50 protein-coding genes (2 of these 50 cut by a window edge) are annotated in these 56870 nt (G+C 72.9%); 14 read left to right on the forward strand and 36 right to left on the reverse strand.

Features of this window, described 5'->3' with window-relative positions:
• The 3 genes from tdh to AB0J21_RS02735 all read left to right on the forward strand — a co-directional run.
• Positions 1-585, forward strand: partial view of an L-threonine 3-dehydrogenase gene (gene tdh, locus AB0J21_RS02725; protein ID WP_363143939.1) — the 3' portion only. The gene continues 444 nt to the left of window position 1, outside the view; 585 of the gene's 1029 nt are visible here — the last part of the coding sequence; its start codon lies off the left edge, out of view; it ends in the stop codon at positions 583-585.
• 55 nt (positions 586-640) lie between these two features.
• The gene (locus AB0J21_RS02730; RefSeq protein WP_363143940.1) at positions 641-1840 is read left to right on the forward strand and encodes a glycine C-acetyltransferase; all 1200 of its coding nucleotides are present in this window, start codon (positions 641-643) and stop codon (positions 1838-1840) included.
• A 141-nt stretch (positions 1841-1981) separates the two neighbouring features.
• Positions 1982-2881 carry a LysR family transcriptional regulator gene (locus AB0J21_RS02735; RefSeq protein WP_363143941.1) on the forward strand — a complete coding sequence of 300 codons (900 nt, stop codon included), beginning with the start codon at positions 1982-1984 and terminating at the stop codon, positions 2879-2881.
• Positions 2882-2920: 39 nt separating this feature from the next.
• Here AB0J21_RS02735 and AB0J21_RS02740 read toward each other — a convergent pair whose 3' ends face one another.
• From AB0J21_RS02740 to AB0J21_RS02755, 4 genes are all read right to left on the reverse strand, one after another.
• Positions 2921-4348, reverse strand: a complete 1428-nt coding sequence (locus AB0J21_RS02740; RefSeq protein WP_363143942.1) for an NAD(P)/FAD-dependent oxidoreductase — start codon at positions 4346-4348, stop codon at positions 2921-2923.
• Between the two features lie 112 nt (positions 4349-4460).
• The gene (locus AB0J21_RS02745; RefSeq protein ID WP_363143943.1) at positions 4461-5030 is read right to left on the reverse strand and encodes a GNAT family protein; all 570 of its coding nucleotides are present in this window, start codon (positions 5028-5030) and stop codon (positions 4461-4463) included.
• Between the two features lie 57 nt (positions 5031-5087).
• Positions 5088-5981, reverse strand: coding sequence for an inositol monophosphatase family protein (locus AB0J21_RS02750; protein WP_363143944.1), 894 nt, complete (start codon positions 5979-5981; stop codon positions 5088-5090).
• Between the two features lie 120 nt (positions 5982-6101).
• The gene (locus AB0J21_RS02755) at positions 6102-6977 is read right to left on the reverse strand and encodes an NmrA family NAD(P)-binding protein (protein ID WP_363143945.1); all 876 of its coding nucleotides are present in this window, start codon (positions 6975-6977) and stop codon (positions 6102-6104) included.
• 128 nt (positions 6978-7105) lie between these two features.
• Between AB0J21_RS02755 and AB0J21_RS02760 the strand changes: the two genes are divergently transcribed.
• The gene (locus AB0J21_RS02760; protein ID WP_363143946.1) at positions 7106-7840 is read left to right on the forward strand and encodes a TetR/AcrR family transcriptional regulator; all 735 of its coding nucleotides are present in this window, start codon (positions 7106-7108) and stop codon (positions 7838-7840) included.
• A 35-nt stretch (positions 7841-7875) separates the two neighbouring features.
• Here AB0J21_RS02760 and AB0J21_RS02765 read toward each other — a convergent pair whose 3' ends face one another.
• The 6 genes from AB0J21_RS02765 to AB0J21_RS02790 form a co-directional block, all read right to left on the reverse strand.
• Entirely contained in the window at positions 7876-9681 is a 1806-nt protein-coding gene (locus AB0J21_RS02765) for a gamma-glutamyltransferase (RefSeq protein WP_363143947.1), read from the reverse strand.
• A gap of 164 nt (positions 9682-9845) precedes the next feature.
• The gene (locus AB0J21_RS02770) at positions 9846-10892 is read right to left on the reverse strand and encodes an oligopeptide/dipeptide ABC transporter ATP-binding protein (protein WP_363143948.1); all 1047 of its coding nucleotides are present in this window, start codon (positions 10890-10892) and stop codon (positions 9846-9848) included.
• A 46-nt stretch (positions 10893-10938) separates the two neighbouring features.
• Entirely contained in the window at positions 10939-11982 is a 1044-nt protein-coding gene (locus tag AB0J21_RS02775; RefSeq protein WP_363143949.1) for an ABC transporter ATP-binding protein, read from the reverse strand.
• Positions 11979-12800: an ABC transporter permease gene (locus tag AB0J21_RS02780; RefSeq protein ID WP_363144089.1), complete on the reverse strand. Its 822-nt coding sequence runs from the start codon at positions 12798-12800 to the stop codon at positions 11979-11981. Before AB0J21_RS02780 ends, AB0J21_RS02775 begins: the two co-directional genes overlap by 4 nt.
• Positions 12801-12865: 65 nt before the next feature.
• The gene (locus tag AB0J21_RS02785) at positions 12866-13819 is read right to left on the reverse strand and encodes an ABC transporter permease (RefSeq protein WP_363143950.1); all 954 of its coding nucleotides are present in this window, start codon (positions 13817-13819) and stop codon (positions 12866-12868) included.
• Complete coding sequence (locus tag AB0J21_RS02790) at positions 13816-15321, reverse strand: ABC transporter substrate-binding protein (protein ID WP_363143951.1); 1506 nt, start codon at positions 15319-15321, stop codon at positions 13816-13818. The genes AB0J21_RS02785 and AB0J21_RS02790 overlap by 4 nt, the downstream gene beginning before the upstream one ends.
• A 435-nt stretch (positions 15322-15756) precedes the next feature.
• Between AB0J21_RS02790 and AB0J21_RS02795 the strand changes: the two genes are divergently transcribed.
• The gene (locus AB0J21_RS02795; RefSeq protein WP_363144090.1) at positions 15757-16821 is read left to right on the forward strand and encodes a biotin/lipoate A/B protein ligase family protein; all 1065 of its coding nucleotides are present in this window, start codon (positions 15757-15759) and stop codon (positions 16819-16821) included.
• Between the two features lie 43 nt (positions 16822-16864).
• Here AB0J21_RS02795 and AB0J21_RS02800 read toward each other — a convergent pair whose 3' ends face one another.
• From AB0J21_RS02800 to AB0J21_RS02830, 7 genes are all read right to left on the reverse strand, one after another.
• A complete protein-coding gene (locus tag AB0J21_RS02800) occupies positions 16865-19264 on the reverse strand; it encodes a glycosyl hydrolase family 65 protein (protein WP_363143952.1) in 2400 nt (799 codons plus the stop codon).
• A 1-nt stretch (position 19265) separates the two neighbouring features.
• Positions 19266-20129, reverse strand: a complete 864-nt coding sequence (locus tag AB0J21_RS02805) for a beta-phosphoglucomutase family hydrolase (protein WP_363143953.1) — start codon at positions 20127-20129, stop codon at positions 19266-19268.
• A 265-nt stretch (positions 20130-20394) separates the two neighbouring features.
• Positions 20395-21069 (reverse strand): DUF4232 domain-containing protein, encoded by a 675-nt coding sequence (locus tag AB0J21_RS02810; protein ID WP_363143954.1) that lies wholly within the window; start codon positions 21067-21069, stop codon positions 20395-20397.
• Between the two features lie 43 nt (positions 21070-21112).
• Positions 21113-22672, reverse strand: coding sequence for an NCS1 family nucleobase:cation symporter-1 (locus AB0J21_RS02815; RefSeq protein ID WP_363143955.1), 1560 nt, complete (start codon positions 22670-22672; stop codon positions 21113-21115).
• 136 nt (positions 22673-22808) lie between these two features.
• Positions 22809-23810 (reverse strand): TIGR03842 family LLM class F420-dependent oxidoreductase, encoded by a 1002-nt coding sequence (locus AB0J21_RS02820; protein ID WP_363143956.1) that lies wholly within the window; start codon positions 23808-23810, stop codon positions 22809-22811.
• 509 nt (positions 23811-24319) lie between these two features.
• A complete protein-coding gene (locus AB0J21_RS02825; RefSeq protein WP_363143957.1) occupies positions 24320-25369 on the reverse strand; it encodes a cytochrome P450 in 1050 nt (349 codons plus the stop codon).
• Positions 25370-25474: 105 nt separating this feature from the next.
• Positions 25475-25672: a tryptorubin family RiPP precursor gene (locus AB0J21_RS02830; RefSeq protein ID WP_363144091.1), complete on the reverse strand. Its 198-nt coding sequence runs from the start codon at positions 25670-25672 to the stop codon at positions 25475-25477.
• A 628-nt stretch (positions 25673-26300) separates the two neighbouring features.
• On the opposite strand from AB0J21_RS02830, the gene AB0J21_RS02835 reads away from it, so the two are divergent.
• Both AB0J21_RS02835 and AB0J21_RS02840 read left to right on the forward strand, forming a co-directional pair.
• Positions 26301-27668 (forward strand): MFS transporter, encoded by a 1368-nt coding sequence (locus AB0J21_RS02835; protein ID WP_363144092.1) that lies wholly within the window; start codon positions 26301-26303, stop codon positions 27666-27668.
• Positions 27669-27918: 250 nt separating this feature from the next.
• Positions 27919-29280, forward strand: coding sequence for a family 43 glycosylhydrolase (locus AB0J21_RS02840; protein WP_363143958.1), 1362 nt, complete (start codon positions 27919-27921; stop codon positions 29278-29280).
• Between the two features lie 76 nt (positions 29281-29356).
• On the opposite strand, the gene hydA is transcribed toward AB0J21_RS02840, so the two are convergent.
• The 5 genes from hydA to AB0J21_RS02865 all read right to left on the reverse strand — a co-directional run bounded on the left by hydA (position 29357) and on the right by AB0J21_RS02865 (position 35078).
• Positions 29357-30763, reverse strand: a complete 1407-nt coding sequence (hydA, locus tag AB0J21_RS02845) for a dihydropyrimidinase (RefSeq protein WP_363143959.1) — start codon at positions 30761-30763, stop codon at positions 29357-29359.
• A gap of 134 nt (positions 30764-30897) precedes the next feature.
• The gene (locus AB0J21_RS02850; protein ID WP_363143960.1) at positions 30898-32181 is read right to left on the reverse strand and encodes an aspartate aminotransferase family protein; all 1284 of its coding nucleotides are present in this window, start codon (positions 32179-32181) and stop codon (positions 30898-30900) included.
• Positions 32178-33020, reverse strand: coding sequence for a nitrilase-related carbon-nitrogen hydrolase (locus tag AB0J21_RS02855; RefSeq protein WP_363143961.1), 843 nt, complete (start codon positions 33018-33020; stop codon positions 32178-32180). The genes AB0J21_RS02850 and AB0J21_RS02855 overlap by 4 nt, the downstream gene beginning before the upstream one ends.
• Positions 33021-33196: 176 nt before the next feature.
• Positions 33197-34567: a hypothetical protein gene (locus tag AB0J21_RS02860; RefSeq protein WP_363143962.1), complete on the reverse strand. Its 1371-nt coding sequence runs from the start codon at positions 34565-34567 to the stop codon at positions 33197-33199.
• A 106-nt stretch (positions 34568-34673) separates the two neighbouring features.
• On the reverse strand, positions 34674-35078 hold the full coding sequence (locus AB0J21_RS02865; RefSeq protein WP_363143963.1) for a PPOX class F420-dependent oxidoreductase: 405 nt from the start codon (positions 35076-35078) through the stop codon (positions 34674-34676).
• A gap of 219 nt (positions 35079-35297) precedes the next feature.
• On the opposite strand from AB0J21_RS02865, the gene AB0J21_RS02870 reads away from it, so the two are divergent.
• Both AB0J21_RS02870 and AB0J21_RS02875 read left to right on the forward strand, forming a co-directional pair.
• A complete protein-coding gene (locus AB0J21_RS02870) occupies positions 35298-35471 on the forward strand; it encodes a hypothetical protein (protein WP_363143964.1) in 174 nt (57 codons plus the stop codon).
• Positions 35468-36328: a hypothetical protein gene (locus AB0J21_RS02875; protein WP_363143965.1), complete on the forward strand. Its 861-nt coding sequence runs from the start codon at positions 35468-35470 to the stop codon at positions 36326-36328. Before AB0J21_RS02870 ends, AB0J21_RS02875 begins: the two co-directional genes overlap by 4 nt.
• Positions 36329-36367: 39 nt before the next feature.
• On the opposite strand, the gene AB0J21_RS02880 is transcribed toward AB0J21_RS02875, so the two are convergent.
• Positions 36368-36631 (reverse strand): helix-turn-helix transcriptional regulator, encoded by a 264-nt coding sequence (locus AB0J21_RS02880; protein WP_363143966.1) that lies wholly within the window; start codon positions 36629-36631, stop codon positions 36368-36370.
• Between the two features lie 78 nt (positions 36632-36709).
• Between AB0J21_RS02880 and map the strand changes: the two genes are divergently transcribed.
• Positions 36710-37477 carry a type I methionyl aminopeptidase gene (map, locus tag AB0J21_RS02885; RefSeq protein ID WP_363143967.1) on the forward strand — a complete coding sequence of 256 codons (768 nt, stop codon included), beginning with the start codon at positions 36710-36712 and terminating at the stop codon, positions 37475-37477.
• 92 nt (positions 37478-37569) lie between these two features.
• Here the strand turns inward: map and ggt are convergent, their stop codons facing one another.
• Positions 37570-39408: a gamma-glutamyltransferase gene (ggt, locus tag AB0J21_RS02890; RefSeq protein ID WP_363143968.1), complete on the reverse strand. Its 1839-nt coding sequence runs from the start codon at positions 39406-39408 to the stop codon at positions 37570-37572.
• A 104-nt stretch (positions 39409-39512) separates the two neighbouring features.
• Between ggt and AB0J21_RS02895 the strand changes: the two genes are divergently transcribed.
• Positions 39513-40253: a hypothetical protein gene (locus AB0J21_RS02895; RefSeq protein WP_363143969.1), complete on the forward strand. Its 741-nt coding sequence runs from the start codon at positions 39513-39515 to the stop codon at positions 40251-40253.
• A gap of 190 nt (positions 40254-40443) precedes the next feature.
• Positions 40444-42006 (forward strand): alpha/beta fold hydrolase, encoded by a 1563-nt coding sequence (locus AB0J21_RS02900; protein WP_363143970.1) that lies wholly within the window; start codon positions 40444-40446, stop codon positions 42004-42006.
• A gap of 51 nt (positions 42007-42057) precedes the next feature.
• On the opposite strand, the gene AB0J21_RS02905 is transcribed toward AB0J21_RS02900, so the two are convergent.
• The 5 genes from AB0J21_RS02905 to AB0J21_RS02925 form a co-directional block, all read right to left on the reverse strand.
• A complete protein-coding gene (locus AB0J21_RS02905; protein WP_363143971.1) occupies positions 42058-42963 on the reverse strand; it encodes an amino acid ABC transporter permease in 906 nt (301 codons plus the stop codon).
• On the reverse strand, positions 42960-43604 hold the full coding sequence (locus tag AB0J21_RS02910; protein WP_363143972.1) for an amino acid ABC transporter permease: 645 nt from the start codon (positions 43602-43604) through the stop codon (positions 42960-42962). Before AB0J21_RS02910 ends, AB0J21_RS02905 begins: the two co-directional genes overlap by 4 nt.
• 61 nt (positions 43605-43665) lie before the next feature.
• A complete protein-coding gene (locus tag AB0J21_RS02915; protein ID WP_363143973.1) occupies positions 43666-44577 on the reverse strand; it encodes a glutamate ABC transporter substrate-binding protein in 912 nt (303 codons plus the stop codon).
• Positions 44578-44591: 14 nt separating this feature from the next.
• The gene (locus AB0J21_RS02920) at positions 44592-45335 is read right to left on the reverse strand and encodes an amino acid ABC transporter ATP-binding protein (RefSeq protein ID WP_363143974.1); all 744 of its coding nucleotides are present in this window, start codon (positions 45333-45335) and stop codon (positions 44592-44594) included.
• Positions 45336-45465: 130 nt separating this feature from the next.
• Positions 45466-45945, reverse strand: a complete 480-nt coding sequence (locus AB0J21_RS02925; RefSeq protein WP_363143975.1) for a DUF6278 family protein — start codon at positions 45943-45945, stop codon at positions 45466-45468.
• Positions 45946-46162: 217 nt separating this feature from the next.
• Here AB0J21_RS02925 and AB0J21_RS02930 point away from each other — a divergent pair, with 217 nt between their 5' ends.
• On the forward strand, positions 46163-47962 hold the full coding sequence (locus AB0J21_RS02930; protein WP_363143976.1) for a GDSL-type esterase/lipase family protein: 1800 nt from the start codon (positions 46163-46165) through the stop codon (positions 47960-47962).
• A gap of 22 nt (positions 47963-47984) precedes the next feature.
• Here the strand turns inward: AB0J21_RS02930 and AB0J21_RS02935 are convergent, their stop codons facing one another.
• From AB0J21_RS02935 to nirB, 7 genes are all read right to left on the reverse strand, one after another.
• On the reverse strand, positions 47985-48764 hold the full coding sequence (locus AB0J21_RS02935; protein ID WP_363143977.1) for an exodeoxyribonuclease III: 780 nt from the start codon (positions 48762-48764) through the stop codon (positions 47985-47987).
• 36 nt (positions 48765-48800) lie between these two features.
• Complete coding sequence (locus AB0J21_RS02940; RefSeq protein ID WP_363143978.1) at positions 48801-49433, reverse strand: MBL fold metallo-hydrolase; 633 nt, start codon at positions 49431-49433, stop codon at positions 48801-48803.
• A 93-nt stretch (positions 49434-49526) separates the two neighbouring features.
• Positions 49527-50801, reverse strand: coding sequence for an alpha/beta fold hydrolase (locus AB0J21_RS02945; RefSeq protein ID WP_363143979.1), 1275 nt, complete (start codon positions 50799-50801; stop codon positions 49527-49529).
• A 327-nt stretch (positions 50802-51128) separates the two neighbouring features.
• A complete protein-coding gene (locus tag AB0J21_RS02950; RefSeq protein WP_363143980.1) occupies positions 51129-51821 on the reverse strand; it encodes a CbiX/SirB N-terminal domain-containing protein in 693 nt (230 codons plus the stop codon).
• 41 nt (positions 51822-51862) lie between these two features.
• Positions 51863-53242 (reverse strand): nitrate/nitrite transporter, encoded by a 1380-nt coding sequence (locus AB0J21_RS02955; protein WP_363143981.1) that lies wholly within the window; start codon positions 53240-53242, stop codon positions 51863-51865.
• 185 nt (positions 53243-53427) lie between these two features.
• On the reverse strand, positions 53428-53856 hold the full coding sequence (gene nirD, locus AB0J21_RS02960; protein ID WP_363143982.1) for a nitrite reductase small subunit NirD: 429 nt from the start codon (positions 53854-53856) through the stop codon (positions 53428-53430).
• The gene (gene nirB / locus AB0J21_RS02965; RefSeq protein WP_363144093.1) at positions 53853-56408 is read right to left on the reverse strand and encodes a nitrite reductase large subunit NirB; all 2556 of its coding nucleotides are present in this window, start codon (positions 56406-56408) and stop codon (positions 53853-53855) included. The genes nirD and nirB overlap by 4 nt, the downstream gene beginning before the upstream one ends.
• A 310-nt stretch (positions 56409-56718) precedes the next feature.
• Here nirB and AB0J21_RS02970 point away from each other — a divergent pair, with 310 nt between their 5' ends.
• Positions 56719-56870, forward strand: the beginning of a protein-coding gene (locus tag AB0J21_RS02970) for a uroporphyrinogen-III synthase (protein ID WP_363143983.1). 1054 nt of this gene lie beyond the right edge of the window; the window shows 152 of its 1206 coding nt (coding positions 1-152); its start codon is at positions 56719-56721; its stop codon lies off the right edge, out of view.

Genomic DNA, 56870 nt, shown 5'->3' on the forward strand with positions numbered 1-56870 from the left:
CCCTTCGGCAACGCCGTGCACACCGCGCTGTCCTTCCCGCTGGTCGGCGAGGACGTCCTGATCACGGGCGCGGGTCCGATCGGCCTCATGGCGGCGGCTGTCGCCAAACACGCCGGGGCCCGCAACGTCGTGGTCACCGACGTGAGCGAGGAGCGGCTGGCGCTGGCCCGCAAGATCGGCGTGGACCTCGCGCTCGACGTGTCCCGCTCCTCGATCGCCGAGGGCCAGCGCGAGCTGGGCCTGCGCGAGGGCTTCGACGTGGGCCTGGAGATGTCCGGGAACCCGGCAGCGGCCCGCGACATGATCGCGAACATGACGCACGGCGGGAAGATCGCCATGCTCGGCCTGCCCGCCGAGGAGTTCGCCGTCGACTGGGCGCGGATCGTCACCTCGATGATCACGATCAAGGGCATCTACGGCCGCGAGATGTTCGAGACCTGGTACGCGATGTCGGTGCTGCTCGAAGGCGGGCTCGACCTGTCCCCCGTCATCACCGGACGCTATCCGGCCGCCGACTTCGAGGCCGCCTTCGCGGACGCGGCGAGCGGCCGGGGCGGCAAGGTCATCCTCGACTGGACCGTCTGAGCCCGTCCGCTCCCCCGCCACTCCTTTCCGCCTCTTCACTCCGGGAGACACCCCCATGTTCGACTCCGTGCGCGACGGCCTGCGGGCCACACTCGACGAGATCACCGCGGCCGGACTGCACAAGCCCGAGCGGGTCATCGGCACCCCGCAGTCGGCGACCGTCGACGTCACCGGCGGCGGCCGCCCCGGCGAGGTGCTCAACTTCTGCGCCAACAACTACCTGGGCCTCGCCGACCACCCCGAGGTGATCGCCGCCGGGCACGAGGCCCTGGACCGCTGGGGCTACGGCATGGCCTCGGTGCGGTTCATCTGCGGTACCCAGGAGGTGCACAAGGAGCTGGAGGCGCGGCTTTCGGCGTTCCTCGGGCAGGAGGACACGATCCTCTACTCCTCGTGCTTCGACGCGAACGGCGGGGTCTTCGAGACGCTGCTGGGCGCTGAGGACGCGGTCATCTCCGACGCGCTCAACCACGCCTCGATCATCGACGGCATCCGGCTGTCGAAGGCCCGGCGGCTGCGGTACGCCAACCGCGACATGGCCGACCTGGAGAAGCAGCTCCAGGACGCCTCCGGCGCGCGCCGGAAGCTGATCGTGACCGACGGCGTGTTCTCGATGGACGGCTACCTGGCGCCGCTGCCGGAGATCTGCGACCTCGCCGAGCGCTACGACGCGATGGTCATGGTCGACGACTCGCACGCGGTCGGCTTCGTCGGCGCGGGCGGGCGCGGCACCCCCGAACTGCACGGCGTCATGGACCGCGTCGACATCCTCACCGGGACCCTCGGCAAGGCGCTCGGCGGGGCCTCGGGCGGCTATGTGGCGGCCCGCGCGGAGATCGTCGCGCTGCTGCGCCAGCGCTCGCGCCCGTACCTGTTCTCCAACAGCCTCGCGCCGGTCATCGCGGGCGCCTCGCTCAAGGTCCTCGACCTCCTGGAGTCGGCCTCCGGCCAGCGCGAACAGCTCATCGAGAACACGGAACGCTTCCGTGCGCGGATGACCGCGGCCGGCTTCGACCTGCTGCCGGGGCAGCACGCGATCGTCCCCGTCATGTTCGGCGACGCGAGCGTCGCGGGGCGGATGGCGGAGCTGCTGCTGGAGCGCGGCGTCTACGTCACGGCCTTCTCGTACCCGGTGGTCCCGCAGGGCCAGGCCCGCATCCGGGTCCAGCTGTCCGCCGCGCACACGGCCGAGGACGTGGACCGGGCCGTGGACGCCTTCGCCTCGGCCCGCGAGGCGCTGGGCGCCGAGGGCTGAGCAGCGCCCGCCGCCGCCCGGGACCGTGGCCTGAGCCGCGCTCTCCGCTCGGTGTCCCGGCCGGGGGCCGTCCCGGAGCCTTCTCGGCTCCTGCGGGCGGCCCCCGGCCGCGGCCGTCGCCCGGTTTGGGACAATCGGTCCATGATTGAAGCGCGTCGGCTGCACATCCTGCGTGCGGTCGCGGACCACGGGACGGTGACGGCGGCCGCCGCCGCCCTCTACCTGACCCCCTCGGCCGTCTCCCAGCAGCTCAGCGCCCTGGAGCAGGAGACCGGCCACCGGCTCGTGGAACGCTCGGCACGCGGGGTGCGGCTCACCCCGGCCGGGGAGATCCTGCTCTCCCACACCCACGTGGTGCTGGCCCAGCTGGAGCGGGCCGAGGCGGAACTCGCGGCGTACAGCTCGGGGGCCTCGGGCACGGTGACCGTCACCTCGTTCGCGACCGGGATCGGCCTCGTCGTCGCCCCCGCCCTCGCCGTCCTCGCCGACACCGCGCCGGGCATACGGGTGCGGGTGCGGGACGCGGAGGGGGACGCGAGCCTGCCGATGGTCCTGGACCGGCAGACGGACATCGCGGTCGCCGTCGAGTACCGGGGCGCGCCCGGCGCCGACGATCCCCGGCTGACCCGGGTCGCGCTGTACGCCGAGCCCTTCGACGCGGTGCTGCCGCTCGCCCACCCGCTGGCCGCCGCGCCCCGCGTCCCCCTCGGCGACCTCTCGGGGGACACCTGGATCGGCCCGTTCCCGGGCAACCCGTGCCACGACGTGGTGGTCCTGGCCTGCGAGCACGCGGGCTTCCAGCCGACGCTGGAACATCTCTCCGACGACTTCCGGGCCGTGGTCGCGCTGGCCTCGGCGGGCGTGGGCGTGGCCCTCGTACCACGTTCGGCGCTGCGCGGGATGGACCTCACGGACGTCGTGGTGCGCCCGGTGGACGGTATCGCCCCGACCCGCCGCGTGTTCGCCGCCGTACGGTGCGGGGCGGAGGAACACCCGCTGATCCGCCCGGTGCTGGACGCGCTGGGGAAGGTGGCGGGGTAGGCGGGCGCGCCCGGTACTCCGCCCCCGGCGCCGCTCGTCTCAGCGGGCCTCGGAGGCGCGCAGCGCCTTCCACACCGCGCGCGCCGCGTTGTGGCCGGACATGCCGTGCACCCCGGGGCCCGGCGGGGTCGCCGAGGAGCACAGGAAGACGGCCGGGTGGGCGGTCGCGTACGGGCGGGCGGTAAGGCGGGGCCGCAGCAGGAGCTGGAGCCCGCTGGCCGCCCCGCACGCGATGTCGCCGCCGACGTAGTTCGCGTTGCGGGCGGCCAGCTGCGCCGGGCCGGCCGTGGCCCGCGCCAGGACGCGATCCTTGAACCCCGGTGCGAAACGCTCCAGTTGGCGTTCGATCGCGTCCGTGAGATCCCCGTCCCAGCGGTTCGGGACATGGCCGTACGCCCAGAACACCTGCTTGCCCTCGGGGGCCCGGGAGGGGTCGGCGAGGCTGGGCTGGACGGTGATGAGGAAGGGCGGTGAGGGCGCGCGCCCTTCGCGGGACACCGCCTTGAGGGCCCGGGAGATCTCTCCGCTGTCCGCGCCGATCTGCACGGTGCCCGCGCGCCGGGCCTCCTCGGCCGTCCACGGCACCGGCCCGTCGAGGGCGTAGTCGACCTTGAACACGCCGGCCCCGTACCGGTACCCGTCGAAGGCCCGGCCGAGACCGGCGATGCGGGCGGCGGCGTGCGGGGAGGTGTCGAAGAGGTAGGCGCGGGCGGGCGGCAGGTCGTCGAGGCGCTTGACCTCGTAGTCGGTGTGCACCGATCCGCCGAGATCCTTGAGGTACGCGGTGAGCGCGTCGGGCACGGCCTGCGAACCGCCCCGGGCGACCGGCCAGCCGTAGGCGTGCGCGGCGAGCGCGAAGACGAGTCCGACCGCGCCGGTGGCGATCCCGCCGAGCGGGGCGATGACGTGGGCGACCAGCCCGGCGAACAGGGCGCGGGCCCGCTCGCCCCGGAAGCGGCGCAGCAGGACGGTGGCGGGCGGCAGCCCGGCGAGACCGAAGCGGGCGAGCGTCAGCGGGTCGCGGGGCAGCGCGGTACCGGGCAGCGCCGTGAAGTCGCGCAGGAGGCTGTCCCAGCGGCCGAGGAACGGGGCCACCAGACGTCGGTAGGCACCGGCGTCGCGCGGGCCGAAGGAGGCCGCCGTCTCCCCCACCGAGCGGGCCAGTACGGCCGCGCTGCCGTCCAGGAAGGGGTGGGCCATGGGCAGTTCGTGGTGCAGCCAGCGCAGGCCGTAGCGCTCCAGGGGCAGGGCGCGGAAGGCCGGGGAGCTGATGCCGAGCGGGTGGGCTGCGGAGCACGGGTCGTGGCGGAAGCCGGGGAGGGTCAGTTCCTCGGTGCGGGCGCCGCCGCCTACCGTCTCCTTGGCCTCGAAGACCGCCACCGACCGCCCGCGCCGGGCCAGTTCGACCGCGGCGGTCAGTCCGTTGGGACCGGCCCCCACGACCACCACGTCCAGCAACGACGACACCTTCGGTCTCCTTCGTCAGCCGACGGCTGTGACCATCAGGATATGCCCGGCCCCGGGCGGCCCGGCCGGGGGCGCGGCAGCGCGCGGCCCCGGGGAGGGCGCCCGGATCGGCTCAGAGGGTGTCCAGCCGCAGGCACCAGTCCTCGGAGTCCTCCCAGTGGCCCTTCGGGTACTCCGTGGACACGGTGCCCAGGAGGGTGAACCCGGCTTTGCGGCACACCGCGTTGGAGGCGGGGTGATCGCTGCGGGGGTAGGCGTGCAGTTCGCGGTGGCGGCCGTCCTCGGCGGCGCGGTGGGCCACCGCGCGGGCGGCGTGGGAGGCCAGACCCCTGCCCTGGTGGCCGGGCAGGACCGCCCAGCCGGTCTCCCACACGACGTGGCGCCCGGGCGCGCCGGCGGTGCCGGGGAGAGGGGCGACCGGGTCGAAGCCCTCGGGCCCCGTGGTGTGTTCCCAGAAGGCGATGGAACCCGCGGTCTCGCCCGTGTCGGCGCGGACCACGCGGAAGACCCCGCCGGGTTGCGAGCGGTCGAGGTAGCGCGCGTGCCGGCTGAGCAACTTCTCCTCGCTCTCGGGCCCGCCCAAGTGCTCGGTCATCTCGGGGGTGTTGGCCGCCCGCAGTAGCCAGAGGTCGTCCTCCGTCCAGGGCTGGAGAAGGACCCGGGACGCGTCTGCTTGAGTCATGGGCGGAACTCTAGGCGCGGGGTACGACAACGCCGTCCCGGGCCGCCCGGCGGACGGTCATCCGGCGAGCAGGGCCCGTATCCGCTCGGCGGTCGCCGCGTCGCGGGCGGCGGTGAAGGGCAGCGCGTTGCCGCCGGTGATGCGGAAGGGCTCCCCGCTGCGGGTGCGGTGCTCGCCGCCGGTCTCGGTGACCAGGAGCAGGCCCGCCGCGTGGTCCCAGGCCAGCTCCCAGCTGAAGGCGACGGCGGCGAGTTCGCCGCGGGCCACGGCCAGGTACTCCAGTCCGGCCGAACCGCAGGGCCGGGGCCGGACGCCTTCGGTGCGCAGCCCGGACAGGGCGCGCTTCTGGTCCTCGGTCGTGTAGTCCGGGTGGGAGGTGGCCACGTCGAGCGGGGCGAGCGGGTCCGGGGCGGGGGCGGTCAGAGGCCGGCCGTTGAGCGTCGCCCCACCGCCCCGCACGGCGATCGCCATCTCCTCCAGGACCGGGGCGTACGTCCAGGAGGCCAGGACCTCCCCGCCCACCGCGAGCGCGACCAGGGTGCAGAAGCCGGTGTCGCCCCGGACGAACTGCCGGGTGCCGTCGACCGGGTCGACGATCCACACCGGGTCGGGGCCGCGCAGCGCCTCGTACCGCGCCGGGTCCGCGGCCACGGCCTCCTCGCCGACGACGCGCGAACCGGGCAGCAGGGCGGGCAGGGCCCCGGTGAGCAGGTGTTCGGCCTCGCGGTCCGCGACGGTCACGAGGTCGTGCGGCGCGGACTTCTCGCTGATCTCCTCGGCCGCGAGCCGCCGGAACCGGGGCAGGACGGCCGAGGCCACCGCTTCCCGCACGGCCGCCTCCACCGCGGCAACGCCGCCGTCCTTGAGGAACGCCGCCACGCGGTGCACGGGGTTCTCCGCGTTCGTGAGGTTCGTGACGTTCGTGGCGTTCTGCTTCTTGTCGTCGATCATGTCCTCCATGAGAGCACGCGCCGCTGACAACCCACCGCTCCGAGGTGAAGGGTGGGTGGCGGGTGGCCGAACTCCTGGTTCCGCCACCCGCGCGCCGTCGCCCCTCGCAGGTGCGGCGGGTCAGCCCGTGACAGCCGGCTTGAGCACCGCCTCGCACCACGTGCGGAAGTCCGTGGGCGCGGGGGTGTACGGGGCGTTCAGCTCGGCGTCGTAGGCCCCGTCGTTCTGCGCCTCGGCCATGGCGACCATGCCCTGGGCCCAGGCGGGGGTGCCGAACTGCTCCATCGTGGACCGGTAGGTCTCCAGGTCGGCCTGCTGGTAGCGCACCGGGCGCTCCAGGACCTCCGACATGACCTCGGCGAGGCCCTCGGGGGTGAGTTCGTCGGCGCTGGAGACGACGACGCTCCCCTGGCCGCTCCAGGAGTCGTCGCGCAGCAGTCGCGCGGCCCGGTCGGCGATGTCGCGGGTGGCGACGACCGGCAGGACCTGGTCGGCCCTGCTCGGCAGGAAGAAGAGGCCCTGCTCGCGGATCGCCCCGGCCATACCGAGGAGGTTCTCCATGTAGAAGGGCATCGCGAGGCTCCGGTAGGCCACCCCGGTGCTCTCGATCAGCTCGTCCATCCGGAAGGCGGGGGTGAGCTGACCGGCGTCCTTTCCGTAGCCCCGGCCCAGGCTGGAGACGGCCACGACGCGGCGCACACCCTGCTCGGTGATCGCCTCGCAGGCCGGGCGGGTGAACGACAGGTAGTGCTCCAGGATGTCGTCCGCGCGTGGGTTCGGCGGCACGAGCCAGAACAGGCCGCCCGCCCCCGCGAGGGCGCGCTTCAGGACGTCCGGGTCGTCGTGCGAGCCCTCGACGACCTCCACGCGTGCGCGCGGACCGGGGTCGAGGCGGGCGGGGTCGCGGACGACGACCCGGACGTCCTCTCCGGCGCCGACGAGCGACGCGAGTACCTGGTGGCCGACCTGGCCGGTGGGGGTGGTGACGACGATCATGGGGGCCTCCGGGACTTGGTCCGACTGATTCCGCGGTGCTGCTTTTACGCACCGTTTCCATCGCTAACACTTTCACGTTAACGCACGATCCGAAGAGCCGGTAACAGGATGTTGTTAACATCGCCATCATGGAGTCTCGTGCCACGACCGTCGCGGACGGCAACCGTGCCCGTATCGTCGAAGCCGCTGTCCGGCTGCTGAGCGAGGGCGGCCGGGAGGCCGTGTCGACCCGCGCGGTGAGCAGCGCCGCGGGCGTCCAGGCCCCCACTCTCTACCGGCTGTTCGGGGACAAGCGGGGGCTGCTCGACGCGGTCGTCGCGCACGGTTTCCAGGCCCATCTGGACAGCAAGGCGGACATCGCGCCGAGCGGTGACCCGGTCGAGGACCTGCGCGACGGCTGGGACCTGAACGTCGCCTTCGGGCTCGCCAACCCGACGCTGTACTCGCTCATGTACGGCGAGCCGCACCCCGGGGAGCGGCCGCCCGCGGCGGTCGCCGCCGCCGCACACCTCGCGGGGCACATCCGTCGCGTGGCCGAGGCGGGCCGGCTGCGGGTCCCCGAGGAGCGGGCGGCGCAACTCGTCCACGCGGCGGGCTGCGGTACGACGCTCTCGCTCATCGCGATGCCGGAGGACCGCCGGGACACGGAGCTGTCCGTCATGGCGCGCGAGGCGGTCATCGCGGCGATCACCACCGACGCCCCGGTCGCGGCCACCCCCGGCCCCGCGGGCGCGGCGATCGCCCTGCGCGCCGCGCTGCCCACGACCTCCGCCCTGAGCGCCCCGGAGCGCGGCCTGCTGGCGGAGTGGCTCGGCCGCATCGCCCGGGAACAGGAGCGGGGCGCGAGCCCGGTCGTTCCGTAGCTCGCGCCCCGCCGTTCCCCGGGTTCCTTCCCGGGTCAGCGCCCCACGGCGTAGCCCTGCATGCCGCGCGGGTTGGCGGCGGCGGAGAGCACGCCGGTGCGCGGATCGCGGGCGACCGCGCACAGCCGGCCCTCCGACCACGGTTCGCCGACGGTCACCTCGTGGCCCAGGCGGCGCAGTTCGGCGACGGTCTCCTCGTCCATGCGCTCCTCGACGGTGAGGCTGCCGGGCGTCATGGCGCGCGGGTAGAAGGAGCCGGGGAACGCGTCGGTGTGCCAGTTGGGCGCGTCGATCGCGCCCTGGAGGTCGAGTCCGCCACGCACCCGCTCCCGCAGGGCGACGGCGAGGAAGAAGTGGAGCTGCCACTGGTCCTGCTGGTCGCCGCCCGGGGTCCCGAAGGCGAGCACCGGCACGCCCTCGCGCAGCGCGAGCGAGGGGCTGAGCGTGGTGCGCGGACGGCGGCCGGGCGTGAGGGTGTTGGGCAGCCCCTCGTCGAGCCAGGCCATCTGGAGCCGGGTGCCGAGCGGGAAGCCGAGTTCGGGCACGACCGGGTTGGACTGGAGCCAGCCGCCGCTCGGCGTGGCGGCGATCATGTTGCCCCAGCGGTCGACGATGTCGAGGTGGCAGGTGTCGCCACGCGTCGCGCCGTCCTTCGCGACGGTCGGCTCGCCTGCCCCGGCGACCGGCCCGTCCTGCCCGGCGAGCCCCCGCTCCCCGGCCGCGACGGCGCGGGCGTGCGCGGACAGCACCGGCTCGCGCCCCTCGGGGCTGCCCGGGCGCAGTGCGTACGAGGCGCTGTCCCCGATGAGGGAGCGGCGGCCGGCGTTGTACTCCTCGGACAGCAGCGCGTCGAGCGGGACCTCCCGCGCGTCCCCGTACCAGGCCTCGCGGTCGGCCATGGCGAGCTTGCAGCCCTCGACGAGCCGGTGGACGTAGGGGGCGGAGCCGTACGCGGGCAGTTCCGGGGGCAGCAGGGCGAGCTGCTGGAGGAAGGCGGGGCCCTGGCTCCAGCCACCGGCCTTGCACACCGTCCACCCGTTCCACTCGTAGCGCGCGGGTTCCTCGTACGAGGCGCAGTGGGCGGCGAGGTCGGCGGCGGTGAGGGTCCCGGTGTGGTGCTCCCCGCTCGTGTCGAGGGTGGGCCGGGCGGCCTGGCGGACCAGGGCCTCGGCTATGAAGCCCTCGCGCCACACGGTGCGGGCCGCCTCGATCTGCGCGGTGCGGTCGGCGCCACCGGTCTGCTCGGCCTCGGCGATCAGCCGGCGCCAGGTCGCGGCGAGCGCGGGGTTGCGGAAGAGTTCGCCGGGCTGCGGGGAGCGCCCGTCCTTGAGGTAGACCTCGGCGGAGGAGGTCCACTCCTGCTCGAAGAGGGCGCGCACCGTCTCCACGGTCTTCCCGACGCGTTCGACGGGGGCGTGGCCGTCCTCGGCGTACCCGATGGCGAACCTGAGCACCTCGGCGAGGGTCTTGGTGCCGTGGTCGCGCAGCAGGGTCATCCAGGCGTCGAAGGCGCCGGGCACGGCGGCGGCCAGCGGGCCGGTGCCGGGCACGAGCGCGAGACCGAGGGAGCGGTAGTGCCCGACGCTCGCCCCGGCGGGCGCGGGGCCCTGGCCGCTCAGGACGCGCACCTCGCCGCCGGCCGGGGCGAGGATGATCGGCACCTCCCCGCCCGGCCCGTTGAGGTGCGGTTCCACGACGTGCAGGACGAAGCCGGCGGCCACGGCCGCGTCGAAGGCGTTCCCGCCGTCCTCCAGCACCGCCATGGCCGATTGGGAGGCGAGCCAGTGGGTCGAGGAGACCATGCCGAAGGTGCCCTGGAGGGTGGGGCGGGTGGTGAACATACCTGCTCTGCCTATCTGTTGACGGAAGTGGAGAGGTGCGGGGGGGGCCGGGCCGCGCGGGCTGCGGAGTTCTCCCCGCCGGCCTGCCGGTCACCCGGGAAGCTGTCAACCGTGCCGCGTACGAGAGGCCGGGTCCGGTGGGTGGCGGCGGGAGACGCCCTCGCTCACCGGGCGGGGCCGGCCGCCACCTCGGGGGCGGTGCCCTCCTCGGACACGAGGTGGCAGGAGACGCGGCGCGTGCCGTCCGGCAGGGTGCGCAGCTCGGGGATCTGTGTACGGCAGCGGTCCACGGCCACGGGGCAGCGGGTGTGGAAGCGGCAGCCGGGCGGGGGTGCGAGCGGGCTGGGCAGGTCGCCGCCGAGCACGATGCGTTCGCGGCTGCGCTGGTCGACCGGGTCGGGGACCGGAGCGGCGGACAACAGGGCTTGCGTGTAGGGGTGCTTGGGGTCGGCGAAGAGTTCCGCGGTGGGCGCCTCCTCCACGATCTGGCCCAGGTACATGACGGCGATGCGGTCGGCGAGGAACTCGACGGCGGCCAGGTCGTGGGTGATGAACAGGCAGCCGAAGCCCCGTTCGCGCTGGAGGTCGGCGAGCAGGTTCAGCACGGAGGCCTGCACGGAGACGTCGAGCGCCGAGGTCGGTTCGTCGGCCACCAGCAGTTCGGGGTCGACGGACAGCGCGCGGGCGATGGAGATGCGCTGGCGCTGCCCGCCGGAGAGTTCGTGCGGGTGCCGGTCGGCGTGTTCGGGGCGCAGGCCGACCTGGGCGAGGAGCGCGGCGACCCGTTCGCGGGCCGCGTCCCCCTTGGCGAGTCCGTGCAGCCGCAGCGGTTCGGCGATGATCTGCCCGACGGTCATCCGGGGGTCGAGCGAGGAGGAGGGGTCCTGGAAGACGAGGTGGAACTTCCTGCGCAGAGGCCGCAGCGCCCGCCGCGACATGCGGGTGACGTCCCTCCCGTCGATGCGCACGGTGCCCTCGGTGGGCTCGTCGAGGCGCACGACGCAGCGGCCCACGGTGGACTTCCCGCTGCCCGATTCGCCGACCAGGCCGAGGACTTCACCGCGGCCGATGCTCAGGCTCACCCCGTCGACGGCGCGCACGACCCCCTTGTCGGCGGCGAAGTGCCGTTTGAGGCCGTCCACTTCGAGTACGGCGTCGCTCGCGGCCGGGGCCGGGCGCTTCGCTGCGGTGCTGGGCGAGGTGGTGCTCACGGCCGGGCCTCCTGGGTCGGGACGGAAGGGCGGGTGCGGTCGCTCGTCATGCGCCGGCCCCCGCGTGGGGGTGCCAGCAGGCGGCCAGGTGTCCGGCGCCGGCGGCGCCGAGCGCCGCGAAGCGGGGGCGGCCGGTGGTGCAGGTGTCGGTGGCGCGGGCGCAGCGCGGTGCGAAGGTGCAGGCGTCGGGCTGGCTCTCCAGGCTCGGTACGAGACCGGGGATCTCGGGGAGCCGGCGCTTGCCCTCGCCTCCGGGGCGCAGGACGGCGCCGAGCAGCCCGTGGGTGTAGGGGTGGCCCGGCTGCTCGTACAGCTCGTGGACGGGCGCCTCCTCGACGCCGCGGCCCGCGTACATGACCAGGACGCGGTCGGCGGCGTCGGCGACGACACCGAGGTCGTGGGTGATCAGGACGATCGCGGTGCCCAGGCGTTCGCGCAGGGAGCGCAGGACTTCGAGGATGCCGGCCTGCACGGTGACGTCGAGCGCGGTGGTGGGTTCGTCGGCGATGAGGACGGCCGGGTCGCAGGCGACGGCGATGGCGATCATGACGCGCTGGCGCATGCCGCCGGACAGCTGGTGCGGGTACTCGTCGACGCGGCGGCGCGGGGCGGGGATGCCCACGAGGTCGAGAAGTCCGACGGTCCGCTCGCGGGCCGCCTTCTTCGACAGTCCCTGGTGGCGGCGGAGCACCTCGCCGATCTGCCGGCCGATGGTGAGCACCGGGTTGAGGGAGGTCATGGGCTCCTGGAAGATCATCGCCATGTCCTTGCCGCGCAGCCTCGTCAGCTCCTTCTCCGGGGCGCCGACGAGTTCCCGGCCGGCCAGCCGGATGGACCCGGTGACGGTCGCGGTGGGCGGCAGCAGCCCCATGACGGCCATGGAGGTGACGGACTTCCCGCAGCCCGACTCCCCCACGATCGCGAGGACTTCACCGGGCGCGACCTCGTAGGACACCTGGTCGACGGCGTGCACGGTGCGGGTGTCGGAACGGAAGGACACGGACAGGTCGCGCACGCTGAGGGCGGGGGCGGCGGGCTCCGCGCTCTGCGGGCCGCCCGTCCGGGGGCTGGGGAGGCTGTGCTCGCTCATCGGGTCGCTCCACGGGGGTCGAGGACGTCGCGCAGCCCGTCGCCGAGCAGGTTGAACGCGAGGGTGGCGGCCACGATGGCGAGGCCGGGGAAGACCGCCATCCAGGGCGCGGGCGCGAGGAAGGACTGGGCGCCGGAGAGCATCACGCCGAGCGAGGGGTCGGGCGGCTGGACGCCGAGGCCGAGGAAGCTGAGCAGCGCCTCACCGATGATGGCGGTGGGGATGCCCACGGTGGCCTGGACGATGAGCGCCGAGGTCGCGTTGGGCAGGACGTGCCGGCCCAGCACGGTCGCGTCGCCGCCGCCGTTGGCTGTCGCGGCGTGCACGTAGTCGGCGCCCTTGAGGCGCAGCGTCTCGGCGCGGGTGATGCGGATGACGGCGGGGATCTGCGAGATGCCCACGGCGATGGTCGCGTTGGTCAGCGAGGGGCCGAGCACGGCGGCCAGGCCCACGGCCAGCACGAGGAACGGGAAGGCGAGCAGGGTGTCGGTGATGCGGGACACCACGCTGTCGGTGAGCTTCCCGTAGTAGCCGGAGAGCAGCCCGAGCGGGACCCCGACGAGGAACGCGAGGACGACGGCGAGTACCCCGACCTGCATCGAGGCGCGGGCCCCGTAGAAGACCCGGGAGAGCTGGTCGCGCCCGAGGTCGTCGGTGCCCAGCCAGTGCGCCCAGGAGGGCGCGGACAGGGCGTTGCCGAAGTCGGGCCGGGCCGGGTCGTAGGGGGCCAGGAGCGGCGCGAACAGGGCGACGAGGACGAAGACAAGCGCGATGACGCCGCCGGTCAGGGCGAGCCGGTTGCGGCGCAGGGCGCGCAGCCGGCCGGAGCCGGCGCGCGGGCGCCTCGCGGGGGCCGCCGCGTTCGCGGTGGGCACTGCTGCGGTCACCGGGCACCTCCGAGCCGGATACGCGGGTCGATGACCGAGTACACGAGGTCGACCAGCAGGTTGATGAGGATGTACGCGGCGGAGGTGCACAGCACCACGCCTTGCAGGACCGCGTAGTCACGCGTGAAGACGGAGTCGATGGTGAGCTTCCCGAAGCCGGGCAGGACGAAGATCTGCTCGGTGACGACGGCACCCGAGATGAGGTGGCCGAGTTGCAGCCCGAGCACGGTGACGACGGTGACCAGGGAGTTGCGCAGGGCGTGGCCGCCGATGATCTGGCGGCGGGCCAGGCCCTTGGCGCGGGCGGTGCGCACGTAGTCGGCGGACAGCGAGTCGAGCATCGCCGCCCGGGTCTGCCGCATGACGACGGCGGCCAGTCCCGAGCCGAGCACGATCGCGGGCAGCACCATGCGGCGCAGGTTGTCGAGCGGATCGCTGGTGAAGGGCACGAACCCGGAGGCGGCGAAGACCGGCAGGGCGATCGCGAAGGCCAGGACGAGGACGATACCGAGCCAGAAGGTGGGGATCGACAGGCCGAGCAGGGCGATGCCGTTGGCGAGCCACTCCTCGATCCGGCCGCGCCGCACGGCGGCGACGACCCCGGCGCCGATGCCGAGGACGACCGCGAACAGCAGGGAGAGCGCCGCGAGTTCGAGGGTCACGGGCAGCGCCTGGCCGATCGCGGAGGACACCGGGAGCCCGGTGCGCGCCGAGGTGCCGAGGTCTCCGGTGAGCGCGTGTGCGATGAACCGCCCGTACTGGACCACGAGGTTGTCGTTGAGTCCGTACGCATCGCGGACGGCGGCGAGGGCCTGGGGGCTGCGTTCCTCGCCGGCCAGGGCGATGGCCGGGTCGCCGGGCAGGGCGCGGATTCCGGCGAAGACGACGACGCTGACGAGGAAGAGCGTGATGAGCGACTGGCCCAGGCGCTGGAGCAGGTACTTGGTCATCGGGTGTACCCCGCGTCCTTGACCCGGACGAGCCCGTCGCCGTAGACGTGGACGCCCGAGACGTCCTTGCGGGCGGCCACGTAGTTCTCCTGCCGGTAGAGGTAGACGAGGCCGCGCTGGGCGGTGGCCTCGCGCACGATGTCGCGGTAGAGGGCAACCCGCTTGTCGGGGTCGGCCTCGGTGCGTCCGCGGGCGATGAGGCGGTCCATGGAGGGGGTGCCGATGCCGTACGCGTTCATCGCGCCGGCCGTCGTCAGGAAGCTGGCGATGTTGCCGTCGGGGTCGAGCCGTCCGGACCAGCCGGTCAGGAACGCCTGGTAGTCGCCCTCGTCGCCCTGCTCGATGAGGGTCGCGTACTCGGTGGGGCGCAGGCGGACGTCGAACCCGGCCTCCTTGGCCATGGCCTGGACGACCTGGCCGACGCGGCTGGACTCCGGGGTGGTGGAGACCTTGAGTTCGAGGGGGACGGGGGTTTTGACGCCGGCCTCCTTGAGGAGCCGTTTCGCCTTCGCGACGTCGCGCTTGGGGCACTGCTCGGGGTCGACGCCGGGGGCTGTCGCGGACTGCGGGGATATGGGGCCGCACGCGGGCTGGTACATGCCCTGGAAGACGACCTTGTTGAGGAGATCGCGGTCCAGGGAGAGGTCGAGCGCCTCGCGGACCCGCGGGTCGCTGCCGAGCGGGGTGTTCACCCGGCCGGGCTTCTCGCCGACGCCCTTGGTGTTGCCGATGTTGACCGCCATCGCCTGGTAGCCGAGGGAGGGCGAGTTGAAGAGCTGGAGCCCCGGTTCGGTGAGCACGCTCTGCACGTCGACGGGGGTCATCTGGTCGCCGACCTGGATGTCCCCCGAGCGCAGGTTGGCCAGGCGCACGCTGCCGTCGGGTATGGGCTTGTAGATCACCTTGCCGAGGTGCACGCGGTCGGCGTCGTAGTACCGGGGGTCCTTGGCGAGGACGATGCGGTCGCCGCCGACCCGCTCGACGTAGCGGAAGGGGCCCACGCAGGACGGGTGGTTGGTGAAGTTCTTCCCGTACTTCTTGATCGCGGCGGGCGACAGGATCATCCCGGCGCGGTCGGCGAGCACCGAGGTGAGCGGGGTGTACGCCTGGCCTAGCCGCAGCCGCACGGTCCAGCGTCCGGTCGCGGTGACCTCGCGCACCGGGCCGAGTTCGGTGGCGCGCGCGGAGCCCGCGAGGTCGCGGTGGCGCAGCAGGGAGGTGACGACGGCCGGGGCGTCGAGCCGGGTCCCGTCGCTGAAGCGGGCGTCCTTGCGCACGGGGATGGTCACGACCTTGCCGTCCGCCGAGACCTTCGGCGGCGCGGACGCCAGCTGCGGGACGATCGCGCCCTTCGCGTCGGTGTCGTAGAGCTTCTCGCACATGCCGGCGAAGACGGTGCGGCCCACGAGGGTCTGGGACAGGGTGGGGTCGAGTTTGTCCGGGTCGGAGGCGAGCGCCACGGTGAGTGTGCCGCCGTCCCGTACCGGCCGGTCGTCGGTCATCCGGACGCCGCCGACCTCGGTGGCCGAGGACCGGAGCGAGCCGCAGCCGGCCAATGTGGAGCACACCAGGGCAACTGCCGTGCAGGCAACCGCTGTTCGGCGCACGAGGAGGTACCTCCCGCCAGGGGGTGGATCAGGGATACCGCAGAACGTATTTCGCATACAGTCCGCACCGCAAGGGGGTTGTCCGTATACCGGACGAGCGAGGTCGTGAACTGCGGGTAACCAGCTCGGGCATTGAGGTGTATACAGCACATAAAATCGCGCATAACGCCCTTCCCGCCCCGGCCCGGCGCCCCGGAAGCCCCGCTCAGCCCGGATAACGGCTCGGCCACGGTCCGGGCACGGGGAATCACGCCGCGAGGGATAGCGTTGGCCTTGTCCGGAATGACCGAAGCGCTCGGACCCGGGCGCGCAGCGATGGAGGCGACGGCCGTGCACGGTGAGTACAAGGTCCCCGGGGGCAAACTCGTGGTGGTCGACCTCGGCACGGAGGCCGGGCGGCTGCGCGACGTCCGGGTGGCGGGCGACTTCTTCCTCGAACCCGACGACGCCATCGAGACGATCAACGCCGCCCTGGAGGGCGCGGACGCCTCGACCGACGGGGCCGGACTCGCGGCGCTGGTCGACGCGGCGCTGCCGCCGGGCACCGTGATGTACGGGCTCACCTCGGAGGGCATCGGGATCGCCGTGCGCCGCGCCCTCGCGCACGCCACCGACTGGACCGACTACGACTGGCAGCTCATCCACGACGGACCGCAGCCGGTCGGCCTGCACCTCGCGCTGGACGAGGTGATCACGCAGGAGGTGGCCGCCGGGCACCGGCCGCCCACGCTGCGCGTGTGGGAGTGGTCGGACCCCGCCGTCGTCATCGGCAGCTTCCAGTCCCTGCGCAACGAGGTGGACCCCGAGGGGGCCGCCAGGCACGGCGTGACCGTGGTGCGCCGGGTGACCGGGGGCGGCGCCATGTTCATGGAGGCGGGCAACAGCATCACGTACTCACTGGCGGTGCCCAGCGCCCTGGTCGAGGGCCTGTCCTTCGCCGACAGTTACGCCTATCTCGACGACTGGGTGCTCGCCGCGCTCGGCGACATGGGCATCAGGGCGTGGTACCAGCCGCTCAACGACATCGCGACCGAGGCGGGGAAGATCGCCGGCGCCGCCCAGCGCCGGGTCGCCGCGCCCCAGGGCGGCAGCCCCGCCGTACTGCACCACGTGACGATGGCGTACGACATGGACGCCGACAAGATGACCGAGGTGCTGCGCATCGGCAAGGAGAAGCTGTCCGACAAGGGCACCACGAGCGCCAAGAAGCGCGTCGACCCGCTGCGCCGGCAGACGGGGCTGCCGCGCGCGCAGGTCATCGAGAACATGATCGCCTCCTTCAGCAGCCGCTACGGGCTGACGAAGGGCGAGGTCACCGAGGAGGAGATGGCCAGGGCCCGGGAGCTCGCCCGCACCAAGTTCGACTCGCAGGAGTGGACGGCGCGGGTGCCCTGACCGGCCGCCACGCGCCGGCCACGGCACCGGGACCGGCGAGGGGTCAGTCCGGCAGGGTCAGATGGAAGGAGTCGCCGGGGCGCAGGGTCACGGAGCGGTCGACCAGCCGGATGTCGACGGGGCCGCGGTCGGAACCCGGCACCGAGATGTCGAGGCCGCCCGCGCGCATCCGGAAGCGGATGCCCCAGTGCTGGAGGTAGTGGATGGCGAACTCGTAGCCGGACAACTCGGGTTGGGGCACCGGATCGAGACTGAGCGCGGCGTCGGCGCGCACCCGCAGCCCCGTCAGGCAGCGCTGGACGAGGTCGAGCGTCCCGGCCATCGCGCCGAGGTGGATGCCCTCCCCCGTGGTGCCGCCCTGGAGGTCGGCGACGTCCCCGCGCAGCGCCTCCTGGAAGAAGCCCCAGGCCTGGGTGGGACGCACCCGGGCCAGCACCCAGGCGTGGACCAGCCCGCTGAGCGTGGAACCGTGGCTCGTGCGGGCCACGTAGTAGTCGACGGTGCGCTTCCACGTGTCCTCGTCGAGCTGATGTCCCAACCGGGCGAAGAGGGCTCGCAGTTCGCGTGGCGGGAACAGATAGCCGAGCATCAGCACATCGGCCTGTTTGGCCGCCTGATAGCGGTTGACGCTGTCCCCCTCGGCCTCCAGGACGCGGTCGAGCCGGCGGACGTCCCCGTACCGGGCGCGGTAGCCGACCCAGTCGAGTTCGCTCAGCTCCCCGTACCCGGCGAACTGGCTGATGACGCCCTGGTGGAAGGGGATGTACAGGCGGCGCGAGACGTCGTCCCAGTGCGCGAGTTCCGAGGTGTCGAGGCCGGTGTGCTCGGCGAGTTCCCGTCTGCGCGGGCGCGGCAGGTCCTCCAGCACCTCCAGGGTGCGCTGCAGGACCCAGGCGGCGGTCACGTTGGTGTACGCGTTGTCGTCGAGCCCCGGGCGCAGGGCGTCCGGGTACGCGTCGTGGTACTCGTCCGGGCCGACCACCCCCTTGATCCGGTAGCGGCCCAGGTCCTCGTCCCACTGCGCGCGGCCGGCCCAGAAGCGGGAGATCTGCAGCAGCATCTCCGCGCCCTCGTTCTCCATGAAGCGGGCGTCGCCGGTCGCGCGGGCGTAGCTCCACACGTTGTACGCGACGGCCGAGCCGATGTGCTGCTGGAGCCGCGAGTGGTCCGGGAGCCACCGTCCGGAGCTGGGGTTGAGGTGGAGTTCCTGGGTCTCCTCGCGGCCGTCGCTGCCGCTCTGCCACGGGTACATCGCACCCTGGTGCCCCGCCTCGCGCGCCAGTCGGCAGGCCCGGTCGAGGCGGCGGTGACGGTAGCGCAGCAGCGCCTTGGACACCTCGGGCAGGTGCAGGTTGAGGTAGGGCAGCACGAACAGCTCGTCCCAGAACACGTGCCCCCGGTACGCCTCCCCGTTGAGGCCGCGCGCGGGCACCCCGGCGTCGAGGTCGGCGGTGTGCGGGGAGAGGGTCTGGAGCAGGTGGAACTGGTGGAAGCGCAGGATGTGCCCGGCCTCCCCCGGCACGTCCAGCGAGGCCCGGTGCCACAGCCGTTGCCAGGCCAGCCGGTGGGTGACGAGCAGCTCCTCGAAGCCGGCCGCGTTCGCCGCCCGGTCGAGGACCGCGTCGAGCGGTTCGCTGATCGCCGCGTCGCGCGAGGTGTGCAGCGCGACCACCTTGTCGACGGTGACGGAGGTGCCGCGCTCCAGCCGCACGGTGAGCCGGGTCGCGGGGCGCGAGGTGTCCTCGGTGACCGCCTGGACGCGGGCCTCGCGCGCGCAGGTGGTGCGGGCGGCGAGCGCGATCCCCACGGCCGAGGTGGTGGTGCGCGCGCTGACCCAGACCGTCTCCTCGTCGGGGCTGCCGCTGCGGATCGCGGTGAGGTGCTGTCCGTTGAGCTGCCGGTAGCGGGCCACCCCGTTGTTGGTGACCCCGGCGTCCAGGGCGGACTCCACGTCGAGGTCCCCCTCGAAGTCCTCCGCCGTGAACTCGGTGCGCAGCGCGGCCAGATGGGGGTCGTCCATGTGCACGAGGCGCAGCTGGCGCACGCGCAGCCGACGGCCCTCCGCGTCCTGGTAGCACAGATCACGCTCATAGACGCCCGCCCGCAGGTCCAGTTGCTGCCGGTAGGAGACGAGCGAGGGGCCGTCCGGGGTGAACCAGTCGCCGGGCCCGAGCCCTTCCGAGTGGTGCAGCCGGAAGCGCAGCGGCAGCCAGTTGGGCAGGTTGACCATGTCCTCGTTGTGTACGGTCTGCCCGGCGATGTCGGAGGAGAGCCGGTTGTAGAGGCCGGCCACGTAGGTGCCCGGGTAGTGCACCGTGTCGTCGGCGCACTCGGGGGCGGCGCCGCGGGTGGCGAAGTACCCGTTGCCGAGGCTGCACAGGGACTCCCGCAGCGTCTCGTCGGCGGGGTCGTAGCCCTCGTACGTCCAGGTCCACTTGGCCATGTCAGTCCTCTGTCTCCCGGCCCGGCCGGGTGTCCGGCCCTCCGGGTTCGGTGGCGGTGGGCTCGGCGACGGACGGTCCCGGCGGCGCCGGGGGGCCGGGGGCGCGCAGGAGGTCCGCGAGGTCGGCGACGACCACGTCCGCCCCGTGCTGTCGCAGCGCCCGGGCGCTGCCGGGACCCGCGATCCGGTCGACGCCGACGACCAGCCCGAAGCCGCCCCGCCGGCCCGCCTCGACCCCGGCCTGCGCGTCCTCGACGACGGCGGCGTTCGCCGGCTCGGCGCCGAGCCGGCGCGCGGCCTCCAGGAACAGCGCCGGATCGGGCTTTCCCGGCAGCCCGAGCCGCGCGCTCTCGCCCCCGTCGACGACGGTCTCGAAGTAGGCGAGCAGTCCGGCGCGGTCCAGGATGTCGTGCGCGTGACGCGAGGCGGAGGCCGCGGCCATCGGCACCCCGGCCTCCTTCAGCGCCTTGAGGAGCCGTACGGAACCGGGGAAGGGCTCGATGCCGCCGTCCCGCAGCCGCCGCGTGAACATGCCGTCCTTGAGGGTGGCGACGGCGGCCACCGAATGCGTGCCCGCGGGCTCGCCCGCCCGCCCCTCGGGGATCGGCACCTCGCGGGAGCGCAGGAACGCGGTGGCGCCGTCGAGACGGGACTTGCCGTCGACGTGCGCGGGGTAGTCGGTGGAGACGTCGAAGGGCCGCGCGAGGGAGGGATCGGCGGGCGGGTGCTCGCGCAGCGTGAGGTCGAAGGCCTCCTTCCACGCCTCGGCGTGGATACGGGCGGAGTCGGTCAGCACCCCGTCGGTGTCGAAGACCACGGCCTCGACGGCGTGGAGCAGCGCGGCCGGCACCTCCCGGGCGGTCACCGCTCCCGCCTCCTGAGGCGGCCTCCGGGCGCGGGGGCGGCCGAGCGGGAGCCGAGGGTGGGGGCCGTGGTCATCGGGGCGTCCTTCCGGCTCGCGGCTGCGTCTTCGTCGCGCGTCGCACTGCTCGTCACGCTAACGGCAGGCGCGACGCACCGCAGCGCGAGCGGCCCCGGGCGGGGGTACGGGATGCGGTCCGGTCTCGCTGCCCGCACGGCGGGGCGCGGCAGACGGCAGACGGCAGCGTGAACTGAGGTGGTGGCGCGGATCAGGCGGTGGGCGGGACGCTCGGCCGGTCGTCTCCGGGAACCCTCTCGGCGGGCTTCGGCTCGGTGTCCTTGGTCCAGCGGCCGGTGCCGACCACGGCGGCGGTGCCGACGTCGAGCGGGACCTCGGCCCGTACCCGTTGCGCGGGCAGTCCCGCGCCGGGCACCACTTCCAGGAACACCCCGGGGGCCGGGTGCCCGGTGGTGACGGTGTTGCGCCAGGCCAGACTGGCCCTGGCCCGCTCGCCGCGGCGCAGGGTGACGTCACCGCGCGGCTCCTCGGGGGACAGCCCGGAGCTGATGGTGTCGGTGCCGTGCAGGACGCCCACGCCCGTGTCCGCGCCGTCCTCGCCGAGCAGCCGCAGTACGGGGTATCCGCCGAGGCGGAACCGTTCGCGACCGCAGTTGGTGATCCAGACCGACATCACCCGCAGCCCCATCGCGGCGTCGCCCCGGTCCGCCGTGACCCGCACCCCGGAGGACGGGCAGGCCGCCGGCGAGGGGCTCGCACCGGAACCGGGCCGGAGCGCGTCGGGCGAGGAGGTGGGTACGGGCGTCGCCGGGGCCGCCGCGTCGTCCAGGTCCTCCCAGGTGGTGCACCCGCTCAGGCACAGCACGGCCGCGAACAGGGCGGCGATCGGCGTCAGCGGGGGCCGGTGGCGCGGCGCGGGGGACATGGCCGTGATCATGCCATACCGCGCCACCGGGTCCCCAGCGCCCTTATTCCGCGCGGGACTTGCCCACGCCCGCGCGGGTGAGCAGGACGTAGAGGAGCAGGGAGGTGGCGAAGCCGACCGCCCAGCCGTAGTCGGCGAGGGGCTTGAGGAAGGGGATCAGCCCGTCCTCGGGGAAGGGTCCCTTGCCGGGCGCGGAGTGGGAGCCGCCGACCGCGAGCAGTCCGCCCGCCACGAAGGCCGCGACCGCCGCCGGGTTCCAGCCGCCGCGGTACCAGTAACGGCCCTCCTTGCGGTACAGCTCGACCAGGTGCAGGGAGGTGCGGCGCACGATCCAGTAGTCGGCGATGAGGACCCCGGCGACGGTGCCGAGCAGGCCGCCCACCACTCCGAGCCACGTGAAGATGTACAGCTCGGGGGTGGCGATGAGCTTCCACGGGAAGATCAGCACGCCGACCACTCCGGTGATGAGCGCTCCGGTGCGGAAGGTGATGAGCCGCGGCAGGAGGTTGGAGAGGTCGTAGGCGGGCGAGACGACGTTGGCGGCGAGGTTGGCGGAGACCGTGGCGATGAGCACGGTGACGAGGGCGAAGAGCAGCCCCACGACGTTGTCGGCCTTCGCGGCGAGTTCGACGGGCTCCCACACGGGCTCCCCGTAGACCGCCTGGGAGCCCGAGGTGACGAGGACCGAGAGCAGCGCGAAGGCCGTCATGGTGGTGGGCAGGCCCAGTGACTGGCCCCAGACCTGGGCGCGCTGCCCCTTCCCGAAGCGGGTGAAGTCGGGGATGTTCAGGGACAGGGTGGACCAGAAGCCGATCATGCCCATGAGGGCGGGGAAGAACACGGGCCAGAAGTCACCGCCCCAGCCCAGCTTCGAGGACTGGTCGAGCAGCGGGCCGAAGCCGCCGGCCTCGTTGGCCATCCATCCGAGCAGCGCGAGGGCGCCGAGGAAGACGAAGGGACCGGCCCAGTTCTCGAAGCGCCTGAGGGTTTCCATCCCCCGGTGGATGATGAGGAGTTGGAGTACCCAGAACAGCGCGAAGCACAGCCACAGCGGCCACGGGTAGCCGCCGATCTGACCGGCGCCGGCCCACGAGCCGCCGGAGAGCTTGTTCAGCAGGACGAAGATGCCCTGTCCGCCGATCCAGGTCTGGATGCCGAACCAGCCGCAGGCCACGGCGGCCCGGATCAGCGCCGGAAGGTTGGCCCCGCGCAGGCCGAAGGAGGCCCGGGCCAGGACGGGGAAGGGGATGCCGTACTTGGGCCCGGCGTGGCCGGTCAGCAGCATCGGCAGCAGGACGACGACGTTGGCCAGGGCGATCGTCAGGACCGCCTGGAGCCAGTCCATGCCGAGCGCGACGAGACCCGAGGCGAGCGTCCAGGACGGGATGTTGTGCGCCATCCCGATCCACAGCGCGGTGAAGTTGTAGGTGCCCCAGTGCCGGTCGGCCACCGGTATGGGGCGCAGGTCCTCGTTGGCGTACGGGGAGTCGACGGGGAAGGCACCGGGCAGCAGCTCGACGCGGCCGTCGGCGGCGACGGACTGGGTCCGCTCCGGCGGCACGCTCTTCGCCGGCGGACCGGTGGTGTCGGTGAGTTCGCTCATGGCAGGCCCTTCGGGAGCGGCGGGCGGGACAGGACGCGGGTGCCGTGCTCATGTGCCATGCGGGTGCGGGGACTTGGAACTCGGGGAACTGGGGAACCGGGGAATTCGGGCGGCCGGGTCGCGGGGAGTCGCGTGCTCAGCCGTTCAGGACGGGGATGACCTCCTTCCCGTAGGTGTCGATGACCGCCTCGCGCGCGTCGTGCATCGCGTACAGGGCGAACTGGTCGACGCCGAGGGCGCGCAGTTCCCGCAGTTTCTCGATGTGCGCCTCGACGGGGCCCAGGACGCAGAAGCGGTCCACGATGTCGTCCGGCACGAAGTCGGCCGAGGCGTTGTCGGCGCGGCCGTGGTGGCTGTAGTCGTAGCCCTCGCGACCGGCGATGTACGCGGTCAGCTCGGCCGGGACGCGCGCGGTGTCGCCGCCGTAGCGGGCGACGAGGTCCGCGACGTGGTTGCCGACCATCCCGCCGAACCAGCGGCACTGCGCGCGGGCGTGCGCGAGGTCCGTGCCGACGTAGGCGGGGGCGGCCACGCAGATGGTGACGGAGGCGGGGTCGCGGCCCGCGTCGGAGGCGGCGGTGCGCACCGCCTCGACCATGGTCGCCGTGAGGTAGGGGTCGGCGAGCTGGAGGATGAAGCCGTCGGCGCGCTGTCCCGTGAGGGCGAGCGCCCTGGGCCCGTAGGCGGCCATCCAGACAGGCAGCTTCCCGTCCTTGACCCAGGGCAGCCGCAGATCCGTGTCCCCGACGCGGGCCTGTCTGCCCTCGGCGAGGTCGCGGATGACCTCGACGGCCTCGCCGAGCCGGGCCAGGGTGTTCGGCGCGCGGCCGGCGACCCGCATCGCGGAGTCGCCGCGGCCGATTCCGCAGACGGTGCGGTTGCCGAACATGTCGTTGAGGGTCGCGAAGGTCGAGGCGGTCACCTCCCAGGTGCGGGTGGAGGGGTTGGTGACCATCGGGCCGACGACGAGCCGTTCGGTGTGTTCGAGGATCTGGCTGTAGACGACGAAGGGTTCCTGCCACAGGACCGCCGAGTCGAAGGTCCAGCCGTGGGTGAAGCCCTGTCGCTCCGCGCGCCGCATGAGGGAGACGACGGCGGAGGCGGGCGGGTCGGTCTGGAGGACGAGTCCGAAGTCCATGTCGGCTTTACTCCTTGCGCTGCGTCCGGCCGGGCACGAGAGGTGACCCGGGACGTGCCGAGGGCCGGCCGACGCGGCGTGCCGCGCGTCCGTCCGCCCGGGGCTGACCCGCGCCCCTCTCCGGGCCGCGTGAGCACCCCTCGACCGGGACGCGCGCACATCCGCTCGCCGGGCTCGTCGACCCGGGGGCGGACGGTCCCGACGCGGCCGGGGTCCGTGCGTCCGCGCACTCCGGCAGCACCGCCCTGAGCCACGTCGCTCCCGGGGATCCTTCCACACGCGGCCGCGCGGAACCTCGTACGACGACGCCCGAGGGCGCGTCGCGAAGGGACAATCGTGGACCGCTTTCCCCGCCTTGGGAAGAGGCCCTCCGCAACCCGGCGGCCTCGGTCCCGCCCGGGCCCGGGAAGCCGTCCCGGCACGCCCTTCCGGACGGCCCGCCCCCGGCCGTTCGCGGCGCCCCCGCCGTGTCCTCCCCCGCGTCCCCGCCGCGTCTGCCGGGCCGCCGGTCAGCCGCGGGTGACGCTGACGCCGGTGACCCCCAGGAGCCCGGCGAGCGGGACCTTGGCGGAGGTCTGCCCGGGGTGGACCACGAGCCGGTCGCGGCGCAGCAGGCCGAGCAGCCGCTCGGCGAGGGGCATGACCATGTGCCGGCCCCAGCAGCGCTCCCCGGCGTGCCCGAACGGGAGGTAGCCGGGGTGGTCGTCGGGGTCGGCGCTCTCCCAGCGCTGCGGGCGGAAGGCCTCCGGATCGTCCCAGTGGGCCGGGTCACGGTGGCTGAGCAGCGGCAGCATGAGCACGTCGTCCGAGGTCCCGATGCGGCCGTCCAGGGCGGTGAACTCCGGGCTCGCGACGCGCAGCAGGTTCCAGGAGGGCGGCAGCAGCCGCAGGCTCTCCAGCAGGATGTGCGTGTCCGGCGTCCCCTCGTCGAAGGGGGCACCGAGCCACAGGGCGTTCGTGACGAGGGCGGACACGGTGAAGCACACGGGGGCGGCGGCCCGCCGGTAGAGGCCCATGGCGTGCCGCCGTGCCGCGTAGCTCCCGGCCGAGGTGACGAGACCCGCCAGTCCCGACAGGGGCAGGTGCCCGGCGGCCGGAGCCAGCGGACGGGCGGCCCCGGCGGCGATGACCGCCCAGGTCAGTTTGGGGGTGAGTTCCAGCCTGCGGTCCACGAGGACGCGCAGCCGGTGGGGATCGGGGCCGAAGACGAGATCGCGCAGATAGCGGTGGCCCACCTGGGGCCATTCCCCGGTGAGACGCACGGGGGTGTCCAGGGAGGTCGCGAGAGCCGCTCGCACGTCCTGCCCGACCGCCCGCATCACGGCGGACGCCTCGGGCCGGCCGATACTTCTGCCCCGCAGAGGTTTGAAGGTCGGCCGTTCGAATTCATTGGCGGGCCGCGCGGAGAGAATCGCGTCCATGAGTGAGGCGTCGGCGATCCCCACCGTCGACTCGTCCAGCCGGAAAACCTCGGCTCCACGGTAATTACGGAGCAAATCCTCGATGCGTGGGGCGAACACGGTTTCCCGGGTCGGCCGCTCCGTACCGGTCGTGCTCATCAGCGCCTCCCAGGGCCCGAAGGAATGCGGTAGCGGTACGGCGGGCCGGCGCCGTGAGGCGTCGGCCCGCCGCTCATTCACCGGCTGGTGTCGCCGACGGCCCGGTCAGTACCAGATGTACCAGGCGTACGACTTGAGGCTCTTTTCGGGGACGATCTTCTTCTTGAGGGAGTTGAGGAGCTTCATGGCCGTACCTCCGATGCGAAAGACAGACAGGACGACATACCTCTTGGAAGCCGGACAACCGCATTTCCCTCCGGCGCCGCCGAAAGTGAATCCGCACCGGCCGAGGCGTGTCAACATGGCACAGATCACCGGCCTTTCGGGGTTGGAGAGCGGCCGGTCGGCCAACCGTCGCCAAACCCCTCAAATTCCCTGACGGACGCGCACTTGCTGCCCATTTCCGGGGCGCGTCATTCCGGCACCCGGGAAATGCTCGGCAAAGAATTCGAGCGTGTCCCGGCGCGCGGGGGGCGTGCGGCCGGGCGCGCTTCGGGGCTGCGGCGGTACTGGGCGTGACGCCGCGCTCGTCTTCGACCGGCCACGGAGCGTGCGCGGCAGGAGGCTGTGAGGAACGCCACCGGGCAGGGAAACCCCTGCTCACCGGGGGGACGGCTCGCCGTGGCCACTACGCGGCGAGGGACGTGCTTCCGGGCCCGGGCCACCGTTTGTGATGATGAAGTGATGCCGACGGCCCCGCACGGCTCTCCAGAACCGTGCCGGGCCTCGTGCCGGAGAAACCCTCCTCGCGGACGCCGTCCGCGGACCGGCTCTTCTCCCGCTGCCCACGGACTCTTCCCACGGACCCTCCCCAAGGAAAAGCTCCGTCTCCCTACGGAAAGTGCTTCCCTTGTCCGGCCCTTCCTCCCCCACGACGCCGTCCGAGGCCGCGGCCTCGGTGCGCCCCGGAAGACTCACCGCCTCCCGCCTCCTGCGCCCGGTCCGCCCGGCGAAGGAGCGCGGGGCCGACCGGAGCCCGTGGCGCTGCCTGCGGACGCCCAGCATGCGCTGGTGGTCGCTCGCCAACCTCGTGTCCAACGCCGGTACCTGGATGCAGCTCACGGTGCAGAACCTGCTCGTGCTCCAGATCACCGGTTCCGCCGCGGCGACGGGCCTGTCCCTGGCCGTCCAGGCCGGACCCGGCCTGCTGCTCGGCCTCGTGGGGGGCGCGGTCGTCGACCGCTGGCCCCGCAAGCTCACCGCCGCGGTGAGCCAGGCGGTGCTGGGCCTCGTCGCCTTCTCCACCGCCGTGCTGCTGGGCCTGGGCCTGCTCGACTTCCCGACCCTCATGGTGCTGGCGGCGGTGACCGGCACGGTCAACACCATCGACGGGCCCGCGACCTCACTGCTGGGCAACGACCTGGTGCCGAGGAAGGACGTGCCCTCGGCCATCGCCCTGGGCTCGGTCGTGCACAGCACGGGCCGTCTCGCCGGCACCGCGCTGGCCGCCGTCGCGCTGGGGTCGGTCGGCACCTCAGCCGCCTACGTGGCCAACGGGATCTCCTTCCTGTTCGTGGCGGCCGTCATCCCCTTCCTGAAGCCGGTCACCGGGACCGCGCGGAGCGTGACCCCCCGGGCCGTAGGGGCCGAGCGCCCCGGCGACGAGGACCCGCGCCCGAGGAAGCGCTCCACGGGCACGTGGGAGGGGCTGGTCTACTTCATGCGCCGCCCCCGGCTCGTGGCTCTCGCGGGCATCACCGGGCTCAGCGCGATGTTCGGGCGCAACTACCAGTTGACGCTCGCCGTACTCGTCACCGGCCCGCTCCACGCGGGGCAGGCCGAGTTCGGCACCGTCTCGACGACCCTCGCCGTCGGCGGCATCGTGGGCGCGGTGCTCGCCGGCCGGCTCCAGAACCCCTCGGTCCGGCTCGTGGGCACCCTCGCCTCGGTCGGCGCGCTGCTCCAGGTCGCGGCCGGTCTCTCGCCCGGCCTGGTGGTCCTGCTGCTGCTCGTGGTCCCGATGGCCGTCGTGGAGTCCGTGTCCGACACCGCCGGTACGACGGTGCTCCAGACCGACCCGCCGCCCGAGATGCGGGGGCGGGTGCTCGGCGTCTGGCGCAGCGCGAGCACCGGCTGGGGGCTGGCCGGGCCGCCTCTGCTGGGGCTGCTGCTGGAGTACGCCGGAGCGCGCGGCGCCCTCGTCGCGGGCGGCCTCCTCGTCGCCGGGACGATCGCCTCGGGCGCGCTGCTCCACGGCCGCCGCACGCGGCGCACGCGGCCGGTCGACGTCCTCGCCGTCCCCCCGCCCGCGGGGGCCCGCGGCCCGGAGCCGGCACCGGCCCTCACCACGGCCGGCTGAGCTGCCCGTTACCTGATCGTATTGTTCCGGGCAGCCGGGCACTCCCCCTTCCACCTGCGGCAACGCGGGTGCGGCGGCAGGCCGCGGGAGCGCGCGGCCCGGATTAAATCGGCGGTGTGTTGACGGAGATCGACAAGCCTTCGCATGCTGATCGACATGCCGCCCGAGGACGGCTCCCCGGCACGGCCGACGCGGCGCCCGGTCTCCCCACGGGCGCCCTGACCTGGTCGGACGAAGGAGAACGTGACTGATGAACGGCAGTGAGAACGGGTCGTCCCTCGGCCGGAGGTCCCTGCTGGCGGGCGCCGCGGGAGTCGGCGCGGGAATCGGGCTGGGCGCGGCGGCGGCTCTGCCCGCGGCGGCCGCCCGGACGGCACCGATGTCGGCCCCGGCGGACCGGCGGCATCCGGCGAACTGGCCCGACCCCGAGCCGTACGGCCTCGCGGACACCCGGCCGGACCTGTGGCCGCGCGAGGACAACTCCTTCGTCCTCCCGCTGGAGCTGCGCCCGCGTGACAAGGAGCGCGGAGTGGTGTGGATGCGGGACACCTACGTCAACTGCTTCGTCGTCGACGGCCGTCCGCTCTACGTCGCCACGGGCACCACCCGGGTGCCCGGGCTGGAGGCCGCCGCCCCGTGGAACGACGGCCTCTTCGTCTGGACCTCGCGCTCCCTGCGCGGGCCGTGGAAACTGGCCGACACGACCCGCATACGGCCCGGAGCGGAGAAGGGCAAGGTGTGGTCGCCCGAGTTCGCCGGCGAGAACCGGCCCGGGCGCACGGTCGTCGCCGACTGGCAGGAGTACTGCTACGACGAGCAGTTCGGCAAGCGCGGTCAGGCGTGGGCCCCGGAGCTGCACTACTTCCGCGACAAGTGGTACCTCGTGGCGTGCATGGGCGACCACTCGAAGAAGGTCGGCTCGTTCATGCTGGTGAGCGAGGGCGGGGTGGAGGGCCCGTACCGGCTCGTGAAGGGCAACGAGGACAAGCCCTTCGGCGACTCGTTCATCGGGGGGCCGGCCTTCGTCGAGCCCGGCGCCTACCACCACATCGACGGCAGCCTGTACTCCGAGGACGAGCGGGCCTGGCTGGTGCTGCACAACAACCTGTACGCCCCGTTCGGCGACGACATGGAGGACATCGTCCCCCGCACCGGCCTCCCGGAGTTCCGGCAGTCGCCCTACGCGCCGGAGCCGTACCTGGAAGGCGCCTACGTGTTCAGGCACGGCGGCAAGTACTACCTCCTGCAGGCCGCCTGGGACCGGACGTCGGTCAATGCCGACGGCAGCACCCGGCAGGCGTACGACACCCCCGGGACGGGCCGCGTGCAGTACCAGTACGACGCGGTGGTCGCCGTCTCGGACCGTTTCGAGGGCCCGTACTCGCGGCGCTGGACCGCCGGGGTGGGCGCGGGCCACAACAACTTCTTCCGGGACGCCGACGGCCAGGTGTGGGCGACGTTCTTCCGCAATCCGGCGTTCGGCCACTGGTCCAGTCCCTCGCGCGTCGCCGACGCGGCCGTGCCCGGCGTGGTGCGGGTGGAGTGGACGGGACCGCGGGGCAACCGCCTGTACGTCGAGCGCCGGGACCGCGCTCGTACGTCCCACGGCTGACCGCCCCCGGCCTCGACGGAGCCGGCCGGGCCTCCCGCAAGGGGTCCGGCCACCCTCGTCCGTAGGGGCCCTCCCGTCAGTTCAGGTACTGGCAGACCCCGCGCGGCAGGTACACGCCGTGCCCCGCTTGCCCCACGTAGGCGCGGTTCTGGATCACCGGCACGCCCCGGGACAGCACCGTCTCCACCCGGCCCGTGACGCGCTTGCCCTCGTACGCCGAGTAGTCGACGTTCATGTGGTGCGTCCGGGCGGACAGGACCTGCTCGGCCAGCGGGTCGTAGACGACGAGGTCGGCGTCGGCTCCCGGGGCGATCGTGCCCTTGCCCGGGTAGAGGCCGAACATCCGGGCCGGGGTGGCGCAGGCGATCTCGATCCACCGGCGGCGGCTGATGTGCCCGTCCACGACGGCCTGGTGCAGGAGGTCCATGCGGTTCTCGACGCCCGGCATGCCGTTGGGGATCTTCGAGAAGTCGCCGCGCCCCAGTTCCTTCTGCCCGCTGAAGCAGAACGGGCAGTGGTCGGTGGACACCACCTGGAGGTCGTTCGTGCGCAGCCCGCGCCACAGCGCGGCCTGGTGTTCCCGGGGCCGCAGCGGCGTGGAGCACACGTACTTGGCGCCCTCGAAATCCCCTTCCGCGAGGTTGTCGGTGGACAGGAACAGGTACTGCGGACAGGTCTCGCCGAAGACGTTCAGACCCCGGTCGCGGGCCCCGGCGATCTCCGCGAGGGCCTCCTCGGCGGAGACGTGCACGATGTAGAGCGGGACCTCGCCCGCGACCCGGGCCAGCTGGATCGCACGGTGGGTCGCCTCGGCCTCAAGCAGCGCCTTGCGCACCTCCCCGTGGTAGCGGGGGTCGCTGCGGCCGGCGGCGAGGGCCTGTTCGACCAGGACGTCGATCGCGATGCCGTTCTCGGCGTGCATCATCGTCAGGCCGCCGTTCTCCCCGGCCCGCTGCATGGCGCGCAGGATGCGCCCGTCGTCGGAGTAGAAGACCCCGGGGTAGGCCATGAAGAGCTTGAAGCTCGTGATGCCCTCGGCGACCAGCAGGTCCATCTCCCCCAGCGTCGATTCGTTGACGTCGGAGAGGATCATGTGGAAGCCGTAGTCGATCGCGCAGTTGCCCTCGGCCTTCGCGTGCCAGGCGTCCAGCCCCTCGCGCAGCGGGCGGCCGACGCTCTGCACGACGAAGTCGACGACGGTCGTCGTACCGCCCCAGGCGGCGGCGCGGGTCCCGGTCTCGAAGGTGTCGGAGGCGAAGGTGCCGCCGAAGGGCATCTCCATGTGGGTGTGGCCGTCGACCCCGCCGGGGATCACGTATTTCCCGGTCGCGTCGATCGTGCGCCCGGCGCTCCAGCCCTCGGCGGCGGAGGAGCCGTGGGCGGCGAGCGCCGCGATGCGGCCGTCCTCGACGAGTACGTCGGCGTGGGTCTCTTCGGCGGCGGTGATGACGAGGCCGCCGCGGATCAGGGTGCGGTTGCTCATGGCTTCGGGTGCGTTCCCTCGGTTGTGGGCGTGCGCGGGCGCACGCGGATTCGGTCGACGGGAGGGCCGCCGGGCACACGGCGCCGCACGGCGCGGCCGGGACGGTGACGGCCACGGGCCGCTTCGGGCGGCGCTCAGACGGCGCGCAGGGCCCGGCCGAGCAGGGCGGCGCCTTCCTCGGCCTCGGCGACGGTGAGGCTCAGGGGCGGGGCGAGGCGCAGCACGCTGGTGTCGTGTCCGCCGCCCTTGCCGATGAGGAGCCCGGCCTCCCGGGCCGCCTCCAGTACGGCGCTCGCGGCGTCCGGATCGGCCTCGTCGCCGCCGGGACGGACGAGTTCGACGCCGATCATGAGTCCTCGGCCGCGCACCTCGCGTACGTGCGGGAGCCCGGCGGCCTCGGCGCGCAGCAGTTCGAGCAGGAGTCCGCCCACCCGGCGGGCGTTGCCCTGGAGGTCGTGCTCCAGCAGGTAGGAGAGGTTCGCGAGGCCGGCCGCCATGGTGACCGGGGAGCCGCCGAACGTCGAGATGGAGTTCGTGTCGAGGCAGTTCATGACCTCGGCGCGGGCCACCACTCCGCCGACGGACATGCCGTTGCCGATGCCCTTGGCGAAGGTCATGAGGTCGGGCGGTCCGCAGGCGGCGTGGGCCTGCCAGCCCCAGAAGTGGTCGCCGGTGCGGCCCCAGCCGGTCTGCACCTCGTCCGAGATCCACAGGATGCCGTGTTCGGCGAGGACTTCGCGGAAGGCGGCGTACAGCCCGTCCGGCGGCATCGTGAACCCGCCGACGCCCTGCACCGGTTCGGCGATGAGCGCGGCGGCCCCGCCCCGGGTCTGGCCGAGCAGGTCCTTGAGGTCCGCGACGCACGCGGCGATGAACTCCCCGTCGCCCAGATGGGCATAGGGGCCGCGGGTGCGGACACCACCGTGCACGTACAGGGTCTGGAGCGGGGAGAGGCTGGTCGGGGACCAGCCGCCGTTGCCGGTGATGCCGACGGCCGAGAAGGAGCGGCCGTGGTAGCTGTTGCGCATCGCCAGGATCTGGTTGGAGCGGCGGAAAGCGGTGGCCAGCAGCAGGGCGGTGTCGTTGGCCTCGGTGCCCGAGGTGGTGAAGAAGACGCGGGCGTCGGGGATGCCGGAGAGGTGCGCGATCCGCTCGGCGAGCTCGACCATCGGCCGGTTGAGGTAGAGCGTCGAGGAGTGGATGATCCGGCCGGCCTGCTCGGAGACCGCCTTGGTGACCTCGGGCAGCGCGTGCGCGGTCATCGTGGTGAGGATGCCGCCGAAGAAGTCGAGGTAGCGCCGGCCCTGCGCGTCCCACACGTGGCGGCCCTCGCCGTGCGTGATCTCGACCGGGTCCGCGTAGTAGAGGGCGAGCCAGTCCGGCAGGACCGCGCGGTGCCTGTCGTGCAGCGCGCTCACGGCTGTACCAGGCCCTCGTAGGCGTCGGGCCTGCGGTCGCGGTAGAAGGCCCACTGGTGGCGCACCTCGTCGATGAGGGACAGGTCGAGGTCGCGGACGAGGAGTTCCTCCTCCTTGTCGCTCGCGACCTCGCCGACGAACTGGCCGCGCGGGTCGACGAAGTAGCTCGTGCCGTAGAAGTCGTTGTCCCCGTACTCCTCCTGGCCGACGCGGTTGATCGCGGCGATGAAGTACTCGTTGGCGACGGCGGCGGCGGGCTGCTCCAGTTGCCACAGGTAGGCGGAGAGCCCGCGCGAGGTGGCGGAGGGGTTGTAGACGATCTGGGCGCCGTTCAGGCCGAGTTGGCGCCAGCCCTCGGGGAAGTGCCGGTCGTAGCAGATGTAGACGCCGACGCGGCCGACCGCGGTGTCGAAGACCGGCCAGCCGGCGTTGCCCGGGCGGAAGTAGAACTTCTCCCAGAACCCCTTGACCTGCGGCAGGTGGTGCTTGCGGTACTTGCCGAGGTAGGTGCCGTCGGCGTCGATCACGGCGGCCGTGTTGTAGTAGAAGCCCTCCCTCTCGACCTCGAACACCGGGACCACGACGACCATGCCGGTCTCCCGGGCGAGTTCCTTCATACGGGTCACCGTCGGCCCGTCGGGCACCGGTTCGGCCCAGCGGTAGTGCTCCTCCTCCTGCACCTGGCAGAAGTAGGGGGCGTTGAAGACCTCCTGGAACCCGATGATTCCCGCGCCCTGCCGGGCGGCCTCGCGGGCGTGTTCCTCATGCTTGGCGATCATGGACTCGGTATCGCCGGTCCAGCTCGCCTGGACCAGTGCGGCGCGTACGACGGATGCCATGTCTGCTCCTTCGACGGGATGTCAGAGAGCCTCTACGCCCGTAGAGGCGGGCCGTAGAGCCACGAACGTAAGCCGCGCTCCGGCACGGGGCAAGACCGCCGCCGTCAACCGGTGCAGTCGATCTCGTTTCGCACCCCAACGGGTGAGCGCCCCGGATTCCCGGGTGTCACGGCGGCTCACGCGGTACCCAGTCCGGCCACGCGCAGGGCGTGCACGAGGTCGTCGTGACGGCTCCCGGAGACCGAGCGGGCGGCTTCGAGCAGGAGCGGGACGAGCAGCCCCGGCGCGGCCCCGGCGAGCCGCGCGCTGTCCTCGGGGGTCCGGGAGCGGACGAAGGCGCTCGCGAGCCCGCGGGCCTCGGACCGCTGTCCGTCGGCGTCGAGGGCGAGGAGGGCCTCGGTGGTCTCGCGGGCGGGGCGTACGACGCCCTGCCGCAGGAGCCGGCCGGCGTCCTCGGCGCGGCCGGCCGCGTCGAGGGCGCCCGCGAGTTCCACGAGCTGCCGCACCGGCAGCGCGGCGGCCTCCCACAGCAGCGTCCCCCAGTCCGCTCCGAGCCCGGCCTCGGTCAAGAGCTGTGCGAGATAAGGGAGTTGCTGGGGCATCCAGTGGGCCGCCGCCACGAGCAGGGTGTGGGCCTCACCACCCCGGTCGCTCGCCCGCAGGGCGGACAGCCGGGCGAGCAGGTCGTGGGCGGCCCGGGTGGTCGCCGGGTCCTCGGCGAAGGCGGCGGAGCGCCGGGCGGACCGGGGCCCGTCCGGGGCGCCTCCGGCGAAACGCGCGCCGCGCGGCGCGCGGGCGCCCACCGCCGCGGGGACGGGAGCCACCGCCTCAGGGACGGGCGCGGCCGGTTCGAGCAGGGCGTCGTCCACCCCGGCGAAGCGGGCGCCGCGCGGGCGCTTCTTCCGCTGCGGGGCGGGATCGGCGGCCCTGGGGGCGGGCGTCCGTGGCGCACGCGCCGCTTCGGGAGCGGGCCGCCGGGCCCGCTCCTCGACGCCCGAGGCAGCGGCGGACGCCAATCGCTCCAGCCGGGCCCGCAGTTCGGCACAGCGGGCCGCGGCCCGGGCCAGATCGTCGCGGGCCCAGGCCAGTTCGCGGCGCAGCGGCTCGGCGGACCCCTGGGCGGGCGCGGCGCCGAGGGACCGTTCGAGCTCCCGGGCACGGCGCGCCGCGTAGCGGTGTTCCTCCTCCATCGCCGTGAGCCGCTCGGCGAGTCGGGCGGCGGCTCCGGGCAGCGCGTCCCGTGCGGCGAGGGCGGCGGCGTATCCGGCGCGCAACCGGGGAGCGTAGGCCCGCACCGCGTCGGGGGCGGCCTGCGCGGCGAGGTCGAGCAGCACGGCGTCCACCACGTCCCACGGCGGGGTCTCCGCCCCCTCCAGGCAGGCCCGCATACCGTCGGGGTCCCGCTCCCAGAAGACACCGCACCAGCCCGAGCCCTGGTCGATCCGGGCCAGCAGACCCTGCCAGTCCCGGGTGAAGTCCTCGATGGCCGCACCGACCGAGGTGTGTACGGATTCCCTTGCGGATACCGGGAGTTGTTCCGCAGCCATTACCGCCCCCACAGACCGTCGCCGTTCAGGGGGGAAGGAAACACCCGCCGTGTTACGTCCCGGCTACGGTCCGTTTTCGGGCGGGTACGACACGGGCCGGGCGGGCTCAGCCGGCCGGCGGGGCCTGTCCGCCGAGGGTGACGGCGATGCCGACCTGGGGCCGCTTTCCGCGCCGTACGAGGGAGGCGGGCTTGTCGGTGAGCCAGAACTGCCAGGTGTACTTGCGGGCGAGCGCCTTGCGCGCCCGGGTCAGCCCGTCCCCGGTGAGCAGTCGCGCGGTGCCGGTGGCGCGCGGCGCGTCCTCGGCCACCTGTCCGCGCACGTCGCACGGGGCGACCAGGACGCGGGGGTCACGGCGCAGCCGCCTGACCTTCCACGAGTCCTCCCGGGTCCACACGAGCAGTTCCCCGTCCTCCACGGCGGCCCATACAGGGGTCGCCACCCCGGTGCCGTTCTTGCGGTAGGTCGTGAGGCTCACGTAGCGGGCGCGGCCCAGCGTGTCGAGGTCCATGAGGGGAGAGTAGGCCGTCTGCGGTCCCGCCGGGCCGTGACCTGAAGGTGATCTTCGGGTCGTTTCCCGACAAGGCCCCCCTCCGGCTTTCCGTTACCGGCAGGTCACGGCCATTCTGTATGCGGGCGAACGCGCATGACGGCCCGTCCTGGCGGGCATCCGCCTGGGGGACGGCGGCGCGCCGGTCCTCCGCGAAGCCGACGAAGGGAAGAGCCGCACATGATCCACTCCGCGCTGGCGGCGACGGTGCCGTGCCCGGACTGGGTGTTCCTGTTCGTGGCACTGCTGGCCACCGCGGTGGCCTGTGTGGTGGTCCCGCTGCGCATCGAGATGAGCAGGACGCACGCCGCCCCGCCCGACACCGCCGCACGCCCCGGGGCCCCGGAGGCGTGAGTACGCGCACGGGTGCGGCACGACGGGCCGGGCCGGCCGGCGCACGCCCACGCCTGCTCTACGTCACCGACCTCGCCTACCGGGCCGCCGGCCGCCGCTACGCGGACGAGGACCTCGACCTGTCCGCACGCCTGCGGCGGTCCTTCGGCGTCGCCCTGTGCGACCCGAGGGACGCGGTGGCGCTCATGGACGGCTTCGACGGTGTCCTCGTGCGCAACAGCGGCCCGGTCCTGTACTACTCCGAGGAGTACGCGGCATTCCGGGCCGAGGCCCTGCGCCGCGGCACCAGGGTCTACAACCCGCTCACCGGGCGGGGCGACATGGCGGGCAAGAACTACCTCGTGGAGATGACCGGGGCCGGGCTGCCGGTGATCCCGACGGTGCGCGGCGGTGGCGACCCGGACGCCCTGCCCGAGGCCGCGGAGTACGTCGTGAAGCCCGTCGACGGGGCGGACTCGGTGGGGCTGCGCCGGGTCGCGCGCTCCGCCCTCGCCGCCGAGGCCGGGCCCGGCACGCTGGTCCAGCCGTACGTCCCGTTCCGCTACGAGGTGTCCTTCTGCTTCGTGGACGACACCTTCCAGTTCGCCCTGTACGCACCGGATCCGCTGCGGCGCTGGGAGCTCGCCCCCTACGAACCCACCGCGGCTGACCTGGAGTTCGCGCACCGCTTCGTCCGCTGGAACACGCTGGAGTGCGGTGTGCAGCGGGTCGACGCCTGCCGTACGGCGGCCGGGGAGCTGCTGCTCGTGGAGCTGGAGGACCTCAACCCGTACCTGTCGCTGCACGTGCTGGAGGAGCCCGCACGGGAGGCGTTCACCGAGGCGCTGAGCGCGTCCCTGAGCGCCTTCCTGGGCTGAGCAGGCCCGTCGCGCGCAGACCCTCCCCGCGTACGCCCGTCAGGCCGTCGCGCTCAGCGGCAGTGGCGCGCACGCCTCGTTGAGGTCGTCGAGCGAGAGGCCGAGGACGGCGGCGAGGGCGGCGACGGTGAAGAAGGCGGGCGCGGGGGCCCGGCCGGTCTCGATCTTGCGCAGCGTCTCGGCCGAGATCCCGGCCTCGGCGGCGACCGCCGTCATGCTGCGCGCACCGCGCGTCTCCCGCAGCAACCGGCCCAGCCGCTCGCCACGGTCCCGTTCGGCGGGGGTGAGGGGGGTACGGACCATGCGGCCATCCTAAGCCGGGGACGCGCGCCCGCGTCCCCGGCGTGAGCAACCCCATTCAAAGCCGGTATATTAATTGGCATGATCGAACTCAAGACGAATGCCTCCCTGGACGCGATGCGGGAGACGGGGCGGGTCGTGGCACGCGCCCTCGCGGCGGTACGGAAGGCGGCGGCGGTCGGGGTCCGCCTGCGGGAACTGGACGAGGTGGCGCACGAGGTGCTGCGCGCGGCGGGCGCCGGTTCCCCCTTCCTCGGCTACCGGCCCCACTTCGCCCCGACCGCGTTCCCCGCGACCCTGTGCGTCTCGGTGAACGACGCGATCGTGCACGGCATCCCGACGGACTACCGGCTGCGGGACGGGGACCTGGTCAGCGCCGACTTCGGGGCGACGCTGGAGGGCTGGGCCGGGGACGCGGCCGTCAGTTTCACCGTGGGCACCGCGCGCCCCGAGGACGTCCGGCTCGTCGAGACGGCCGAGCGGGCGCTCGCGGCCGGGATCGCTGCGGCCACCGTGGGCAACCGCATCGGGGACATCGCGCACGCCGTCGGCACGGTGTGCCGGAAGGCCGGCTACGGCATCCCGGACGGCTTCGGGGGCCACGGTGTGGGCCGCCACATGCACGAGGACCCCTCGGTGCCCAACGAGGGCCCGGCCGGGCGCGGGCTGCCGCTGCGCCACGGGCTGGTCCTCGCGATCGAGCCCATGCTGATCGCGAGCGGCCTCGACGGCTACCACGCGGACGCGGACGGATGGACGCTGCGCACCGACGACGGCTCCCGCGCCGCCCACGTCGAGCACACCGTGGCGGTCACGGACGCGGGGCCGAGGATTCTCACGGCGCTCTGACCCCCTTCCCGCGAAGGGCGGGGCGCTCCGGCCCGGCGGACCGGAGCGCCCCCGCGTCACCGCTCAGCGGGCGGGCGCACGACCATCGCCGCTCAGCGGGCGGGACGCACGACCATCGCCGAGCCGCCGCCCCGGCGCACCGGTTCGGCCGCCGCGAGCCAGCGGCCGTCCTTCAGTCGCTGCACGCCGGTGGCGGCGCCGATCTCCGGGTTCTGCGTGAAGGAGTGCCCGATCGCCTCCAGCTTGCCCCTCAACGGGCTGCTGTAGAGGCCCGGTTCGAGTTCCGTGGTGGCGGCGTTGCGCTGGCTGGCGCGGGGCGCGGCGATCGCGTCGACCAGGGGCAGCCCCCGGTCCACGAAGCCGGTGAGCGTCTGGAGCACCGTCGTGATGATGGTGGCCCCGCCCGGTGAGCCGAGCGCGACGACGGGCGTTCCGTGCTTCAGGACGATGGTGGGCGCGATCGAGGAGCGCGGGCGCTTGCCGGGTCCGGGCAGGTTCGGGTCGGGCACCTCGGCACTGGCCGGGGCGAAGGAGAAGTCGGTCAGTTCGTTGTTGAGCAGGAAGCCCCGCCCGGGCACGGTGATGCCGCTGCCGCCGGTCTGCTCGATGGTGAGGGTGTAGGCGACGACGTTGCCCCACTTGTCGGCGGTGGTGAGATGGGTGGTGTTCTCCCCCTCGTACGTCGTCGGGGCCGCCTTGCCCGCCGTGGCGCAGGACTGCGGACGGCGCGGGTCGCCCGGGGCCAGCGGGCTCTTCAGGACGGCGTCGTCGCGCACCAGGCAGGCCCGCGAGTCGGCGAAGCCCTGGGACAGCAGCTCCTTGGCGGGCACCTTCTCGAAGGCGGGGTCGCCGACCCACCGTCCCCGGTCCGCGAAGGCGATGCGGCTCGCCTCGATGTAGTGGTGCAGGTACTGCTCCTGGGACAGCTTCGAGAGGTTCTGGCTCTCCAGGATGTTGAGGGCCTCGCCGACCGTGGTGCCGCCGGAGGAGGAGGGGGCGATGGAGTAGACGTCCAGCCCCCGGTAGTCGGTGTGGCTGGGCGACTGGCGCTTGGCGCGGTAGGCCCGCAGGTCCTTGAGGGACAGCTTCCCCGGCCGGGCCTCGCGGGTCGAACCCTGCGCCAGCGGCGGCTTGTTGACGGTGCGCACGATGTCCTGGGCGAGCTTCCCGCCGTAGAGGCTGCTCAGGCCCTTGCGGGACAGCTCGTCGTAGGTGCGCGCGAGATCGGGGTTCTTGAGGACGCTGCCGACCTGTGGCGGGGCGCCGCCCGGCAGGAACAGGTCGGCGGTGGCCGGGAAGTCCTTGAAGCGGGCCTCGTTGTCGGCGGTCTGCTGACGGAAGGTCGCGTCGACGGTGAACCCCTCGCGGGCGAGCCGCGTCGCCGGGGCCAGCACCGTCCGCAGCGGCTTCGAGCCCCAGCCGCGCAGTGCGCCCTCCCAGGTGGCCGGGGTGCCCGGGGTGCCCACGCTCAGGCCGCTGGTGACCGCGTCGGCGAACGGCAGCGGTTTTCCGCCCTCCAGGAACAGGTCCTTGCCGGCGCTGAGCGGGGCCGTCTCCCGACCGTCCAGCGTGTGGACCTGACGGCTGCGGGCGTCGTAGTACACGAAGTACCCGCCGCCGCCGAGCCCCGAGGAGTAGGGCTCGGTGACCCCGAGCGCGGCGGCCGTCGCGACGGCCGCGTCGACGGCGTTTCCGCCCTGGCGCAGGACCTCGATCCCGGCGGCGGAGGCGTCCGCGTCGACGCTGGAGACGGCGCCGCCGTAGCCGACCGCGAGGGGTTCCTTCGCCGGGGCGGAGCCGGGGTGGTGGCCCTGCGCCGCGGCGCCCGGTGGCGCCGCGCCGACCGTGAGCAGCCCGGCGACGACGGCGGTCAGGGAGAGCAACGAGCGGGAGCGCGTGCGCAGGGTGCGCCGCGCGACGGGGTGTGACATCCGTACCTCCAGTCAACAGCCGTCCGCGCAGCGTAACTTGAGCCCACTCCCGCGACCAGGACGCCCCGGGACACCCGCGCGTCGTACCGCTACCATGCGCGCCCATGAACGACGACGTGCGCAATATCGTCCTCGGGCTGGTCGCCTCCGCCCTCAGCGCCGCCCTGGGCTGGCTCGCCCGTACGGCCGTGTGGCGCCGGAGGCTGCGGCGCAAGCAGGCCTTCTTCGGGCTGCCACCGAACGCGGAGTGCGTGCTCGTGGTCAACCGCAAGGTCGCGGGCCCGGACTCCTCGGTGTCCCGCGAGGACGTGTTCGCACTGCTGGAGCTGTCGGCGCTGATCCAGGAGTGCGGGGCGCACGCGGAGGTGCTCACCCACGACGGGGCGCGGCAGGGCTTCGGGGAACGCGCCGAGTTCTGCCTGGGCGGGCCGGTCTCGAACCGCAGGACGGCCGCCCACATCGCGGCCATGCTGCCCGGGGTCGCGGTCTCCGCCGAGGCCGGACCCGGGCCCGAGCAGGCCGCCTTCCGGGTCGGCGGGGAGCACTACCCGATGGTGCGCGGGGAGAGCGAGCACGTGCTCGTGGCGCGTCTGGCGGGCGCGGGCGGACAGCGGCCGGTGTTCCTGATCTGCGGCCAGCGTGCGGTGACCAACCAGGCGGGCACCCGCTATCTCGCCCGCCACCACGACCGACTGCACCGGCGCTACGGCGGCAACTCCTTCGTGCTGCTGCTCAAGGTGGTCAACTCGGCGGCGTACGGCCCGGACGTCGTGGAGCTGATCGCCGACGTGACGGTCCCCGCGACCACCGCGCCCGCGCCGGTGACGGGCGGGGAGAGCGAGTGACGAGGAGTCCGGTGACACGGACGCGGTGGACGGGGCGCGGCGGGCGGCTCGCCGACACACGTCCCCGTTCGACCGGTCATGGACACACCAAAATCGTTACCCGCGCGTAACCTACCGACCAGTTACCTGCGGTAAGCACTCGAAGTTACTGTCGCGTAAGGCTGCGCTCACCTCAGTGGAGGAGTGATCCATGCGACAGAACGCACGGCTGCGCACGGCGGCGATCGGTACGCTCTCGGCGGCCCTCCTGGCCTCGGGGGCGCTCGCCGCTCCCCCGGCCTCCGCCGCCCCCGCGAGCATCCGCTTCGTGGACATCACCGGGGACGGCGGAACCGTCCTGAAGGCCAACGTGGTCAGCCCGGCCGGTGCGGGCAGCGGCACCCGGTACCCCGTCGTCGTCCTGCCGACGAGCTGGGCGATCCCGCAGATCGAGTACCTCGCACAGGCCCAGAAGCTCGCCGACACCGGCTATGTCGTGGTGAGTTACAACTCGCGGGGCTTCTGGCAGTCCGGCGGGGAGATCGAGGTGGGCGGGCCCGAGGACATCGCGGACGCCTCCGCCGTCGTCGACTGGGCCCTCGCCAACACCGCCGCCGACCCGGAGCACGTGGGCATGGCCGGGGTCTCCTACGGCGCCGGGATCAGCCTGCTGGCCGCCGCCCACGACCCGCGGGTCAAGGCGGTCGCGGCGCTCAGCGGCTGGGGCGACCTCATCGACTCCATCTACAGCGGGCGCACCCAGCACGCCATGGCCACCGCGCTGCTCGGCGGCTCCGGCTACCTGACGGGCCGGCCCAGCGCCGAACTCCAGCAGGTGCTGGGCGACTTCCTCAACTCGAAGCTCGACAAGGAGGACGAGCTGATCGCCTGGGGCAAGCTGCGCTCCCCCGCGACCTACCTCGACGGGCTGCGGCGCAACAAACCGGCGGTGTTCCTGGGCAACGCGTGGGGCGACACCATCTTCCCGCCCAACCAGTACGCCGACTTCTTCGAGAAGCTGAGCGGCCCCAAGCGACTGGAACTGCGCCCGGGCGACCACGCGACCGCCGAGGCGACCGGGCTGCTCGGCCTGCCCAACGACACCTGGACCGACACCCGTCGCTGGTTCGACCACTACCTCAAGGGCGAGGACAACGGCGTCGCCGGGGAGGCGCCGGTGCGCCTGTCCTCGCGTTCGGGCGGAGACTACGAGAACTACCCGGACTGGAAGTCGGTCGGCGCGGACCGCCACAAGCTGGACCTGGCGGGCAGCCGGACCGTGCAGACCAACGTCGACTCGGGGGCGAACGGCGGGATCACCCTGCTGTCGAACGCCCTGGACCAGTTGGTCAAGCTCCCGCCCACGGTCTCGGTCCCCCTGCTGCCGCGTCGCTGGGCCGCCGTGTGGGAGTCGGAGAAGTACGGCAGTGAGCAGCGGGTGCGCGGGACGGTCGGGCTGCACACGACGCTCACCCCGACCAAGGAGAGCGGCACCCTCGTCGCATACCTCTACGACGTGGGGCCGCTCGGCCTCGGCAAGCTGGTCACCAACGCGCCGTACACCTTCCACGGGCGGACGCCCGGACAGCCCTTCGGCGTGGACCTCGAACTGTTCTCCACTGCCTACGACGTACCGTCCGGGCATCACCTCGCCCTGGTCGTCGACACGGTGGACCCGCTCTACATCGAGCACAACCCGACCGGCGCGCAGCTGACCTTCTCCTCGCCCGCGGCCGACCCGTCCTACCTGTCGGTACCGCTGCGCGAACAGTGATCACCGGCTGCTGCCGGGCGGGCCACTGCCCCAGACTGCTGTCCCGTCCCCCTAGCGGGCCCGGGGGGAGCCCGGGGGGCCTCCCGGCAGCAGCGTCCCGGGAGCGGCCGGTGGCACGGCCGCGGCCTCCGTCTTGGGGTTGTGCCGCTCCCTTCGGGCCACCCAGTGGGCGAACCAGGAGAGCAGCATGCACATCCCGATGTAGACGGGCGAAATGACCATCACCACGGGGATGAAGGGCAAATCGTAGTCGAGGTTCGAGGCGATCAGTTTCCCGGCATGGAGGAACTCCTCATAGGTGATCAAAAACCCCAGCGAGGTGTCCTTGAGCGCCACCACCAGCTGACTGATGATCGAGGGCAGCATCGCGCGGACCGCCTGCGGGATCAGGACATGGGTCATGACCTGGGTCTTGCGCATCCCCAGGGCATAGGCGGCCTCGCGCTGCCCGCGCTCGACCGAATTGATCCCGGCCCGGAACACCTCCGCGAGGACCGAGCCGTTGTAGAGGGTCAGCCCGGTCACCAGGGCCGGCAGCGGCTGCACCTTCAGCGCCACGAAGACGAAGAAGATCATCACCAGGACCGGCATCGCCCGGAAGAACTCGACCAGTACGGTCGCCACCCAGCGCACCGGGCGGTGCTCGGACAGCCGGCCGACGGCCAGCACGGTGCCGAGGGCGAGGGCCAGCACGGCCGAGAGGGCGAAGGCCTTGAGCGTGTTGCCCAGGCCCCGCAGGAGCAGTTCCTGGATGCCGACGTACTCGAAGGGGGTCCATTTGGTCGCGGTGAACTGGTCGGTGTCGAAGAGCAGGTACAGGACCCAGCCGATGATCACGAGGATCACGGCGGTCGAGAGCACCCCGTACAGCGCGTGCCTGCGCCGGGTGCGCGGTCCGGGGACGTCGTAGAGCGCGCCGGGGCCGCCGGTGCCGCCCCGGGCGGTGGCGCGCCTCACCGGGCCACCCCCCAGCGCTTCTCCATGAGGGCGAACAGGGCGCTGATGGCCAGCGTGATGAGGAGATAGCCCACCGCGATCCAGACGAAGGTCCAGATGATGTTGTAGCCGAGTTCGTTGAGCGTCTTGTAGGTACCGAGCAGTTCGGTGACGCTGAAGGCCCCGGCGATGGCGGAGTTCTTGGCGAGTGCGATCAGGTTGGACCCCACGGGTGAGATGACCGAACGGAAGGCCTGCGGCAGGACGACGGTGGTGAGCGTCTGGCCGAAGGTCATGCCGAGGGAGCGGGCCGCCTCGCCCTGCCCCCGGGGCACGGTGTTGATGCCCGAGCGCAGGGCCTCGCAGATGAACGCCGAGGTGTAGCAGCCCAGGGCCAGTACCGCGAACAGCTGGAAGGGCAGGACGAGCCCGAAGCGCGGCAGTCCCAGCACGACCGCGAAGAACAGCAGGGTCAGCGGGGTGTTGCGCAGGATCGTGACCCAGGTCGTGCCGATGGCCCGCAGCGAACCGACCGGGGCGACCCGGAAGGAGGCCATGAGGAAGCCGAGGGCGAGCGCCAGGAGCGAGGCGTAGACGGTGAGTTCGACGGTGCCGAGGAACCCCTTTCCGTAGGTGGAGAAGTTCTCTGTCAGTACGTCCATGGGCTGCGTGGTGCTTTCTGGGCGGGCGGTGTGCGCCGGGGCCGGTCGGCGGGGGCGACGGTCAGCCGGCGGGGTAGCGGTCGATGGCGGGCGGTTTCGGCGCGGGCACCCCGGAGAGGCCGAGCGTCGCCTCGTACGCCTTCTTCCAGGTGCCGTCCCGCTCCCCGGCGGCGAGGATGTCGTCCACCGCGAAGCGCAGCGCGTCGTCCCTCCTGGGCAGGCCCACTCCGTACGGCTCCTTCGAGAAGGGTTTGCCGACGACCTTGAGTTCGTCGGGCACCTTCGCCGCGTAGCCCAGCAGGATCGAGTCGTCGGTGGTGACCGCGTCGACCTGGTAGGTCAGCAGGTTGTCCACGCAGATCGAGTAGGTGTCGTAGGACACGAGATCGGCCTTCGGGTAGTCCGCCTGAATGCGCTGGTAGGGGGTCGAACCGGCCGCCGAGCACACGCGTTTGCCGTCGAGGTCCGCGGGCCCCTTGATGTCGTCCTCGTCGGTGCGCACCAGCAGCCCCTGGCCGGCCAGGTAGTACGGACCGGCGAAGCCCACGAGCTTCTTGCGGTTGTCGTTGATGGTGTAGGTGCCGACGTAGTAGTCGATCTGGCCGTTCTGCAAGGAGGTCTCGCGGTTGGCGGAGGCGATCGTGCGGAAGGAGACGCGGCGCGGTTCGAAACCGAGCCCCGCGGCGATCATCTTGGCGATCTCGATGTCGAAGCCGGAGTAGGCCCCGCTCGACGGGTCCTTCTCCCCCAGGTACGGCTGGTCCTCCTTGACGCCGACGAGCAGCCGGCCGCGGGCCCTGGCCTTGCGCCAGGTCGGGGAGGACGGGAGCCGGAAGCCGGTGGCCACCCGGTACTCGGGGAGCTGGTCGGCCCGCGGTCCCTTGGCCGGGGGGCTGCCCTCCTTGCCGCAGCCGGCGGCGAGCAGGGCGGCGGCGAGCAGCAGGGCGGCGAGCAGCGGACGGATGCGGTTCACGGTGGCGTCCCCCCTCAGTGCTTGAGGATCTTGGAGAGGAAGTCCTTGGCCCGTTCGCTCTCCGGGCGGGTGAAGAAGTCCTCAGGGGTGCGGTCCTCGACGATCCGGCCGCCGTCCATGAACACGACGCGGTTGGCGGCCGAGCGCGCGAAGCCCATCTCGTGGGTCACCACGACCATCGTCATGCCGTCCTCGGCCAGTCGCCGCATCACTTCGAGGACCTCGTTGATCATCTCCGGGTCGAGGGCGGAGGTCGGCTCGTCGAACAGGAGCGCCTTGGGGTCCATGGCGAGGGCCCGGGCGATGGCCACCCGTTGCTGCTGGCCCCCGGAGAGCTGGGCGGGGTACTTGTCGGCCTGGCCGGCGAGGCCGACGCGGTCGAGGAGTTCGCGGGAGCGGCGGTCGGCCTCCTGGCCCTTGCGGCGGCGCACCTTGACGGGGGCCAGCGACACGTTCTGGAGGACCGTCTTGTGCGCGAACAGGTTGAAGGACTGGAAGACCATGCCGACCTCGGCCCGCAGCCCGGCGAGCGCCCTGCCCTCCTCGGGCAGTGGCCGGCCGTCCAGGGTGATGGTGCCGGACTCGACGGTCTCCAGCCGGTTGATCGTGCGGCACAGCGTCGACTTGCCCGAGCCCGAGGGACCGATGACGACGACCACCTCCCCGCGGTGCACGGTGAGATCGATGTCCTGAAGTACGTGCAGCTCCCCGTAGTACTTGTTGACGTCGCGCAGCTCGATCAACGGATCGACGGCCATCGGCTAAGACCTGCCCACTCGTAGCTGTGTCGGTCCGCGCAAACTACCCACCCCGCCACGGGGCTTGGCGGGCGACACGCACAAGGGGGCAATAACCGTATTTCCACCCCCGGGCCGGGGGCGGGGCGGCTCAGGGTTCGGAGACCTCGCCGTAGACCTGGGAGAGTTCGGGTGCGCCGGTGACGGCCCAGTCCCGTCCGTCCTCGACGACCCGCAACTCCCGCCCGTTGGACAGCGATACGACCGGGAAGCCGTCCGCACCGATCCGCCAGGCCGCGCCGGGCACGGTGCGCACGAGGACCGTCCCGAGGTAGAGCCCCGCGTCGTTGCCGAGCCAGGTGAGCACCTCGGGGTCGGCGCGCCAGCGCGGCAGCAGCTGGTCGAGGGCGCTCAACGACTCGACTGAGTCGTCGAGTTCGAGGCCCGCCTCGGCCGCCTGGGAGCGCAACAGCTCGCATTCGCCGAACAGTTCGACCGCCGCCTGCGGATCGTCCTCCAGCAGGACGGCGACCGGACGCGGGCCCGCGGTGGAGGCCGCCGGGGCCCCGGCCGGGTGTCCGGTCGCCGCGCCCCGCCGCTTGTGCCACTTGCCCGGGAACGGAATCCTCATGGCCCCACCCTCGCATCCGGGCCGCGTCCGGCACCACAGGGCGCGCACGACCGCATACGCACCGCATACGCGTCGCACTGGCGGTTTTACCGGTCAATCTCACACCGGGGAAGACTCTTACGGGTGAGTTTCTGGGCAGGAGTCCGACGACATCAGAAGTTGGACGACAGAGGGGGCGGACGCCGACGGACCGGCGTCCGCCGGGAAGGGGACGCACGTGCGCAGACGCGTCCGCAGGGCCGCCTCCGTATCGGCGCTGCTCGGCTCGGCCCTGCTGCTGACCTCGCCGACGACGGCGGCACCGCCGCACGCCCAGGCCGCGCGGCCGCTGCACCAGCTGTTCGACAACCGGGGCATCAGCTCGGCGCGGCACCCCGCGGCCGCCGACTTCGACGGATCGGGACGCTCGCTGTCGGCCGGCGCGCTCGCCCGGGCGGGCTGGCGGCCGGGGCGCGAGGTGACCGTCGCGGGAGCCCGGCTGCGGCTGCCCGCGACCCGCCCCGGACAGCCGGACAACGTGCGGGCGGACGGACAGCGGGTCGCGGTCTCCGGCCGGGGCGGGGCGCTCGCCTTCCTGGTCGCGGCGACCGGCGGCCCGGCCTCGGGACAGGGCCTCGTGCACTACGCGGACGGGTCTCACTCCCGTTACCGGCTCTCGGCCCCGGACTGGCGCTCGGGGCCGCTCGCCACCAAGTCGGTGGCCCTGGACTCCCTGCACACGCCGACGGGCTCCGGCGAGGGCCGGCCGCGCCTCTACACCGTGACGGTGCCGGTGGAGCGCGGCAAGGCGGTACGCGCCGTGACGTTGCCGCGCGAGCGGGCCGGGGCCCCGGCCCTGCACGTCTTCGCGCTCTCCGTACGCGAGGCGACGACGGGCTGGACGGGGAGCTGGTCGGCGGCCACCGCGGCCCGCGTCGAGGTCGGCCCCTGGACCGACCGCACCCTGCGGCTGGTGGTGCACTCCTCGGCGGGCGGTTCGCGGGTGCGGGTGCGCCTGGACAACACCTTCGCGGACGGCCCGGTGCGGATCTCCGGCGCGACGATCGCCGTCCGGTCCTCGGGCGCCTCCGCGACATCGGGACCCGTGCGACTGCGGTTCGGCGGGCACTCGGGCACCACGCTCGCGGCGGGGGCGCAGGTGCGCAGCGATCCGCTCGGCTTCGAAGCTCCGCCGGACAGCGACCTGCTGGTCAGTCTCCGCCTGGCGGGCACGGTGCGTTCGCTGCCGGTGCGCACGGCGGCGGTGCAGACCTCGTACGTCAGTACCGACGGCGACGCGGACCACACCCGGGACCGGGACGGCGCGGCCTTCGAGGGTTCGCTGGACAACTGGCCGCTGCTCACAGGGGTGGACGTCGCGGGTGGACCCGGTTCGGTCGTGGCGCTGGGCGACTCCACGACGGTCGGCGCGCACACGGAGAAGGGCGCGGACCAGCGGTGGACGGACGCCCTGTCGCGGCGGCTGCGGGGACAGGACGCGGTACCGCGCTACGGGGTGCTCAACCAGGGGCTCACCGCCAACCGGCTGCTGGCCGACCGCTACCCGGGCGACGGGCTGACGCCGGACACCAGCGGGGTGCGGGTGGCCAACCGGCTCGACCGCGACCTGTTCGCGCAGACCTCGCCGCGCGTGGCCGTCGTGTACCTCGGCCTCAACGACCTGCGCTGGGGTGCGAAGGCCCCCGAGGTGATCGCGGAGCTGAAGGAGATCGCCGGGCGCTCCCGGGCCCGTGGCCTTCCGGTGCTCGCCGCGACCCTGACCCCGTGCGGGGGCGAGCGGCGCTGCACGCCCGAGGTCGAGGCCGGTCGCCGCGAGGTCAACTCCTGGCTGCGCTCGGGGGGCGGCGGTTTCGACGGGGTCGTGGACTTCGACCGGGCGGTGGCCGACCCCGGGCAACCCGGCCGGCTGCGCCCCGGGTTCGACAGCGGCGACGGGCTGCATCCGAACGCGGCGGGACTCTCCGCGATGGCCGGCCGCGTCGGCCTGGGAGAGCTGCGCCGGCTCGCCGGGGACTGACCGGGTCCGTGGGCCCCGGCGGCTACACGTCGAGGTCGACGACGACGGGCGCGTGGTCGGAGGCGCCCTTGCCCTTGCGCTCCTCGCGGTCCACGTAGGAGTCGCCGACCGCCTTCTGGAAGGCGGCGTTGCCGTAGACGAGGTCGATGCGCATGCCCCGGTTCTTCGGGAAGGCGAGCTGGCGGTAGTCCCAGTAGGTGTAGGGGTGGTCGTACTTGAGCGGGCGCGGCACGACGTCGGCGAGCCCGGCGCCGCGCAGGTCGGCGAGGGCGGCGCGCTCGGGCGGGGTGACGTGGGTGGCGCCCTCGAAGACGGCCGGGTCCCACACGTCCTCGTCGGTGGGTGCGACGTTGTAGTCCCCGAGCACGGCGAAAGGCCGGGAGCCCTTCGCGTCGCCCAGGACGGCGGCCTTGAGCGCCTCGAACCACTGGAGCTTGTACGCGTAGTGCTCGTGGCCGACCTCCCGGCCGTTGGGCACGTACACCGACCACACGCGCACCGGTCCGCAGGTCGCGGCGACCGCCCGGGGCTCCTCGACGCCCTCGTACAGCGGGCCGCCGGGCAGCCCGGTGACGACGTCGTCGAGGCCCACGCGGGAGATGACCGCGACGCCGTTCCAGCGGCCCGTGGCGTTGACGGCGGCCTCGTAGCCCAGCTCGCGCAGGGCCTCGGTGGGGAAGCCCTCGGCCGTCGTCTTGGTCTCCTGCACGCACAGCACGTCCGTGCCGCTCGCCTCCAGCCAGGCCAGCAGCCGCGGGAGGCGAGCGGTGATCGAGTTCACGTTCCAGGTGGCGATACGCATGCCGACCAACCTACCGGGCCACTCGGACAGCGCGGCTCAGACGCGGACGGACGTCCCGGGGCTCAGCCGCTTGTGCTCGGCCCCGCCCAGCGAGCCGATCTGGTTCTCGTAGACCGGGGTGGCGAGATCGGTGAGGAGGGCGTCGTGCACGTCGTAGGCGCGCCGCGGCTTCACCTCACGGACGTAGTCGATGACCTCGGAGATCTTGCTCCAGGGGGCCATGACGGGCAGCAGCAGCGTCTCGACGGCCCGGTCGGGCACGGTGAGCGCGTCGCCGGGGTGGAAGACGGTGCCGTCCACGAAGAAGCCGATGTTGGTGATGCGCGGGATGTCCGGGTGGATCACGGCGTGCAGTTCGCCGTGCACCTGGACGTCGAAGCCGGCGGCGGTGAAGGTGTCGCCGTGGCCGACGACGTGCACCCGCCCCGGGAAGGCGGCCGACACGCGTTCCGCGACCGAGCGCAGCGTCCAGATCTCGGCCGCCGGGTTGGCGTCCAGGGCGGCGCGCAGCCGGCCCTCGTCGAAGTGGTCGGGGTGTTCGTGGGTGACCAGTACGGCGTCGGCGCCCACGGCGGCGTCGGGCTCGGTGAAAGCCCCCGGGTCGATGACGAGGCTGCGGCCCTCGTGTTCGAGCCGCACACAGGCATGGGTCTTCTTGATCAGCTCCATGGGCCCATGCTCCCGCATCCGCCGCACCGGGGCGCCGCGGGGTGAGACCGGCCGGGCCGCGGGCCGGGTGGCGCGCTCGCCGGAGGACGGGTGCTACTCCTGCGGGGTGGTCTGCTCGCGGATGACGTCGCCGACGATACGGAACGCCGTCTTCGCGGTGGGCAGCCCGCAGTACACGGCGATCTGGAGCAGCACCTCCTTGATCTCGGCGGGGGTGAGCCCGTTGCGCAGGGCGGCCCGGGTGTGCACGGCCAGTTCCTCGGTGTGGCCGCCCACCGCGAGAGCCGTGAGGGTCACACAGGAGCGGCTGCGGCGGTCGAGGGCGGGGCGCTGCCACACCTCGCCCCACGCGTAACGGGTCAGCAGCTCCTGGAAGTCCTCGGAGAAGGCGTCGGCGGCGGCCGTCTCCGCGTCCACGTGGGCGTCGCCGAGGACCTCGCGGCGCACCCGCATCCCGGTGTCGTACGGGTCGGCGCGCACCCCGGGCGTCTCCTCGCGGTACGGGGCGATCTCGGGGCGCGGGCCGCTCAGCGGCGGGGCGGCGGCCCGGTGCGGCGGGCTCGCGGGCGGCAGGACGGCCGCCTCGGGCAGCCAGCTCGCCGAGAAGTGCCGCACCAGCAGGTCGGTCACGGCGGCCGGTTGTTCGACGGGCGCGAGGTGCGCGGCGCCGGGGACGAGGGCGAGCCGGGCATCGCTTATGCCCGCCACCAGGGTCCTCGCCTGCCCGGGACCGGTGACCTGGTCCTCGGCACCCACCACGACGAGCGTCGGCAGGGTGATGCGGGCGAGCGACTGGCGGACGTCCCAGGTGGCGAGCGCCTCGCAGGCGGCGATGTAGCAGCCGGGGTCGGTGGTGCGCACCATCTGCACGGCCCAGTCCGTGATGGCGGGCTGAGCGGCGGCGAACGCCGGGGTGAACCAGCGTTCCGGCGAGGAACGCGCGACGGGGTCGAGGCCGTTGGTGCGTACGACGACCCCGCGCCGGCGGTACTCGTCGGCGGTGCCGAAGCGCGGGGAGGTGGCGACGAGCGCGAGCGAGGCGACCCGCTGCGGGAAGCGCAGCGCGAGGTCCGCGCCGATCGCTCCCCCGAACGCACAGCCCGCGTACCCGAAGTGGCGCACCCCGGCGAGGTCGAGGGTGTGCAGCAGCCGGTCGCTGAGCTCACCGACCGAATCGGCCGGATAGGCCCCGGCCCCACCGTGCCCCGGCAGGTCGAACCGCAGCACCCGCCAGTGCCGGGTCAGCTCCGGCACCTGCCGGTCCCACATGTGCCAGGTGGTGCCCAGGGAGGGGCCGAGGACCAGGACGGGGGCGTCTTCTGGCCCGTCAAAGCGGTATTGCAGGGTGTTCGACGGTGTCTCCCTCACGCCCCAGACCCTCTCACGTCCCACGAAACCTCACACAGCCGGGGGAAGCCGCCGGCTCGACGCACCTGCGGCTCGCCTCGTCGAGCACTGCCGCCGGCGTCATCGATCAAGCCTGAGCCTCTCAGTGTGCACGCGCGCCCCTGACACAGCGTGTCCAGCCGGCCGCGCTCCCGCCCGGCCCTCACGTCAGTGCGCTGCCTTCTTCACCAGCACAGCTGCCGGCGGTTCCGAGTTCGCGGCTGGAGCTGCTGCAGCAGGCCCTGACCCGGTTCGTCGACACCGGCGAGCCGGGGCACCTCCGGGGACGGACCTCAGCGCGTCGTTGTGTCAGCTGTGGTGAGTGGCCGCCTCCACCCGTTGGGCGAGCACTTCGACCAGGGCCGGGTGGATTCCGAGCGGAGGTGCGGTGACGTCCGCGCCGCAGTCGTTGATCCGGTCAGCGAACAGGCCTGGTGCCAACAGCCAGGTGGCGACCGATACCCGCCGTGCTCCCCAGGAGCGGGCGTTCGCGACCGCCTCGGCGACGGTGGGTCGCACGGACGCAGCCCAGCCCACGGACACGGCCGTGCCGAGGCGGCGGCCCAAGGTCTGGGCCAGTGCGGCGACCTCTGCCCGGGCGGCCGGGTCGCGGGAGCCGGCCGCCCCCAGGACGACAGCGTCGCCGGGCCCCGCACCAGCCTCGGCGAGCCGGTCCGTCAACGCGGCGAGGAGAGGCGATGCCGGGCCTGGCGGCGGGGTGACGACCGTGTCGGTGCGGCCGGAGCCCAGGATCTGCGCGGGGATGTCGGTGCGGACGTGATGGCCGCTTGAAAGGAAGGCCGGCACCAGGACCGGGATACGGCCGGTCGGTGTACTCCTGAGCACGTCCGCGACGGTGGGCCCGTGGACATCCGCGTAGGCGGGACGCACTGGCAGTCCGAGCCGGTCGGCGAGAGCGAGGGCCAGGTTCTGCGTCACCGCGGTCCCTGCCGGGTTCCGGGTTCCGTGAACAGCGAGGACCACGGCGATCGGCGACGGCATGGGGCACGTCCTTCCCTGGAGTGTGCGGTGGGCGTCGAGGGTCACTTCTGTGCGGCCGGCTCGCGCCCGCGCAGGTAGACGCCCCAGGTCAAGCAGAGGCACAGGCCGTAGTAGCCGAGGAAGGCCAGGTAGGCGGCATTGCCGTTGTGGGCGTTGAGGAAGGACTGGCGGATGGCGAGGTTGACCAGGACGCCGCCGAAGGCGCCGATCGCGCCGGCGACCCCGATCAGTGCGGTGGCCTGGCGCTGGGAAGCTTGCTCGGCCTCGGCCTGGCCCATGCCGGCCAGCACCGCGGCGCGGGCCTTGGCTTGGAAGATGGCTGGAATCATCTTGTAGGTGGAGCCGTTGCCGATGCCGCTGAGCACGAACAGGGCGATGAATCCGATCAGGAACAAGGGCAGCGAGTGTTGTTCGGAGGCGATCAGGACCGTACCCGCGCCGAGGGCCATCGCGGCGAAGTTGCAGCAGGTCACCCGGGGGCCGCCCCAGCGGTCGGCCATCCTGCCGCCGATCGGGCGCACCAGTGAGCCGAGCAGCGGGCCGAGGAAGGTCAGGTAGGCCGCCTTGAGGGGGCTGTCGAACTGGGTGTGGAACTGCACCTGCAGGACTTGTCCGAAGGCGAAGCCGAAGCCGATGAAGGAGCCGAAGGTACCGATGTACAGCGCGGACATCACCCAGGTGTGCGGTTCGCGGCAGATGTCGCGCAGAGCGTGCCGCTGGTCTCCGGAGGTGTCGAGGTTGTCCATCCGAAGGGCGGCGCCGAGCGCCGCCAGGACGATCAGGGGGACGTAGACCAGGGGCAGCAGCCGGGGGTGGGTGGCGCCCGCGGTGGCCAGGATCAGCAGGCCGACGAGTTGCACGGCTGCGACGCCGATGTTGCCGCCGCCCGCGTTGATCCCCAGTGCCCAGCCCTTGAGGCGTTGCGGATAGAAGGCGTTGATGTTCGCCATGGAGGAGGCGAAGTTGCCGCCGCCGACTCCGGCCACGGCGGCCAGCACCAGCAGGGCGGTGTAGGAGACGCCGGGCTTCAGCAGGGTGCCGGCCAGCACGGTGGGGATCAGCAGCAGCAACGCGCTGGCGATGGTCCAGTTGCGCCCGCCGAAGCGCGCCACCGCGGTGGTGTAGGGCAGGCGCAGGAGCGATCCGGCGGCTGTGGGGACGGCGGTGAGGACGAACTTCCCGGCTGTGTCGATGTGGTACTGAGGTCCGAGGAAGAGCACCAGGACCGACCACAGGCTCCAGACGGAGAATCCGATGTGTTCGGACAGTACGGAGTAGACCAGATTGCGCCGGGCCACCGCAGCACCGGTGTGCTGCCAGAAATCCGGGTTCTCGGGCTGCCATTCGGCGATCGTGCGGGACCGGGTCCGGGGTGGGGTCTTCGTGGTGGCGGTGTGCGAGTCATGGACTGTCGCGCTCATGGCTGCCTGCCTTCGGCGGGGGTTGCGGCGGCTGCCGCTGACTGGTCCCCACCCTGGGGAGCGGATGTTTCGCAGCCCGCTTCGCGAGGGCACCACAGCGCTACGGATCACGCACATCGACCGTCTGCCCGTGTGAAGGCGGCGGTCGGATGGCGTCGAGAGCTGGGCTGAAGTGGTATCAGGGCTCAGGGTTGCAGTCGGATCGGCCAGGTCCGCAGTTGGCTGCTGTTGCCGTCCGGTGCGGTCTCCTCGTCCAGACAGGTGCCGTCGCGCAGGTCGAACGCCTGCTTGTACATCGGGGAGATCAGGACCGGTACCGGGCCGCGGGTGCCGAGCAGGCCGCGGGCCAGGACGTAGGCGCCGCTGAAGGGGTCGCGGTTGTCCAAGGCGTAGAGCTGTCCCGCGCGGTCGCGGAAGGCGGCGACCTGTTCTCCGTCGACCAGCAGGGCTGTGCCGCGTCCAGGCGTCAGATCAGCCAGAGTGCACACCGGAGTCCAGTTCCTGCCGTCGTGGATCTCGACCCGGGATGTCGGCGACTGCCGCGCGGAGGGGTGGTGGGTGCACTGGGCGGCGGGCTGCTGAACGGTGGGCTGTTCGGTGAGTGTCAGCGTCATCGGGTACGTACCTCCAGGGAAGGGCCGGCAATCAGGGGCACGGGCGCCACCGGCAGGGTGTGGCCGTCCTCGTCGGGACGGGCGGGGCGGATCTGGTCGCGCTCGGGAACGAAGCGCACGGTGGGGTCGGGGGTGTCGGGCGCGTTGGTGAAGGAGACGAAACGGCGCAGTCGCTCCGGGTCGGCCAGGGTGGCGGCCCATTCGTCCTGATAGGTGGCGATGTGGCGGGCCATGAGGTCGTCGAGGTCGGCGCAGATGCCGAGTGAGTCGTCGAGCAGGACGGCGCGCAGGTGGTCCAGGCCGCCTTCGAGGCGGTCCAGCCAGGGAGCGGTGCGCTCCAGATGGTCGGCGGTGCGGATGTAGAACATCAGATACCGGTCGATGGTGCGGATCAGGGTGTCATGGTCCAGGTCCTTGGCGAACAGGTCGGCGTGGCGCGGGGTCATGCCGCCGTTGCCGCCGAGGTAGAGGTTCCAGCCCTCGGCGGTGGCGATGACACCGAAGTCCTTGCTCTGCGCCTCCGCGCACTCCCTGGCGCAGCCGGAGACCGCAGATTTGATCTTGTGTGGAGCGCGCAGGCCTCGGTAGCGCAGTTCGAGTTCGATGGCGAGGGCGACCGAGTCCTGCACTCCGTAGCGGCACCATGTCTGGCCGACGCAGGATTTGACAGTGCGCAGGGCCTTTCCATAGGCGTGGCCCGACTCGAAGCCCGCGTCCACCAGGCGTCGCCAGATCAGGGGGAGCTGGTCGACCGGGGCCCCGAAGAGGTCGATCCGCTGACCGCCGGTGATCTTGGTGTAGAGGCCGAAGTCACGGGCGATCTCGCCGATGGCGATCAGGCTGTCGGGGGTGATCTCGCCGCCGGGGATGCGGGGTACGACCGAGTAGGAGCCGTTGCGCTGCAGGTTGGCGAGGTGGTGGTCGTTGGTGTCCTGCAACATGGCCTGTTCGCCGTCCAGGATGTGGCCCTGGTCCAGGCTGGCCAGGATGGAGGCGGCCACGGGCTTGCAGATCTCGCAGCCCTCACCCGTGCCGTGCTCCTCCAGCAGCCGCGAGAAGCTGTTGATGCCCTTGACCCGGACGATCTCGTAGAGCTCGGCGCGGGTGTGGGCGAAGTGCTCGCACAGGCCGCGGGCGACCTCGGCTCCGGACGCCTCCAGTTCCTCCTTGAGGATGCCTTCGACCAGCTTGCTGCAACTGCCGCAGCCGGTACCGGCCTTGGTGCACTTCTTGACCTGCGGCAGGGTCTCGCAACCGCCGTCGCGGACGGCCGCGGCGATGCTGCCCTTGTCCACGTTGTGGCAGGAGCAGACCACGGCGTCCTCGGGCAGGGTGAGCGGTCCGAGGGGCGCGCCGAGTCCTGCGGGCAGGACGAGTTGCTCGGGCGAGGCAGGCAGCGGTGCCCCACTGGCAGCGAGTGGCCGCAGAGTGGCGTAGGACTCGGTGTCGCCGACCAGGACACCGCCGAGCAGCCGGCCCTGCGCGTCGATGACCAGTTTGCGGTACACGCCGGTGCGGCTGCTGGTGTAGACGACGTCCAGGGCGCCCTCGGTGGTGCCCTGTGCGTCACCGAAACTCGCCACGTCCACACCGAGCAGCTTGAGCTTGGTGGAGGTGTCGGCGCCGGTGAAGCTGCCTTGGCCGCCGGTGAGCCGGCGGGCGACCGTCTCGGCCATGGCATAGCCCGGTGCGACCAGACCGTGGACGCGCCCGTCCGCGGTCAGCGCGCATTCGCCGATGGCCCAGATGTGCGGGTCGGCGGTGCGGCACTGCTCGTCCACAACGATGCCGCCGCGTTCGCCGACCGGCAGGCCACAGTCTCGGGCGAGCTGGTCGCGGGGGCGGACCCCGGCCGAGAACACCACCAGATCGACGTCCAGGACGGTGCCGTCGGAGAGGGTCATGGTGCGGGCCCGGCCGTCCGCGTCGGTGTCGATGCGCTGCGTCGAGGCGCCGGTGTGGACGGTGACGTCCAGTTGCTCGATCTTGCGGCGCAGTGCCTCGCCGCCGCCGTGGTCGACCTGCAGGGCCATCAGCCGGGGGGCGAACTCGATCACGTGGGTCCGCAGGCCCAGGGCCTTGAGCGCGCCCGCGGCCTCCAGACCCAGCAGCCCGCCGCCGACGACCGCGCCGACCCGGGCGGTTGCGGCGTGGTCGCGGATGACCTCCACGTCCCCGATGGTCCGGTACACGTGGCAGCCCTCCGCATCGCGGCCCGGGATGGGCGGCACGAACGGATAGGAGCCGGTGGCCAGGACAAGGGCGTCGTACCGGAAGGTGCGGCCGGAGCGGGCGGTGACGGTGCGGGCTCCCCGGTCGATCGCGACCACGGGATCAGCCAGGCACAGCTCGACGCGGTGACCCGCGGCACGTAGCCGCTCCAGGAACTGCGGCGTGCACAGGGAGAGTTCCTCGGCGGTGGTGCCGGAGAACCAGGAGGTCAGGTGCACCCGGTCGTAGGCGGGGCGTGGCTCCTCGCCCAGGATGGTGATCCGCCACGGTGCGGTCGAGGCCTGCTCGGCCAGTGCTTCCAGGAAGCGCTGGCCGACCATGCCGTGTCCGGCCAGGACCAGGTGCTGTGGTGTCACGGACGGGCTCCTTCGAGGGACGGCAGGGACCGGGATACGGGCACCCATGGACGGGACCCGTGCGGAGTGCGCGTTCGGACCATGCCCTGAGCGTCGGGGGAGCGGGTTTCCGGACCGGGTCGCCAGTGTTGCCGCAGCGGTACGGGGGTCTCACGAAGGCGCCCCCCTAAGGTGACCGGGACGACATATTCTGGACTCCCGAGGGCCGTGCGCTCACGCCGACGTGACCGGCACGCAACCGTGGCGAAACACGGCTGCTGGAGCCTTTCGCCTCATGGCAACAGGTCGCATGTCCGACACCGGTCCGCCCGCGCGCCCCGACCGGGCGGGCCCGGCAGCCGTTCCGCCGACGGGTCCCTCGCTGGGTCCGCTGACCGGGTTCACCGTCGGAGTGACCGCCGCGCGTCGCAGCGACGAGCTCTCCGC

Source organism: Streptomyces sp. NPDC049954 (genome assembly GCF_040656295.1).
Taxonomy (GTDB): Bacteria; Actinomycetota; Actinomycetes; order Streptomycetales; family Streptomycetaceae; genus Streptomyces.

Bases quoted from the DNA above. Each gene is read 5' to 3' on its own strand.
- AB0J21_RS02730 (WP_363143940.1), top strand. From the start codon at position 641: ATGTTCGACTCCGTGCGCGACGGCCTGCGGGCCACACTCGACGAGATC.
- AB0J21_RS02735 (WP_363143941.1), top strand. From the start codon at position 1,982: ATGATTGAAGCGCGTCGGCTGCACATCCTGCGTGCGGTCGCGGACCAC.
- AB0J21_RS02745 (WP_363143943.1), bottom strand. From the start codon at position 5,030: ATGACTCAAGCAGACGCGTCCCGGGTCCTTCTCCAGCCCTGGACGGAG.
- AB0J21_RS02750 (WP_363143944.1), bottom strand. From the start codon at position 5,981: ATGATCGACGACAAGAAGCAGAACGCCACGAACGTCACGAACCTCACG.
- AB0J21_RS02755 (WP_363143945.1), bottom strand. From the start codon at position 6,977: ATGATCGTCGTCACCACCCCCACCGGCCAGGTCGGCCACCAGGTACTC.
- AB0J21_RS02760 (WP_363143946.1), top strand. From the start codon at position 7,106: ATGGAGTCTCGTGCCACGACCGTCGCGGACGGCAACCGTGCCCGTATC.
- AB0J21_RS02765 (WP_363143947.1), bottom strand. From the start codon at position 9,681: ATGTTCACCACCCGCCCCACCCTCCAGGGCACCTTCGGCATGGTCTCC.
- AB0J21_RS02775 (WP_363143949.1), bottom strand. From the start codon at position 11,982: ATGAGCGAGCACAGCCTCCCCAGCCCCCGGACGGGCGGCCCGCAGAGC.
- AB0J21_RS02785 (WP_363143950.1), bottom strand. From the start codon at position 13,819: ATGACCAAGTACCTGCTCCAGCGCCTGGGCCAGTCGCTCATCACGCTC.
- AB0J21_RS02790 (WP_363143951.1), bottom strand. From the start codon at position 15,321: ATGACCGACGACCGGCCGGTACGGGACGGCGGCACACTCACCGTGGCG.
- AB0J21_RS02800 (WP_363143952.1), bottom strand. From the start codon at position 19,264: ATGGCCAAGTGGACCTGGACGTACGAGGGCTACGACCCCGCCGACGAG.
- AB0J21_RS02810 (WP_363143954.1), bottom strand. From the start codon at position 21,069: ATGTCCCCCGCGCCGCGCCACCGGCCCCCGCTGACGCCGATCGCCGCC.
- AB0J21_RS02815 (WP_363143955.1), bottom strand. From the start codon at position 22,672: ATGAGCGAACTCACCGACACCACCGGTCCGCCGGCGAAGAGCGTGCCG.
- AB0J21_RS02820 (WP_363143956.1), bottom strand. From the start codon at position 23,810: ATGGACTTCGGACTCGTCCTCCAGACCGACCCGCCCGCCTCCGCCGTC.
- AB0J21_RS02825 (WP_363143957.1), bottom strand. From the start codon at position 25,369: ATGAGCACGACCGGTACGGAGCGGCCGACCCGGGAAACCGTGTTCGCC.
- AB0J21_RS02830 (WP_363144091.1), bottom strand. From the start codon at position 25,672: ATGTTGACACGCCTCGGCCGGTGCGGATTCACTTTCGGCGGCGCCGGA.
- AB0J21_RS02840 (WP_363143958.1), top strand. From the start codon at position 27,919: ATGAACGGCAGTGAGAACGGGTCGTCCCTCGGCCGGAGGTCCCTGCTG.
- hydA (WP_363143959.1), bottom strand. From the start codon at position 30,763: ATGAGCAACCGCACCCTGATCCGCGGCGGCCTCGTCATCACCGCCGCC.
- AB0J21_RS02855 (WP_363143961.1), bottom strand. From the start codon at position 33,020: ATGGCATCCGTCGTACGCGCCGCACTGGTCCAGGCGAGCTGGACCGGC.
- AB0J21_RS02860 (WP_363143962.1), bottom strand. From the start codon at position 34,567: ATGGCTGCGGAACAACTCCCGGTATCCGCAAGGGAATCCGTACACACC.
- AB0J21_RS02865 (WP_363143963.1), bottom strand. From the start codon at position 35,078: ATGGACCTCGACACGCTGGGCCGCGCCCGCTACGTGAGCCTCACGACC.
- AB0J21_RS02870 (WP_363143964.1), top strand. From the start codon at position 35,298: ATGATCCACTCCGCGCTGGCGGCGACGGTGCCGTGCCCGGACTGGGTG.
- AB0J21_RS02880 (WP_363143966.1), bottom strand. From the start codon at position 36,631: ATGGTCCGTACCCCCCTCACCCCCGCCGAACGGGACCGTGGCGAGCGG.
- map (WP_363143967.1), top strand. From the start codon at position 36,710: ATGATCGAACTCAAGACGAATGCCTCCCTGGACGCGATGCGGGAGACG.
- ggt (WP_363143968.1), bottom strand. From the start codon at position 39,408: ATGTCACACCCCGTCGCGCGGCGCACCCTGCGCACGCGCTCCCGCTCG.
- AB0J21_RS02895 (WP_363143969.1), top strand. From the start codon at position 39,513: ATGAACGACGACGTGCGCAATATCGTCCTCGGGCTGGTCGCCTCCGCC.
- AB0J21_RS02900 (WP_363143970.1), top strand. From the start codon at position 40,444: ATGCGACAGAACGCACGGCTGCGCACGGCGGCGATCGGTACGCTCTCG.
- AB0J21_RS02910 (WP_363143972.1), bottom strand. From the start codon at position 43,604: ATGGACGTACTGACAGAGAACTTCTCCACCTACGGAAAGGGGTTCCTC.
- AB0J21_RS02920 (WP_363143974.1), bottom strand. From the start codon at position 45,335: ATGGCCGTCGATCCGTTGATCGAGCTGCGCGACGTCAACAAGTACTAC.
- AB0J21_RS02925 (WP_363143975.1), bottom strand. From the start codon at position 45,945: ATGAGGATTCCGTTCCCGGGCAAGTGGCACAAGCGGCGGGGCGCGGCG.
- AB0J21_RS02935 (WP_363143977.1), bottom strand. From the start codon at position 48,764: ATGCGTATCGCCACCTGGAACGTGAACTCGATCACCGCTCGCCTCCCG.
- AB0J21_RS02940 (WP_363143978.1), bottom strand. From the start codon at position 49,433: ATGGAGCTGATCAAGAAGACCCATGCCTGTGTGCGGCTCGAACACGAG.
- AB0J21_RS02950 (WP_363143980.1), bottom strand. From the start codon at position 51,821: ATGCCGTCGCCGATCGCCGTGGTCCTCGCTGTTCACGGAACCCGGAAC.
- AB0J21_RS02955 (WP_363143981.1), bottom strand. From the start codon at position 53,242: ATGAGCGCGACAGTCCATGACTCGCACACCGCCACCACGAAGACCCCA.
- nirD (WP_363143982.1), bottom strand. From the start codon at position 53,856: ATGACGCTGACACTCACCGAACAGCCCACCGTTCAGCAGCCCGCCGCC.
- nirB (WP_363144093.1), bottom strand. From the start codon at position 56,408: ATGGTCGGCCAGCGCTTCCTGGAAGCACTGGCCGAGCAGGCCTCGACC.